Source organism: Mycobacterium sp. shizuoka-1 (genome assembly GCF_002723835.1).
GTDB lineage: Bacteria > Actinomycetota > Actinomycetes > Mycobacteriales > Mycobacteriaceae > Mycobacterium.
In genome coordinates this window covers 91,283-132,787 of record NZ_BEWG01000095.1, presented here as the reverse complement: position 1 = coordinate 132,787, position 41,505 = coordinate 91,283, and the positions used below count along the sequence as shown (strand labels likewise).

General features: G+C 68.1%; 44 protein-coding genes and 1 pseudogene. 24 read left to right on the top strand and 21 right to left on the bottom strand.

Annotation, left to right across the window (positions count from 1 at the left end; translation table 11 throughout):
• Positions 1–101: 101 nt before the first annotated feature.
• The 3 genes from purQ to MSZK_RS24900 are packed head-to-tail and all read right to left on the bottom strand — an operon-like array spanning position 102 to position 1,774.
• Positions 102–773, bottom strand: coding sequence for a phosphoribosylformylglycinamidine synthase subunit PurQ (gene purQ, locus MSZK_RS24910; protein WP_099251203.1), 672 nt, complete (start codon positions 771–773; stop codon positions 102–104).
• Positions 770–1,009: a phosphoribosylformylglycinamidine synthase subunit PurS gene (gene purS, locus MSZK_RS24905; RefSeq protein WP_099251202.1), complete on the bottom strand. Its 240-nt coding sequence runs from the start codon at positions 1,007–1,009 to the stop codon at positions 770–772. The genes purQ and purS overlap by 4 nt, the downstream gene beginning before the upstream one ends.
• Before the next feature lie 51 nt (positions 1,010–1,060).
• Complete coding sequence (locus MSZK_RS24900; RefSeq protein ID WP_199203473.1) at positions 1,061–1,774, bottom strand: ATPase; 714 nt, start codon at positions 1,772–1,774, stop codon at positions 1,061–1,063.
• On the opposite strand from MSZK_RS24900, the gene MSZK_RS24895 reads away from it, so the two are divergent.
• Positions 1,751–2,389: an MBL fold metallo-hydrolase gene (locus MSZK_RS24895; RefSeq protein ID WP_099251200.1), complete on the top strand. Its 639-nt coding sequence runs from the start codon at positions 1,751–1,753 to the stop codon at positions 2,387–2,389. The genes MSZK_RS24900 and MSZK_RS24895 overlap by 24 nt on opposite strands.
• Positions 2,390–2,413: 24 nt before the next feature.
• Positions 2,414–3,214, top strand: a complete 801-nt coding sequence (locus tag MSZK_RS24890; RefSeq protein WP_099251199.1) for an SDR family oxidoreductase — start codon at positions 2,414–2,416, stop codon at positions 3,212–3,214.
• Here MSZK_RS24890 and MSZK_RS24885 read toward each other — a convergent pair whose 3' ends face one another.
• From MSZK_RS24885 to MSZK_RS24870, 4 genes are all read right to left on the bottom strand, one after another.
• On the bottom strand, positions 3,215–3,925 hold the full coding sequence (locus MSZK_RS24885) for a DUF2334 domain-containing protein (RefSeq protein WP_099251198.1): 711 nt from the start codon (positions 3,923–3,925) through the stop codon (positions 3,215–3,217).
• A 69-nt stretch (positions 3,926–3,994) separates the two neighbouring features.
• A complete protein-coding gene (locus MSZK_RS24880; RefSeq protein WP_099251197.1) occupies positions 3,995–4,483 on the bottom strand; it encodes a glutathione peroxidase in 489 nt (162 codons plus the stop codon).
• A gap of 4 nt (positions 4,484–4,487) precedes the next feature.
• Positions 4,488–6,608, bottom strand: coding sequence for a S9 family peptidase (locus MSZK_RS24875; protein WP_199203472.1), 2,121 nt, complete (start codon positions 6,606–6,608; stop codon positions 4,488–4,490).
• Positions 6,605–7,498 (bottom strand): phosphoribosylaminoimidazolesuccinocarboxamide synthase, encoded by an 894-nt coding sequence (locus MSZK_RS24870; RefSeq protein ID WP_099251196.1) that lies wholly within the window; start codon positions 7,496–7,498, stop codon positions 6,605–6,607. Before MSZK_RS24870 ends, MSZK_RS24875 begins: the two co-directional genes overlap by 4 nt.
• A gap of 51 nt (positions 7,499–7,549) precedes the next feature.
• Between MSZK_RS24870 and MSZK_RS24865 the strand changes: the two genes are divergently transcribed.
• The 5 genes from MSZK_RS24865 to MSZK_RS24845 all read left to right on the top strand — a co-directional run bounded on the left by MSZK_RS24865 (position 7,550) and on the right by MSZK_RS24845 (position 12,207).
• Positions 7,550–8,188, top strand: coding sequence for a hypothetical protein (locus MSZK_RS24865; RefSeq protein WP_099251195.1), 639 nt, complete (start codon positions 7,550–7,552; stop codon positions 8,186–8,188).
• A gap of 113 nt (positions 8,189–8,301) precedes the next feature.
• Positions 8,302–9,657, top strand: a complete 1,356-nt coding sequence (locus MSZK_RS24860; RefSeq protein WP_099251194.1) for an SRPBCC family protein — start codon at positions 8,302–8,304, stop codon at positions 9,655–9,657.
• A complete protein-coding gene (locus MSZK_RS24855; protein WP_099251193.1) occupies positions 9,654–10,181 on the top strand; it encodes a hypothetical protein in 528 nt (175 codons plus the stop codon). Before MSZK_RS24860 ends, MSZK_RS24855 begins: the two co-directional genes overlap by 4 nt.
• Complete coding sequence (locus MSZK_RS24850) at positions 10,181–10,606, top strand: hypothetical protein (RefSeq protein WP_099251192.1); 426 nt, start codon at positions 10,181–10,183, stop codon at positions 10,604–10,606. The genes MSZK_RS24855 and MSZK_RS24850 overlap by 1 nt, the downstream gene beginning before the upstream one ends.
• 38 nt (positions 10,607–10,644) lie before the next feature.
• Complete coding sequence (locus tag MSZK_RS24845) at positions 10,645–12,207, top strand: GMC family oxidoreductase (RefSeq protein WP_099251191.1); 1,563 nt, start codon at positions 10,645–10,647, stop codon at positions 12,205–12,207.
• A 103-nt stretch (positions 12,208–12,310) separates the two neighbouring features.
• Here the strand turns inward: MSZK_RS24845 and MSZK_RS24840 are convergent, their stop codons facing one another.
• Positions 12,311–12,958 (bottom strand): TetR/AcrR family transcriptional regulator, encoded by a 648-nt coding sequence (locus tag MSZK_RS24840; RefSeq protein ID WP_099251190.1) that lies wholly within the window; start codon positions 12,956–12,958, stop codon positions 12,311–12,313.
• Between the two features lie 51 nt (positions 12,959–13,009).
• On the opposite strand from MSZK_RS24840, the gene MSZK_RS24835 reads away from it, so the two are divergent.
• Entirely contained in the window at positions 13,010–13,831 is an 822-nt protein-coding gene (locus MSZK_RS24835) for a mycofactocin-coupled SDR family oxidoreductase (RefSeq protein WP_099251189.1), read from the top strand.
• Here MSZK_RS24835 and MSZK_RS24830 read toward each other — a convergent pair.
• Together MSZK_RS24830 and purB are read right to left on the bottom strand one after the other, a co-directional pair.
• Entirely contained in the window at positions 13,799–14,743 is a 945-nt protein-coding gene (locus MSZK_RS24830) for a tellurite resistance/C4-dicarboxylate transporter family protein (RefSeq protein ID WP_099251188.1), read from the bottom strand. The genes MSZK_RS24835 and MSZK_RS24830 overlap by 33 nt on opposite strands.
• Before the next feature lie 63 nt (positions 14,744–14,806).
• The gene (purB, locus tag MSZK_RS24825; RefSeq protein WP_099251187.1) at positions 14,807–16,225 is read right to left on the bottom strand and encodes an adenylosuccinate lyase; all 1,419 of its coding nucleotides are present in this window, start codon (positions 16,223–16,225) and stop codon (positions 14,807–14,809) included.
• A 38-nt stretch (positions 16,226–16,263) separates the two neighbouring features.
• Between purB and MSZK_RS24820 the strand changes: the two genes are divergently transcribed.
• A complete protein-coding gene (locus tag MSZK_RS24820) occupies positions 16,264–16,998 on the top strand; it encodes a DUF429 domain-containing protein (protein ID WP_099251186.1) in 735 nt (244 codons plus the stop codon).
• A gap of 54 nt (positions 16,999–17,052) precedes the next feature.
• Here MSZK_RS24820 and MSZK_RS24815 read toward each other — a convergent pair whose 3' ends face one another.
• Both MSZK_RS24815 and MSZK_RS24810 read right to left on the bottom strand, forming a co-directional pair.
• Positions 17,053–18,051 carry an SDR family NAD(P)-dependent oxidoreductase gene (locus MSZK_RS24815; RefSeq protein ID WP_099251185.1) on the bottom strand — a complete coding sequence of 333 codons (999 nt, stop codon included), beginning with the start codon at positions 18,049–18,051 and terminating at the stop codon, positions 17,053–17,055.
• 18 nt (positions 18,052–18,069) lie between these two features.
• The gene (locus MSZK_RS24810) at positions 18,070–18,699 is read right to left on the bottom strand and encodes a TetR/AcrR family transcriptional regulator (protein WP_099251218.1); all 630 of its coding nucleotides are present in this window, start codon (positions 18,697–18,699) and stop codon (positions 18,070–18,072) included.
• Positions 18,700–18,792: 93 nt separating this feature from the next.
• On the opposite strand from MSZK_RS24810, the gene MSZK_RS24805 reads away from it, so the two are divergent.
• Together MSZK_RS24805 and MSZK_RS24800 are read left to right on the top strand one after the other, a co-directional pair.
• A complete protein-coding gene (locus MSZK_RS24805) occupies positions 18,793–19,704 on the top strand; it encodes an alpha/beta hydrolase family protein (protein WP_099251184.1) in 912 nt (303 codons plus the stop codon).
• Positions 19,705–19,817: 113 nt separating this feature from the next.
• Positions 19,818–21,089 (top strand): cytochrome P450, encoded by a 1,272-nt coding sequence (locus tag MSZK_RS24800; RefSeq protein WP_099251183.1) that lies wholly within the window; start codon positions 19,818–19,820, stop codon positions 21,087–21,089.
• Here the strand turns inward: MSZK_RS24800 and purD are convergent.
• Together purD and MSZK_RS24790 are read right to left on the bottom strand one after the other, a co-directional pair.
• Complete coding sequence (purD, locus tag MSZK_RS24795; RefSeq protein WP_099251182.1) at positions 21,076–22,347, bottom strand: phosphoribosylamine--glycine ligase; 1,272 nt, start codon at positions 22,345–22,347, stop codon at positions 21,076–21,078. The genes MSZK_RS24800 and purD overlap by 14 nt on opposite strands.
• Before the next feature lie 27 nt (positions 22,348–22,374).
• Positions 22,375–23,913: an acyl-CoA carboxylase subunit beta gene (locus tag MSZK_RS24790; protein WP_099251181.1), complete on the bottom strand. Its 1,539-nt coding sequence runs from the start codon at positions 23,911–23,913 to the stop codon at positions 22,375–22,377.
• Between the two features lie 87 nt (positions 23,914–24,000).
• Between MSZK_RS24790 and MSZK_RS24785 the strand changes: the two genes are divergently transcribed.
• From MSZK_RS24785 to MSZK_RS24775, 3 genes are read left to right on the top strand one after another with little or no spacing between them, the layout of a single operon-like run.
• Positions 24,001–25,227 (top strand): cytochrome P450, encoded by a 1,227-nt coding sequence (locus MSZK_RS24785; protein ID WP_099251180.1) that lies wholly within the window; start codon positions 24,001–24,003, stop codon positions 25,225–25,227.
• A gap of 29 nt (positions 25,228–25,256) precedes the next feature.
• Positions 25,257–25,637, top strand: coding sequence for a hypothetical protein (locus tag MSZK_RS24780; RefSeq protein ID WP_099251179.1), 381 nt, complete (start codon positions 25,257–25,259; stop codon positions 25,635–25,637).
• 3 nt (positions 25,638–25,640) lie between these two features.
• The gene (locus MSZK_RS24775) at positions 25,641–26,264 is read left to right on the top strand and encodes a TetR/AcrR family transcriptional regulator (RefSeq protein WP_099251178.1); all 624 of its coding nucleotides are present in this window, start codon (positions 25,641–25,643) and stop codon (positions 26,262–26,264) included.
• Here MSZK_RS24775 and MSZK_RS24770 read toward each other — a convergent pair.
• The 7 genes from MSZK_RS24770 to MSZK_RS24740 form a co-directional block, all read right to left on the bottom strand.
• Positions 26,261–26,542, bottom strand: coding sequence for a hypothetical protein (locus tag MSZK_RS24770; protein WP_142390003.1), 282 nt, complete (start codon positions 26,540–26,542; stop codon positions 26,261–26,263). The two genes, MSZK_RS24775 and MSZK_RS24770, sit on opposite strands and share 4 nt — an antisense overlap.
• A gap of 141 nt (positions 26,543–26,683) precedes the next feature.
• Positions 26,684–27,904 (bottom strand): RNA polymerase sigma factor, encoded by a 1,221-nt coding sequence (locus tag MSZK_RS24765; protein WP_099251176.1) that lies wholly within the window; start codon positions 27,902–27,904, stop codon positions 26,684–26,686.
• On the bottom strand, positions 27,905–28,603 hold the full coding sequence (locus MSZK_RS24760; RefSeq protein ID WP_099251175.1) for a YciI family protein: 699 nt from the start codon (positions 28,601–28,603) through the stop codon (positions 27,905–27,907).
• A gap of 162 nt (positions 28,604–28,765) precedes the next feature.
• Positions 28,766–29,203 (bottom strand): carboxymuconolactone decarboxylase family protein, encoded by a 438-nt coding sequence (locus tag MSZK_RS24755; protein WP_099251174.1) that lies wholly within the window; start codon positions 29,201–29,203, stop codon positions 28,766–28,768.
• A 2-nt stretch (positions 29,204–29,205) separates the two neighbouring features.
• A complete protein-coding gene (locus tag MSZK_RS24750) occupies positions 29,206–30,054 on the bottom strand; it encodes an NAD(P)-dependent oxidoreductase (protein ID WP_099251217.1) in 849 nt (282 codons plus the stop codon).
• Positions 30,055–30,085: 31 nt separating this feature from the next.
• Positions 30,086–30,835, bottom strand: a complete 750-nt coding sequence (locus MSZK_RS24745; RefSeq protein WP_099251173.1) for an SDR family oxidoreductase — start codon at positions 30,833–30,835, stop codon at positions 30,086–30,088.
• A gap of 28 nt (positions 30,836–30,863) precedes the next feature.
• On the bottom strand, positions 30,864–32,330 hold the full coding sequence (locus MSZK_RS24740; protein ID WP_099251216.1) for an aldehyde dehydrogenase: 1,467 nt from the start codon (positions 32,328–32,330) through the stop codon (positions 30,864–30,866).
• A gap of 175 nt (positions 32,331–32,505) precedes the next feature.
• Between MSZK_RS24740 and MSZK_RS24735 the strand changes: the two genes are divergently transcribed.
• The 10 genes and pseudogenes from MSZK_RS24735 to MSZK_RS33220 form a co-directional block, all read left to right on the top strand.
• Positions 32,506–33,099, top strand: a complete 594-nt coding sequence (locus MSZK_RS24735) for a TetR family transcriptional regulator (RefSeq protein ID WP_099251172.1) — start codon at positions 32,506–32,508, stop codon at positions 33,097–33,099.
• A complete protein-coding gene (locus MSZK_RS24730; protein WP_099251171.1) occupies positions 33,096–34,310 on the top strand; it encodes a cytochrome P450 in 1,215 nt (404 codons plus the stop codon). Before MSZK_RS24735 ends, MSZK_RS24730 begins: the two co-directional genes overlap by 4 nt.
• Positions 34,310–35,137, top strand: a complete 828-nt coding sequence (locus tag MSZK_RS24725) for an SDR family oxidoreductase (RefSeq protein WP_099251170.1) — start codon at positions 34,310–34,312, stop codon at positions 35,135–35,137. Before MSZK_RS24730 ends, MSZK_RS24725 begins: the two co-directional genes overlap by 1 nt.
• Positions 35,134–36,489, top strand: coding sequence for a cytochrome P450 (locus MSZK_RS24720; protein ID WP_099251169.1), 1,356 nt, complete (start codon positions 35,134–35,136; stop codon positions 36,487–36,489). The genes MSZK_RS24725 and MSZK_RS24720 overlap by 4 nt, the downstream gene beginning before the upstream one ends.
• Before the next feature lie 9 nt (positions 36,490–36,498).
• Positions 36,499–36,711 (top strand): ferredoxin, encoded by a 213-nt coding sequence (locus MSZK_RS24715; RefSeq protein WP_099251168.1) that lies wholly within the window; start codon positions 36,499–36,501, stop codon positions 36,709–36,711.
• 188 nt (positions 36,712–36,899) lie between these two features.
• Positions 36,900–37,439, top strand: coding sequence for a nuclear transport factor 2 family protein (locus tag MSZK_RS24710; protein ID WP_099251167.1), 540 nt, complete (start codon positions 36,900–36,902; stop codon positions 37,437–37,439).
• A 170-nt stretch (positions 37,440–37,609) separates the two neighbouring features.
• Positions 37,610–38,743 carry an NDMA-dependent alcohol dehydrogenase gene (locus MSZK_RS24705; protein WP_099251166.1) on the top strand — a complete coding sequence of 378 codons (1,134 nt, stop codon included), beginning with the start codon at positions 37,610–37,612 and terminating at the stop codon, positions 38,741–38,743.
• 87 nt (positions 38,744–38,830) lie between these two features.
• On the top strand, positions 38,831–40,885 hold the full coding sequence (locus MSZK_RS24700; RefSeq protein ID WP_099251165.1) for an FAD-dependent oxidoreductase: 2,055 nt from the start codon (positions 38,831–38,833) through the stop codon (positions 40,883–40,885).
• 33 nt (positions 40,886–40,918) lie between these two features.
• Positions 40,919–41,353 carry a nuclear transport factor 2 family protein gene (locus MSZK_RS24695; protein WP_099251164.1) on the top strand — a complete coding sequence of 145 codons (435 nt, stop codon included), beginning with the start codon at positions 40,919–40,921 and terminating at the stop codon, positions 41,351–41,353.
• Positions 41,346–41,505: pseudogene (locus tag MSZK_RS33220) on the top strand (short-chain dehydrogenase); the annotation flags it as partial. The gene MSZK_RS24695 and the pseudogene MSZK_RS33220, both read left to right, overlap by 8 nt.

Here is a 41,505-nt window from a genome sequence, read left to right as displayed (position 1 = left end):
TCCCAGCCCTACTCAGGTGTCAGCGATGTCCCGAGACATACCACTGTCAGCGATGTCCCCGAACAGAACAGTTCGCCCAGCGGCGGTTTTCGCGCCGAAATCTATGTCAGGACCAGGTCGAGGGCGGACAAGAACAGGCCCAGCCCGTCGTCGGACGGGCCGGTCAACGCTTCGGTGGCGTGCTCGGGGTGCGGCATCAGGCCGACGACCCGCCCGTTGGCGGAGCTGATTCCCGCGATGTCGCGCATCGACCCGTTGGGGTTGTCGGCGTAGCGGAACACCACCCGGCCCTCGCCCTCGAGTTCGTCGAGCACGGCGTCGCTGGCCACGTAGCGGCCCTCCCCCGACTTCAGCGGCACCAACAGTTCGGCGCCCCACTCGTAGCGCGACGACCAGGCGCTGGTGATCGAATCGACTTTCAGCCACACGTCGCGGCAGATGAAGTGCAGGCCGGCATTGCGGGTCAGCGCGCCGGGCAGCAGCCCCGCCTCGCAGAGCACCTGGAAGCCGTTGCAGATGCCGAGCACCGGCATCCCGCCCTCGGCTGCGGCGATGACCTGGCCCATCACCGGCGCGAACTTCGCGATCGCGCCGCAGCGTAGGTAGTCGCCGTAGGAGAACCCGCCGGGTACCACCACCGCGTCGACACCCTTGAGGTCGGCGTCACCGTGCCAGAGGCTGACGGCCTCGCCGCCGGCCAGGCGCACCGCCCGGGCGGCGTCCACATCGTCGAGGGTGCCGGGGAAGGTGATGACGCCGATCCGCGCGCTCACTCGTGCTCCCGGGTGATCGACCAGTCCTCGATCACGGTGTTGGCCAGCAGCGACTCGGCGATTTCGGCGAGCTCGGACTCGCTGACCGAATCGTCGACTTCGAGTTCGAATCGCTTGCCCTGACGGACATCTGAGATGCCGGCGTGTCCCAGCCGGCCCAGTGCGCCGACAATGGCCTGGCCCTGAGGGTCGAGAATCTCGGCTTTGGGCATCACGTTGACCACTACACGGGCCACGGGCTCTCCTGCTGACGTCGGGGAATGTTGCGGTCTAACTCTACCGGCGGCTCACGGGCAGGACCCGATGTAGGCGGTGCACAGCGGCGCGCCGAGCGCATCGAGCACGGTCGCGTCGTCGGTGGCCGGCCACGCGGTCAGCGGCGGCGCGGTGGACCACAGGGCGAGTTCGGTCACGGTGCTGTTGGCCGGGCTGGCCACCAGGTACTGGTGCAGGATCACCGGGCCGCTGACCACCGCGGCCATCCGGTCGGCCTCGACCGTGGTCAGCGAGGGCGACGCGGACGGGTTGCCGCGCTGGCAGGACCGCAGTGCGGCCACCGCCCGGTGGAAGACGTCGTCGGCGAGCTGGCCGCCCCGCCAGGTCTCACCGCGCCAGTGCAGCACGGTCGCTTGCAGCTGCCACTGGCCATCGGGATTGACCACCGAGGCCCGCTCGGCGACGGCGTAGGCGCGCGGGTCCTGTGCCACCGGCGGCGTGCCGCACAGCTCTTCGAATCGAAACCGCGGGGCGGTGGCGGTCACCGCCACGCCGGCCAGCCGCGGCCAGGTGTAGCGGGCGTTGAGCGGCATCGCCCACGGTGCGATCCAGGCCGCGTCGGGGATGCGGTCACAGGTGGGCGGGCAGGTCTGCGGCTCGGCGGCAGCGGGCGGCGCGACAGCGAGCCCGCAGGCCACCAGCATTACCGCGACCACCCACCGCACGATTCTGCGCCTCCCCATGCGCGCACAATCGTAAGCATGGAACTCACGCATTTCGGGCATTCATGTCTTCTCGCCGAGTTCGACGGCGCCACCCTGTTGTTCGACCCGGGAAACTTCTCGCACGGCTTCGAAGGCGTGGCGGGTCTGTCGGCGATCCTGATCACCCACCAGCACCCCGACCACGCCGACCGGGAGCGGCTGCCCGCGCTCGTCGAGGCCAACCCGAACGCGTTGTTGTACGCCGATCCGGCGACGGCCGCCGAACTCGGCGAACCCTGGCGCGCGGTGCATGTCGGCGACGAAGTGAACGTCGCGGGCCTGACCATCCGCGGGGTCGGCGGCCGGCACGCCGTCATCCACCCGGAGATCCCGGTGATCGACAACATCTCCTACCTCGTCGGCGACGCCGAGCATCCGGCCCGGCTGATGCATCCCGGGGACGCCTTGTTCGTGCCGGGCGAACCGGTGGACGTGCTGGCAGCTCCCGCGGCCGCGCCGTGGATGAAGATCTCCGAGGCGGTCGACTATCTGCGGGCGGTGGCACCGGCGCACGCCGTCCCGATCCATCAGGGCATAGTTGCCCCGGAGGCCCGCGGAATCTACTACGGTCGGCTCACCGAGATGACCGATACCGACTTCCGGGTCCTTCCCGAGGAGAGCTCGGTCCGGTTCTGAAACCTGTTGCTGCGAAGGATTTTGATGAGCGAAGCTGACCTGACCAGACTGTTCGGGCTGTCCGGCAAGACCGCCTTGGTCACCGGTGGCAGCAGCGGTATCGGGGTGATGATCGCCCGCGGTCTGCTGCAGGCGGGTGCCAGTGTCATCATCAGTTCCCGCAAGGCCGACAAGTGCGAACAGGCCGTCGAGCTGCTCTCGGAGTTCGGCACGGTCCGTGCCGTCCCGGCTGATCTGTCCCGCCAGGACGAGTGCAAACGGCTGGCCGCCGCGGTCCTTGCCGACACCGACGAACTCGACATCCTGGTCAACAACGCCGGCGCGACATGGGGCGAACCTCTGGAGACGTTTCCGGCCTCGGCGTGGGACAAGGTGCTGGACCTGAACGTGAAGTCACCGTTCTGGATGGTGCAGGAACTGGCGGGCGCGTTGCGCAAGGCCGGGACCCAGGACGACCCGGCGCGGGTGATCAACATCGGCAGCATCGACGGGATCCACGTCCCGGTGATGAACACCTACTCCTACTCGGCCAGTAAGGCAGCCTTGCACCAGCTGACCCGGGTGCTGGCCAAAGAACTTGGGCCGCAGCATGTCACGGTGAACGCCGTCGCACCGGGCCCGTTCCAGTCGAAGATGATGGCGGCCACCCTGGACGCCTTCGGCGAGGCCATCGCGGCCGCGTCGCCGATGCGGCGGATCGGTCGTGACGACGACATGGCCGGCATCGCGATCTTCTTGGCCAGCCGGGCGGGCGCCTACGTGAACGGGGCGATCATCCCGGTGGACGGCGGGATGGCCACGACGGCCAGCGGTTCGAGCCGTTAGCTAGGCCGCCGACGGCGCGGTGGCCGCCGGGTCGGACCCCCAGCGGTACACCGAAGGCACGCAGCCGTGCATGAGGGCCAGCTCGATGGCGTCGTACATGGCCTGCCGGGGTCCCACTTTGCCCAATTGCCGCGCGGTGACCGACAACCGGACGATTCCGCCGCGCCGCGCGGTGCGCTCCGCGGCCAGTACCAGGGTGCGGCACCACCACGGTTCGGTGACGAACCCCTCGCCGATACCGAGCACCCGTGCCCGCACGCTCGCACCGGACACCAGGTCGGTGACCCCGTGCAGATCGGCGAGTAGCCGGAAGCCGTTGCGCGGCAGCGCAAAAGCGGTACCCGCGGACACCGTCCAGCCTGGGGCGGCGAACAACCGGGTCCGCAGCCCGACATGTTCGAGCACCCGGTCGGCACCCATCAGCCGCAGGTTCGCCTCGTGGGCGGGCAGGCTCGCGAACTCACCTCGGCGTTTCTTGGTGACGGCCGCGTCGAATCCGTGCAACACCACCGCGTCTCCACCGCGGCGCCGGCCGGCCAGCCACTCGACCGTGCGCGGGTCGGCGTCCAGCCGGTAGCCGTCCTTTTGCCGGGGTGCGACGAGCAGCGACAGCGGAACCGCGCGCGCATCGAGGGTGTCGCAGAACTCGTCGACGGCGCCTAGAGTCCGGGCGTTGATCCCGGACACCGACACGATGAGTTGTCCAGTCACGCTCGCAGTCTGGCAATTCCAGGTGTCCGGGCGGTGTCTGCCAGCAAGATGTCAGGCGTCCATCCGGGTTCAGCCCGGCAGAACCGCCTCGATCGCGGCGAGCACTTCGGGGGCGTCGGGCTCGGTCTGCGGCCGGAACCGGTTGACCACCTCGCCACCCGGCGCGATCAGGAACTTCTCGAAGTTCCACTGGATGTCGCCGGCCTTGCCGTCGCCGTCGGCGAAGCCGGTCAGCTCGGCATACAGCGGATGGCGGTCCGGGCCGTTGACGTCGATCTTGGCCAGCAGCGGGAACGTCACGCCATAGGTGGTCGAGCAGAAGGTCGCGATCTCCTCCGGCGTTCCCGGTTCCTGGCCCATGAACTGGTTGCACGGCACGCCGATCACGGTCAGCCCACGGTCGGCGTACTCGCGGGCCACCTTCTCCATGGCCTCGTATTGCGGGGTGAGGCCGCACTTGGAGGCGACGTTGACCAGAAGTACCGCACGGTCGGCGTACTCGGCCAGCGAGGTGGGCGCGCCGGCGAGGGTGGTGAGCGGAATGTCGGTCAGACTCATGCGCTCAGACGTTAACAGGTCCGGCGTCGCGCCCGTAGTGCTCGGAGTCGGCGGTGGCCAGCAGCCAGGAATACTGGAACGCGGCCTCCTTCCACCGCTCGTACCGGCCGCTGATCCCGCCGTGGCCCGCGGCCATCTGGGTTTTCAGCAGCACCGGATGCTCGTCGGTCTTGGTGTGCCGCAGCGCGGCAACCCACTTCGCCGGCTCGACGTAGAGCACCCGGGTGTCGTTGAGCGATGTCATCGCCAGGATCGCCGGATAGTCCTTGGCCTCGACGTTCTCGTACGGCGAGTACGACTTCATGTAGAAGTAGACGTCCTTGTTTTCCAACGGGTTTCCCCACTCGTCCCACTCCGTCACCGTCAACGGCAGCGAAGGGTCCAGGATCGTGGTGAGCGGGTCCACGAACGGCACCTGTGCGAGGATCCCGGCGAACAGGTGCGGCGCCAGGTTGGCGACCGCCCCCATCAACAGACCGCCGGCGCTGCCGCCGAGTGCGACCAGGTTGCTCGGCCGGGTCAGTCCGGTGTCGACGAGATGCTGTGCCACCGAGATGAAGTCGGTGAACGTGTTGCGCTTCTCCAACAGCTTGCCGCGCTCGTACCAGACTCGTCCCATCTCTCCGCCGCCGCGGATGTGGGCGATCGCGAACACCATTCCCCGGTCGAGCAGCGACAGCCGCGCCACCGAAAAGCGGGGATCCTCGGACGACTCGTAGGCACCGTAGCCGTAGAGCACTGTCGGGGCGGGGAATTCGACATCCGCCCGGTGGATGACCGAGATCGGGACGCGGGTGCCGTCTTCGGCGACGGCCCAGTCCCGGCGCTCGACGTAATCCTCGCGACGGTATCCGCCCAGCACGGGCTGCTCGCGCAGCAGCGTGCGCTCGCCGGTGGCCAGGTCGAGGTCGTAGATGCGCAGCGGGGTGACGAACGAGGTGGTGCCCACCCGCAGCTTGGGGGTCGACCAGTTGGGGTTGCCTGCCATCCCGGCCGAGGTGAGCTCGGTGTCGAAGGTGATCTCTTCGGCGGTGCCGTAGCCGTCGGCGTCGATGGGCCACAGCTGGATTCGCGGCAGCGCCTCACGGCGGTAGCTGACCACCAGGTGGTCGGCGAAGGCGTCGACGCCGTCCAGGCGCACGTCGTCACGCGCGGCGATCAGGGTGCGCTGGTCTTCTGGGTTGGCCACCGGCGCTTCGACGAGGGTGAAGTTGACCGCGCCGTCGTTGTGCAGGATGAGGAACTTGTCCTGGCCGCCGATGACCGCGTGCTCCACCGAATACTCGACGCCGTCGCGACGGGGCAGCACGCTGGTGAATTCGGTGTCCGGGTCGGCGGCGTCGCCGTACCACACTTGCGAGGTGATGGCCGAACCCGCCGCGATGATCAGGTATTTGTTGCTGCGGGTGCGGCCCATCCCGATCCAGAACCGTTCGTCGGGCTCGTGGAAGACCTGCTCGTCGGGCTGGGCCGAGCCAAGCCGGTGCCGCCACACGGTGTCCGGGCGCCAGGCCTCGTCGACAGTCGTGTAGTACACCGTGGCGTTGTCGGCCGCCCAGGTCACGCCCGAGGCGATGCCGGCGATCTCGTCTGGGTAGAGCTCACCGGTGCGTAAGTCCTTGAACCGCAGGGTGTACCGCTCGTCGCCGACAGTGTCGACCGAGAAGGCGAGCAGATTCCCGTCGAGGCTCACGCTGCTGGCGCCGAGTGCGAAGAAGTCGTGGCCGTCGGCTTCGGTGTTCTCGTCCAGCAGCACCTGCTCGCCGGGGACCTCGGTGTTCTCGTCGAAGACCGGGGGCTCCCAGTCGTCGGGCCCGGCGATCGGGCAGCGGCAGTGCGCTCCGTACTGCTTGCCTTCGAAGCTGCGCCCGTAGTACCACCAGTCACCGCGCCGGGTCGGCACCGACATGTCGGTTTCCTTGGTGCGGGCCTTGATCTCGTCGAAGATCTTCTGCCGCAACGGCTCCAGGTAAGCGGTCGCCTGGTCGGCGTAGGCATTCTCGGCTTCGAGGTGGGCGATGACCTCGGGGTCGGATTTCTCCCGCAACCACTCGTAGGGGTCGACGAAGACATCGCCGTGGTACTCGCGCTGGGTCTCGACCCGCTTGGGCGCAGGGGCGATCACGCTGGTGCTCCGATCCAGTCGGCGAACGACAGTCCCGAGATGCGTTCGTAGGCTTCGATGTAGCGGGCGCGGGTGGCTTCGACGATGTCGTCGGGCAATGCCGGTGGCGGGCTGGAACCATTGCGATCCCAACCGGATTCGGGCCCGGTGAGCCAGTTGCGGACGAATTGTTTGTCGAAGCTGGGCTGCACCACGCCCTGCTGGTAGGTATCGGCCGGCCAGTACCGGGACGAGTCCGGGGTGAACACCTCGTCGGCCAGCACCACCCGGTCGTCGGCGTCCACACCGAACTCGAACTTGGTGTCGGCGATGATGATGCCCTTCGCCAAGGCGTGGTCAGCGGCCTGCAGATAGATCTGCAGGGTGCGTTCCCGCAACTGATTGGCACGCACCGCGCCGACCAGGTCGATGGTCTTCTCGAACGAGATGTTCTCGTCGTGGTCACCCAGTTCGGCCTTGGTGGCCGGGGTGAACAGCGGGGTGTCGAACTTGCTGGCCTCGACCAGGCCCGGCGGCAGCGTGATCCCGCAGACCTGACCGGTGCGCTGGTAGTCCAGCAGGCCCGAGCCGGTCAGGTAGCCGCGGGCCACGCACTCGACGGGGACCATCTCCAGCCGGCGCACCACCAGTGCGCGGCCGAGTACCTCGTCGGGGATGCGGGGGTCGTCGGGCGGTCCGGCCAGATGGTTGGGGGCGTCGATGAGGTCGAAGAAGAACACGCTCATCGCGGTGAGGATGCGACCCTTGTCCGGAATGAGGCTGTCCAGGATGTAGTCGTAGGCCGAGATCCGGTCGCTGGCGACGAACAACAGGTGCTCGTCGTCGACGGCATAGATCTCGCGAACCTTCCCGCTGGCCAGATGGGGATAGTCGCTCAGAGCAGGGCGCATCGCGTCAGCCTAACGGCCGCTGTTGGGACGCGACTGTGCTGGGATCGAGCCATGCGATCGCGGTTCCTGCCTTATGCCACCACTCCAGCCCGGTTGCTCGTGCAGTTGGTCAGCGACCTGCTGGTCGCGTCGTGGATCACCGTGTGGGTGCTCGTCGGGCTGGGCGTGCACGCCGCGGTTGCGTCGATCGCCGAGGTCGGTCGCCAGGTCAAGGACGGTGCCACCGGTATCTCCGACAACCTTAACTCCGCGGGCGACAGCGCGCACAAAATCCCGCTGGTCGGCGACACCGTCTCCAAGCCGCTACGGGCGGCCAGCGAGGCCGCGCTCGACCTGGCCGGTGCCGGGCACAACCTCGACACCACGGCCTCATGGCTGGCCGTCCTGCTGGCCATCGCGGTGGCGGCACCACCGATCCTGGCGATCGCCATGCCGTGGCTGTTTTTGCGGATCCGGTTCTTCCGCCGCAAGTGGACGGTGATCATGCTGGCCAAGACCCCGGCCGGGGAGCAACTGCTGGCGCTGCGGGCCCTGGCCAACCGGCCCCTGCGCCGGCTCACCGAGGTCAGCTTCGACCCGGTCGGCGCCTGGCGGCGCGAGGACCCGTATGCGATCCGCGGGCTGGCCGCGCTCGAACTGCGCTCGGCAGGCGTCGCCGTCCCGCGCTCGTGGCGGTCGCCGGCGCGCTGACGTGCGCTGAGCGTTCGACACCAAGCCACACCTTGACAGTGTGGGCGCGGCGGCGCACAGTAATCAATCAATTGATTAATTAATTCCGCCGCCGCGCCCCACCAGGAGGTTCGATGACGTCCACCGCACTCCCCGGGCAGTGGGTCGACCACGCGCCGGGCCTCGACGAGCTGGCGGGCGCCTTCGCCTCGGAGATCTCCGCCGACCGTTACCGGTCGCGGGAGTACGCCGACCGCGAACGAGACGCCATCTGGCTCAAGACGTGGCAGGTCGCCGGCCGCGTCGACGATCTACCCAAGGTCGGCGACTGGCTGCAGTACCAGATCTACGACCAGTCCTTCCTGATCGTGCGCGGCAAGGACGAGAAGCTGCGCGGCTTCGTCAACGCCTGCCGCCATCGCGGCAACGCCCTCTGCCAGGGCCGCACCGGCAACGCCAAGCGCGGTTTCCTGTGCCAGTACCACCTATGGTCCTACGACCTGGACGGCCGGCTGAAGGGACTGCTGCGCGAGGACAGCGCGGGCGGGTTCGACAAGAACGCCCACGCGCTGATCGCCGTGCCGGTGGAGAGTTTCGGCGGGTTCGTCTTCCTCAACCCCGATCCGGGTGCCGTGCCGCTGGCGCAATGGCTCGGCGACGAGGCGATGGCCACCCTGGAGCCCTATCACCTCGACCGGATGTCGACGGTGATGAATGTGCGAGAGGCCTTGGACTGCAACTGGAAAGTCGTGATGGACGCCTTCAACGAGGGCTACCACGTCAACGGAGTGCACCCCCAGCTTCTGGCCGTGCTCAACATTGCGCCGGAGACCACGCGCTACAAATTCTTCGAGAATCACACCATCGCCATGGCCCCGTTCGAGGTCTCGGGCGCCACGCCCGAGAAGCAGGTCGAGGGCACTCTGGCACTACCCGAGACCTTCCCAGGCACGGTCGCGGTGATCCCGCGGTTCTGCGAGCTGGTCAAGGAGTACACCGCCGACGACGGTTCGATCGCGTTCCCCGCGGGGGTCACCGCACGCACGCTGCTGCAGCAGGCGACCCGCGCGCACCTGACCGAGATCGGCCTGGACGTCCGCGGTCTGACCGACGCACAGATGAGCGACAATCACGGCTGGTTCCTGTTCCCGAATTTCATGATGACCATCCGGGCAGGCGAGTGCCACGTGATCCTGGCCAGGCCGCACCCGGACGGGGACCCCAACCGGTGCATCTGGCAGGTCGCGAGCTACATGTACCTGCCTCCCGACATGGCCGAGGCCTTCACCGTCGACCTGACCGAGGTCGACGAACCGGGCAGCTACAAGTATTTCGAAGCGCTGCAACAGGATTACGAACAGATGCAACGCCAGCAGGCAGGGTTGCGCAACCAGAGCCTCGATCACCTGATGCTGGTGAAAGAGGAAGTCGTCGTCGCCAAGTTCCACGACACCCTGGACCGCTGGATGGCCACCGGGGCAGCCCGGTGAACCTCGACGACCGCATCGCTTTGCACACCCGGATGGCCCACGCATACGGCGAGGCCTACCTGCGTCAGGGCGTCCAGGATGGGGAGAAGTTCGTCGAGGTATGGACGTTCCATCCCGACTGCATGTACGCCTCGCCGTACTTCACCGGCGACGAGGCCTTCAAGCTCAGCGAGTTCCCGGAGGAGTCCGCCCGTGCCTCGACGATGGAGGCCAAGGTCTATTCGCTGCGGTTCCCGGACTGGAAGCCGGTCGATTTCCGGCACTGGCCTGCCGACAACGGCTTCGTGATGAAGACCCGCTGGCAGGGTACCGACAAGGCCTCCGGCACCGTAATGGGCTTCTATTCCTACAGTTTCGTCGACACCAACGACGACGGCGAGGTGATCCGCTGGGAGACCCACGTCAACAGTGAGTACAGCGACTTCCTGGACGTCGCGATCGGGGTGCACGGACCGTTCCACGGCACCCATGAATACACCGACGCCTTGGAACGCCGCCTTGCCGAGGAAGGGCTGGCCGTCTGATGACGCCGGCCGAGACGGTTCTGGACTACAGCCGGCTGATGAAGCGCTTGGTCGACGAGGCCAAGCAACCCGGCTTCACCGCCGAACGTTGGGCGCCATTGGCCGAACTGATCGACACCGCGAACTTCGTGCGGGTCGGCAACTTCAAAGAGGTGATGAACTGGGACGAATACGTCGCCTTCCTGACCAACTGGGCGACGTCGTCGGAGTGGGAGTCGGAGTTCAAGCGGGTCACCGAAGCAGGTGATGTGGTGTTTCTCGAGCTCGAAGAGCGAAGCAGGATAGGAGATTTCAGCAACTCGGTGAACTCGGTGTCGGTCTACGAGTTCGACGCAGCCGGCAAGATCACCCGCATCGACGTGTACCTGCAGATGGCGCTGCCCGATCCCGACATGCTGGCGAGCTACCGCGGCGTCGAGATCTGACGGATCGGCGGACCGCTCGCGAAGTACAGTCCACAACCGTGGCTGACTACGACTACATCGTGATCGGCGCCGGTTCGGCGGGCTGTGCGCTGGCCGGACGGCTGGCCGCCGGACCGGGCAGCGTCCTTCTGCTCGAAGCCGGCGGTTCCGACCGGCGGCTGACGGTGCGGGCACCGCTGGCCTTCGCCGCACAGATGGGCGGGCCCACCGACTGGGACCTGCACTCCGAACCCGAACCCGCCTGTGACGGCCGGGTCATCCCGCAACCCCGCGGCCGGGTGCTCGGCGGCACCAGCTCGATGAACGCGATGGTCTGGGTGCGGGGCACCCAGCTCGACTATGACGGGTGGCACCTACCGGGGTGGGACTGGTCCGATGTCGAGCCGGTGTTCCGCCGGATCGAGTCGCACTACCTCGGCGGCCCGGCTCACGGCAGTGCCGGCCCGATGCGGGTGACCCGGCTGCCGGAGCCCGACGTGACGTCGACGCGGTGGGTGGCAGCCGCCCGCGCCGCAGGTGTCTCGACCAATGAGGACCTCGGCGGGCCGGATCTCGACGGCACCTCGATCGCCCCGGTGACGATCTGGAAGGGCCAGCGCTGGAATACCTCGCGGGCTTATCTGCCTGGGGCACGGCGACATTCGAACTTCACCGTGGTGACGGGTGCCCTGGTGCACCGGGTGGTGATCCGCGAGGGGCGCGCGGTCGGTGTGGAATACGAACGCAAGGGCCGCCTGCTGCGTGCCGGAGCGAACCGCGACGTCATCCTGTCCGCGGGCGCATACGGCACACCGCAGCTGTTGCAGCTGTCCGGCGTCGGCGCACCCGACCATCTCCGCTCGGTGGGCATCACGCCGGTGGTCGACAGCCCCCGGGTCGGAACCAATCTCACCGACCATCCCGCGACGGCCATGAGCTGGGATGTCCGTCCCGAGTTCGTCGGCCTCTCGGACGCCCAGAAGCCACAGTGGTTGGTGCGCTGGCTGTTTCGCCGGTCCGGGAAGATGACCAGCAATGCCATGGAGGCGCTGGCCCACATCCGATCGGATCCGGGCCTGCCGGCGCCGGACTTCCAGCTGATCCACTCCCCCAGCTACGTGAATCTGGTGGCGATGGAGCGCGAACTGCGGCGCGCCTCGTCGGTGCTGCAGTCCTACTGGACACCGAAGAGCCGCGGCACCGTGCTGGCGCGATCCGCGGATCCCCGTGAGGCACCGGAGATCCGGCTCAACACCCTGGCCGATCCCGACGACGTGCGGGCCTTCGTCCGGGTGGTCCGGCGCACCCGGGAGATCGTCGCCGCCGAACCGTTCGCGTCGGTCACCACCGCAGAACTGCACCCCGGCCCCGGGGTCTTCACCGACGACGAGATAGCTGCGTGGGTGCGCAGTTCGGTGGCGACCACCGGCCATCCCGCCTGCTCGGCAGCCATGGGCGCCGACGCCGACAGCGTCTTGGACGAGAAGCTGAACGTCCGCGGGGTCTGCGGTCTGCGGGTCGCCGACGCGTCGGTGTTCCCGTGCATTCCCCGGGCCAACACCAACGCTCCGGCCATCATGGTCGGCGAGCGGTGTGCCGATTTCATCCTCTCCGGCCGGTGAGCGCCTTCGGCGGGATCCCCGGCTTCCGTTGTTTGCTTCCGGGACAGCGGCATCGGCCGCATCACCGAGGTGCTGCCGCAGGCGAACGCCCGGCTGCTTTACCTCACGCGGTGAACAGCTGGCCGCGCAGCAGCGCTTTGAGCGCGGCCACGGTCGCGAGATACTCCTGCGATGGCGGTGCGCCGGCGGCATATTCGTTGAGGCCCCGGAATACCAGATAGACGGCATCGGCCGCGCTCGCCACGTCCACCCCGCGGCCGAGCTCGCCGGTATCGGCCCCCTGGGCGAGGATGTCGCGAATCAGGTTGCGCAACGCGACGAAGCGGGTGTCGCTGGTCTCGGCCAGCTGCAGATGCTGTGGGCTTTCGGCCCGGATGGCTCGGTCGAACGCGACCGCCAGCGGGTAGTCCCGCATCACCTGCACGCTCTCGTCGAGCACGGCCATCAGCCTGTCGACGGTGGTGAGGTTGCGGTCGGCCGCCTGCTCGAGCCTGGGCACGGCGATCGTGGCGACCTCGTCGAAGGTGGCCTTCACCAACTCGGCCTTGTTCGGAAAGTAGTGGTAGAGGCTGCCGCTGGTCATGTTCGCCTCGCGGGCGATCTCCCGGATCGTCGTCCTCGAATACCCGACCGCCGCGACGCAGCGCATGGTCGCCTCGAGAATCCGCTGCCTCGTCTGTTCGCTGTTGGCGCCGACCGGCCGGCCGAGAAACGAGGAGCTGACCGACGCTGCACCTTTGGGTTTCGCCATGGCTGCTGGAAGCTTCTCACAGTCGCGACCCGATCGGTTAGAGTCCGCGTCGTGGCAGAGCTCACCGATACCGTGGCAGTGATCACCGGCGCCGCCCGCGGGCAGGGCAGAAGCCACGCCGTGGCGCTGGCCGCCGAGGGCGCCGACATCATCGCCGTGGACCGCTGCGCCGATGTCGACTCGATCCCCTATCCGCTGGCCACCAAGGAGGATCTCGACGAGACCGTCCGGCTGGTCGAGGCCCACGGCAGGCGGGTGGTTCCGGTGATCGCCGACGTCCGCGACCTCGGCGCGCTGCAGGCCGGCGTGCAGCGCGGCGTGGACGAGCTCGGCGACATCGACATCGTCGTGGCCAATGCCGGAGTGGTGGCGATCGGCCTCAAGGATCCGCTCGACGAGCAGGTGTACCGCGACATCGTCGAGACCAACCTCAACGGCGTCTGGCACACCATCGTGGCGACCGTGCCCTCGATGATCCGGAAGGGACGCGGCGGCTCGGTCATCCTGACCAGCTCGGCGCAAGGCCTGGTCGGCAAGGGCGGCGACGGCAGCGCGGCGATGTTCGCCTACGCCGCCGCCAAACACGGCGTCGTCGGGTTGATGCGCTCGGCCGCCAATGCTTATGCCCAGCACAGCATCCGGGTCAACACGGTGCACCCCAGCGGCGTCGGCACGCCGATGATCCTCAACGACCACACGCTGCGGACGTTCCAGGAGAACCCCAACGGTGCCGCGCTGTCGGCCAATCTGTTGCCGGTTCCCTTCGTCGACGCCGAGGACGTCACCAATGTCGTGGTCTTCCTGGCGAGCCCGAAGGCCCGCTACATCACCGGCGTCGCGTTACCAGTCGATGCCGGTCACGCCGTGATGTGACCGCGCGCTTGCGGCTGCACCGACGGCGACGATGACCCATGCGGCAAACGCCACCCAGAAGAACACCAGCGACACGGTCACCAAGGCCGCTGCCCCCGTTTCGCGCGACATCGCGAACGTCGCCGCCGAGTACATCCCCAGCGGGAACACCATTGCCCACCAGACACCCCGGAATCGCAGTGCGCCCGGCCCGGCATTGACACGCCGGATGCCGACGTAGACCAGCACCGGGATCCACAGGGTGGCCAGCACCCAGGTGACCAGGGTGATCGCCTCGACGGCGCCGGCGGCCCACACCCGGTGGATGTGATCGCCGGCCAGGGTGGCGATCGCCAGGGCGCCCATCAGGATCCAGCCGTCCGGTTCGAAGCCGCCGGGGTCCAGCCGCTCGTGGACGGCGCGCCACAGAATCAGGGCGGTCATCACGGCGTAGATCAGAATTGCCAACGCCCAGAACAGCATCGCGCCGAACAGCCAACTCACGTCGGCGGCCAGAATCGCCAGCCCGGAAGTCGCCACGCTGGCCAATTCCCACCCGCCGTGGGCGCGGTCGCGTAGGCCGGTCCATCCGATCCGCCACATCCGCCGGACCACCAGCGGCGCCAGCGTCAGCCAGAACTGCAGCGCCAGCCCGGCCAGCACCCACACCACGATCCGGTGTTCGGCCAGCCGCGCGCCGACCACCGCGCAGGCCGCCACGTAGGTGAACATCCGCAGCAGCACATCTGGGTCGCGGACGTCCAGCGGCGATCGATGCCACCCGAACGCGCACACCACCACCAGCACCGGCAGCGCGCACGCGGCGATCACGGCCAGCCCCAGACTGATCCAGCGATAGCCGTGGTCGGCGGCCGCGATCGAGACGATGCCGGTCGCCATCACCGCCGCGAACACGTCCGGCGGCGGCCGCATGTCAGGCCGGTTCGGCGACGGCGCCGAGATCGGTGACGTCGATGTGGCGCAACGGCATCGGCGTCACAGGATCGCGCCGGGCGCGTATTTGGCCGCATCCGGGTAGGCGCTGACCAGCTCGTCCACCGCGGCGATCACCCGGTCGACCTGACTGGCCGCCGCGCCGGTAAAGGCCTGCTTGTCGGCCAGCGCGGCGTCGAGCGCCGCCCGGTCCAGCGGCAGTCGCTCGTCGGCGGCCAGCCGGTCCAGCAGATCGGGCTCGGCACCTCGCTCGCGCATCGCCAGCGCCACGGCCACCGCATGCTCCTTGATGACCTCGTGCGCCGCCTCGCGGCCCACCCCGGCGCGCACCGCGGCGATCAGCACCTTGGTGGTGGCCAGGAACGGCAGATAGCGGTCCAGTTCACGCTGGATCACCGCGGGGTAGGCCCCGAATTCGTCGAGGACGGTCAGGAAGGTCTCGATCTGCCCGTCGATGGCGAAGAACGCGTCCGGCAGTGCCACCCGGCGCACCACCGAGCAGAAAACATCGCCCTCGTTCCATTGCGCGCCGGCCAGTTCCGCGGCCATCGACGCGTAGCCGCGCAGCACGACCTGCAGCCCGTTGACGCGCTCGCAGCTGCGGGTGTTCATCTTGTGCGGCATTGCCGACGAGCCGACCTGTCCCGGCGCGAAACCTTCGGTGACCAGTTCGTGGCCGGCCATCAGCCGCACGGTGTGGGCGAACGACGAGGGACCGGCACCCAGCTGGACCAGGGCCGAGACCACGTCGTGGTCCAGCGAGCGCGGGTAGACCTGCCCGACGCTGGTGAAAACCGCGTTGAATCCCAGGAATTCGGCGACCCGCCGTTCCAGTTCGGCGAGCTTGTCGGCGTCACCGTCGAACAGGTCCAGCATGTCCTGGGCGGTGCCCATCGGGCCCTTGATCCCGCGCAGTGGGTAACGGTCGATCAACTCGGCGACCCGGGTCAAGGCGATCAGGGTTTCCTCGGCGGCCGACGCGAAGCGCTTACCCAGCGTGGTGGCCTGGGCGGCGACGTTGTGACTGCGGCCGGCCATCACCAGGTCCCGGTAGAGCAGCGCACTCTCGGCGAGCCGCGCGACGACCGCCACACCGTGGGCGTGGACGAGTTGCAGCGATCGCCGGATCTGCAACTGCTCGACGTTCTCGGTGAGGTCCCGGCTGGTCATGCCCTTGTGCACGTGTTCGTGACCGGCCAGCGCGTTGAATTCCTCGATGCGGGCCTTGACGTCGTGGCGGGTCACCCGCTCCCGCGCGGCGATCGAGGCGAGGTCCACCTGCTCGAGCACCCGCTCGTAGTCCTCGATGACGCCGTCGGGCACCGACACGCCCAATTCCTTCTGCGCGCGCAGCACGGCCAGCCACAACCGGCGTTCGGCCACGATCTTGGCCTCGGGCGACCAGATCGCCACCATGTCGGCGCTGGCGTAGCGGTTGGCCAGGACATTCGGGATCGTCACAACGCATTAGCTTACGGTCGTCGGGCAAGCTGGCCTGCGTGTACTTCGTCGGCCTCGATCTCGCGTGGGGACTGCGCAACCCCACCGGCGTCGCCGTCGTCGACGACACCGGCACGCTGCGGCACGTCGCGGCGGCCGGCGACGACGCCGACATCCTGGACCAGGTGGCGCCCTACGTGGCGGGACCCTGCGTGGTGGCAATCGACGCCCCGCTGGTCGTGGTCAACGCGACCGGTACCCGCCCGGGCGAGAACCTGTTGAACCGGGACTTCCGCCGGTTCGAAGCCGGCGCCTACCCCGCCAACACCGGTTTGTCCTGGTTCGCCGACGGCGGCCGCGGTGCCCGGCTGTGCCGGGCGCTGGATCTGGACCTCGACCCGCGGTCGTCGTCGCCCCGCAAAGCGCTGGAGGTGTTCCCGCACGCGGCCGCCGTGGTGCTGTTCGGGCTGGAGCGCACGCTGAAGTACAAGCACAAGCCGGGCCGCGATTTCGCCCATCTGCAGACCGAACTGCGGCGTCTGGTCGGCCTGATCGAGGATCTTCGGTCCGCGGCTCCGGCGCTGCACGTCGGCGCGCAGCCGAGCTGGCGAGCACTCGCCGAGTCGGTCCGCACCGCCACCCGCAAGGCCGAGTTGCGACGGGCCGAGGACCCGATCGACGCGGTGCTGTGCGCCTATGTCGCGCTGTTCGCCTCGGCGCGCCCGGGCGACGTCACCCTCTACGGCGACCCGGCGACCGGATGCATCGTCACACCCACCCCCAGATCGACGTAATGGTGTGCGGCACGAGCACTTTCGCGCCCAAGTGTTGGTTTGGGCGCACGACGCTCAGGCGCGCAGGCCCGGCCAGTCCTCCGGGGTTCCGGTCAGCCTGCTGACCTGTTCCAGGAGGCGCCGCACCTTCACCGGGTTCTCGTGGCGCTGCCAGCCGAACGTCGTCGGACGCTGGCTGCGGTCATGCCAGAAGTGTCCCGGCGTGGACTCCGGCCGGGTGGCCACCAGCCACACGGCGGTGTCGGCGCCGTCGGCCACGTCGCGCAGCAGCGGCCGGGTGACCGCGCGAAAACGCGGCAGGTACTCGGCCACGCCGGGGGTGTCCACCCAGCCGGGGTGCATGCTCTCCACCCGGATGTCGGTGCCGGCCAGCCGGCGCGCCCATGAGTCGGCCAGCACCACCTGCATCCGCTTGGTGCGGGCGTAGACCCGGACGCCGTTGTAGCCGCGCCGGGACTCCAGATCGTCGATCACCAGCGGCGAGCCGTACATGCCTCCGGAGGACACGAACACCACCGACGCTCCGCCGGCCGCCCGCAACAGCGGCAGCAGACGCTCGGTCATCAGGTGTGGGCCCAGGACATGGGTGGCCAGCTGCACCTCGTGACCCTCACGCGTGAGCAGGCGCTCCTTCGGCATCAGCCCGGCGTTGTGCACCAGCCCGTTGAGGGCGGGCACCCGGTTGGCGAAGTCGGCGGTCCACTCCCGCACCGCGTCGAGGTCGGAGACGTCACACACCTCCCCCACCACGTGGGCGTCGGCGACCGCATCCCGGATCATCGCCGCGACGTGCTCCACCTTGGCCTCGTTACGGCCCAGCAGGTGCACCCCCGCGCCCAAACCGGCGAAGGACTGCGCCATCGCCAGTCCGATGCCGGCGGTCGCACCGGTGATGAGCACGCGTTTGCCGACCAGCGACCGCGGCGCAGCGTCGGCAGGCCACCATCGCCGTCGCAGTCCCGACCCGATTTTGGTGTAACCGACGATCAACGCCCGGTCCATCACGCCATCGAGCAGTTCCGCCGCCGGCCGGGCGAGCCCGGAGAGATCCATGCCCTCGAACGTAATCGTTCAGACCCGGACGGTGCGCTCGTCGATCGGGGCCAACACGTCGATCACGTCGATCAGTGTGGCCCTGGCCAGCTCCCGCGGGCTGTCCCCGTCGCTGACGAGTGCCGAAACCACCGCGCCGTCGACGGCGTTGACCAGCGCGGTCACCAGGTCCACCCGCAGATTGCGCCCCGAGCGCGTGGTGGCCTCCAGCACGGCGTCGACCCGCTGCTGCTGCAGCCTGCGCTGGATCTCCCGCAGTTCGGGCTGGCGGGCACAGGCGATGTAGCGCTCGTAGCGGGAGATCAGTTCTTCGCTGGTCGCCTCGCCGTCGGAATCCTCGACGAGCAGGTCGACCAGCACATCGGCGATCGCTTCCGCCCCGCGGCGCCGGCGCGGCAAGGCGTCGACGCGAGCCCGCAGCTGGGCGGTCTCGACAGCGCAGCTGTAGTCGACGGCCTTGTGCACCAGATCGTCGAGGGAAGAGAAGTAGTAGGTGGTCGATGCCAGCGGCAATCCGGCCCGGCGTGCCACCGCGCGATGTCGCACCGCCTCGAATCCGCCTTCGCGCAGCAGCTCGGCGGCGGCGCTGATCAGCGCATACCGTCGTCGTTCCCCTTTGGGGGTCATCGCTGCCGTCACGTTCAGCAATGCTGCCAGCAGCACCGGCGGGACATCGCCCTTTCACCGAATCATTAACGTCGCTTTGACCTCAGGCGGTCGGCGGCGGGCCGCGATGGCAAAATGTGGCCAATGGCGAACCTGAGCCGTCGCACTGTTCTGCGACTCGGCGCCGGAGCCGTGGCCGGCGCCGCGGGCGCCTTCACCGCCGGTCCCGTGCCCGCCGCTCCGGCCCACCCGGCCGGCCCTGATGTCGCGATGACCGGCGCCGGTGCACCCTTGCTGCCGCCCGCCCCGCTCGAACCGCCGACCGCAGGCGTTCCGGCCCCCACCATGGTCACCGGCTCATTCGTCTCGGCCGCCCGCGGGGGCGTCAGCACCAACTGGGCGATCGCCCGCCCGCCGGGTCAGACCAGCCCGCTGCGGCCGGTGATCGCGCTGCACGGCAAGGGCAGTGACGCCGCGACCGTGATGGCAGGCGGCGTGGAGCAGGGGCTGGCCCAGGCCGTTGCGGCCGGGCTGCCGCCGTTCGCCGTGGTCGCGGTGGACGGGGGCGGCAGCTACTGGCACAAGCGGGCCTCCGGCGAGGATTCCGGCGCCATGGTGCTCGACGAGCTGATCCCGATGCTGGCCGGCCAGGGATTGGACACCTCCCGGGTGGCGTTCCTCGGCTGGTCGATGGGTGGCTACGGGGCACTGCTGCTGGGCGCGCGGCTGGGCCCGGCCCGCACCGCGGCGATCACCGCGGTCAGTCCCGCGCTCTGGCTGTCCTCCGGCGCCGCCGCACCAGGCGCCTTCGACGGTCCTGACGACTTCGCCGCCAACAGCGTGTTCGGCCTGCCCGCACTCGCGTCGATCCCGATCCGCATCGACTGCGGCACCAGCGATCCGTTCTACGCCGCCACCAAGCAATTCATCGCCCAGTTGCCCACGCCGCCGGCCGGCGGCTTCTCCCCGGGCGGGCACGACGGCGGCTACTGGAGCTCACAACTGCCCGGCGAGCTGACCTGGATGGCTCCGCTGCTCACGGCCTGACCCGGCTCTGAGTCGGTGCTGTTCCGACGATTGTCTGCCGTTCTGGAATTGTCTACAGTCGCTAATACCGTCAGTCATTCGATAAGCCGTGCGGCGGCGCCGCCGAGGAGACCATGACCGTCGACAGCCCACCGCTCTCACCGCGGCCCTACCACCCGCTCGACCTCTCGGCACCGCAGTTCTGGGCCGCCGATTTCGCCACCCGCGACCGCACGTTCGCCCAACTGCGCGCCGCCGACGGGCTGTCCTGGCATCCCCCGGTGTCCTCGGTGTTCCCCCACAGCGAGACGGGTTACTGGGCGATCACCCGCCACGCCGACATCAAGTTCGTCAGCGCGCACCCCGAGATCTTCAGCTCGGCGCGGGGCATGAGCGTCGACCCCCTTCCCGCCGAAGTCCAGCAGGCCACCAGTTTCTTCCTGGCCATGGATCCGCCGGAGCACACTCTGTACCGGCGGCTGATCAGCGCGACGTTCACGCCCAGGCAGGTGCGCCGAATCGAGGCCCAGATCCAGGCCAATGCGGCCGACATCGTGGACCGGCTGATCGAACGGCTGCGCGACGGCGGGGAGATCGACTTCGTCACCGAGTGCTCGGCCAAGCTGCCGATGCGCACCGTCTCGGACATGATCGGCATCGCCCCCGAAGACCAGGAAGCGGTGGCCTACGCCGCCGAGAGTCTGTTCAGCGCAACCGATGACGACTACGCCTCCTTCGAGGAGCGGGCCACCCACGCGCTGACCCAGATCGGGATCCTGACCAGCTCCGGGATCGAGCTGGCTCAGTTGCGCCGGCGCGAACCGCACGACGACCTGATGACCGACATCGTCAACGCCGAGGTCGACGGCCACCGGCTCACCGACGTCCAGATCGGGTCGTTCATGGTGCTGCTGGCCTCGGCGGGCAACGACACCACCAAGCAGACCACCTCGCACGCGTTCAAGGCGCTGGCCGATCACCCCGGCCAGAAGGCTTGGCTGCTCGAGGATTTCGACGCGCGGATTCCCGCAGCCACCGAGGAGTTCATCCGCTGGGCCACCCCGGTGCTGAACTTCGCCAGGCACGCCGTGACCGACACCGAACTGGCCGGCACCCCGATCAAGGCCGGCGAGAAGGTCGCGCTGTTCTACTGCTCGGCCAATCGCGACGACGCGGTGTTCGAGCGTCCCGGCGAGTTCGACATCACCCGATCACCCAACCCGCATTTCGGATTCGGCGGCGGCGGCCCGCACTTCTGCCTCGGGGCCAACCTCGCCAGGACCGAGCTACGGCAGCTGTTTCACCAACTGCTCACCCGGCTGCCAGAGGTCGCGGTCGGCGAGCCGGAATTCCTGCACAGCAACGTCATTCACGGAGTGAAGCGACTGCCGATCACGCTAGCGTGACGCGCCCCTCGGCGGCGGCCAGCGCGATGTCGGTGCGGAAGTGGCTGCCCGGCAGGCGAATCGAGGTCAGTATCCGGTAGGCGGACTCACGCGCGGCCACCAGGTCAGCGCCGGTGCCCACGATCGAGAGCACCCGGCCGCCGGAAGAGACGACGGTTCCGTCGTCGCGGCGCGTCGTGCCGGCGTGCAGGACACCGTCGGCCTCCGAGCCGGTGATCACGTCGCCCACCCGGGGGCGGCCCGGATAGTTCTCCGCGGCCACCACGACGGTGACCGCGTAGCCGTCATGCCACTGCAGCGGGCCGAAGTCGGCCAGCGTCCCGGTGGCCGTGGCGTACAGCAGCTGGCCCAGCGGTGACTCCAGCAGCGCCAGCACCGCTTGGGTCTCGGGATCACCGAACCGGCAGTTGAATTCGACCACGGCCGGCCCGTTGGAGGTCATCGCCAACCCGGCATACAGCAGTCCGGAGAACGGGCAGCCCCGGCGGACCAGTTCGGCGGCAACGGGTTGCACGACACCGCTGACGATCGCGGCGGTCACCTCGGCGGGCAACCACGGTAACGGCGAATACGCGCCCATCCCACCGGTGTTCGGCCCGGCATCGAAGTCACCGACCCGCTTGAAGTCCTGGGCAGGCAGCAGCGGGACCACAGTCGCACCGTCGACCAGGCAGAACAGCGAGACCTCGGGGCCGTCGAGGAACGACTCCAGCAGCACGGGGTGACCGGAGTCGAGCAGCGATGCCGCGTGCGCGCGGGCAGCGTCGCGGTCGGCGGTGACCACCACCCCCTTGCCCGCGGCCAGCCCGTCGTCCTTGACCACCCAGGCGGGCTGTCCGGCGGCGGGGCCGAACCGGTCCAGCGCGGCATCCAGGCGCGCGGGGTTGTCGACCGTCTCGCTGCCCGCGGTGCGGACACCGGCCGCCGCCATCACGTCTTTGGCGAATGCCTTGGAGCCCTCGATCCGGGCGGCGTCCTTGGACGGTCCGAAGCAGGCGATCCCGGCCGCGCGCACCGCGTCGGCCACCCCGAGCACCAGCGGCACCTCGGGGCCGATGATCACGAGGTCGGCGGCGACCTTGCCGGCCAGCGCGGTCACGGCCTCGGCGGAGGTGACGTCGACGTCGTGTTGCTCGGCGATCGCCGAGGTTCCGGCGTTGCCGGGCGCGATGGCCAGGAAGTCGACCTGGGGATCTCGACGCAGCCCCAGAAGCAGGGCATGTTCGCGGGCACCGGATCCGATCACGAGGACGCGCACAGGTTCACACCCTATCGCCCCCGGGAACTACCAGGTGTCGACGAACCGCCTCGGCGGCGGGAGTTCGCCACGCGCGGCCGCGGCCGCCAGCGTCGCGGCGATCAGGCTGCGGGTCTGAGCCGGGTCTATCACGTCGTCGATCTCGAACAGCATCGCGGAGTTGAGCGCCTTGGCGTTCTCCTCCATCGCCGCGGTCGCCTCCCGAACCCGCTGTTCGCGCTCGGCGTCGTCGACGATGGCGTCCAACTCCTTGCGCAGGCCGAGTCGCACGGCACCCTCGAGCCCCATCGGACCCAGGTGGGCGCCGGACCAGGCCACGGTCAGCAACGGCTCGTGCAGGCTGCCACCGGTCATCGCCTGGGCGCCCAGCCCGTAGCCGCGGCGCAGGATCACCGCCACCAGCGGCACCCGGATCGCGGCACCGGCCACCAGCATCCGCGAGGCCCGCCGGACCAGTGCCTGGGCCTCGGCGGCCGGCCCGACCATGTAGCCCGGGCAATCGATGAGCGAGACGACGGGCAGCCCGAACGTGTCGCACAACTGCAGGAAGCGCGCGGCCTTGTCGGCCGCGGCCGCGGTGATGGCGCCGGCCATCACCATCGTGTTGTTGGCGATGATGCCGACCGGGCGGCCCTCGATCCGGGCCAGCGCGGTGATCATCTCAGCGGCGAACTTCTCCCGCAGGAACGTCACCGAGTCGTCGTCGGCGATGGTCTCGATGACCGGCTTGATCGGATAGGCCCGTCGAGCCCGCTCGGGAATGGCTGTGCGCAAAGCGGTTTGGTCGGCGGCCGAGCCTGGCGCGGCGACGCCCTGGAAGTAGCCGATGAGCCGCTTGGTGACGGCGACGGCCTCGGCTTCGTCGGCGACGACGACGTCGACGACACCGTTGGGCGACTGTACCGAGATCGGGCCGACGTCGTCGGGTGCGACGTCGCCCAGCCCGCCGCCGGCGATCATCGCCGGCCCGCCCATGCCGATGGAGGTGTCGGCGGTGGCGACGATGAGGTCCGAGCAGCCGGCGATCACCGCGTTGCCGGCGAAGCAGCGTCCCTTGACGATCGCGATTCTCGGCACCACGCCCGACAAGGCCGCCCACAGCTTGAAGGCGCGGGTCTCCAGCGAGGACACCGTCGGGACGTCGGTGTCACCGGGCCGACCACCGCCCCCTTCGGCGAAGAACACCGTCGGCAGTCGCATCCGCTCGATGAGTTCGAACAGGCGGTCCTTCTTGCGGTGCCCGAGCGCGCCCTGGGTCCCGGCCAGCACGGTGTAGTCGTAGGACAGCACGGCACACGGGTGGCCGTTGATCGCGGCGGTGCCGGCGATCAGCCCGTCGGCCGGCGTCCGCGCGATCAGGTCGTCGAGGTCGCGGCGGCCGCGCTGGGCCGCGATCGCGAACCGGCCGTACTCAACGAAGGAATCCGCGTCGACCAGGTCGGCGATGTTCTCGCGCGCGGTTCGCCCGCCGGCGGCGTGCCGGCGCTCCACGGCGTCGGGACGGGACGCGTCTTCGGTCATCGCCCGCCGGCGCAGCAGCTCTTCGAGGTCGGGGCGATCGGTCATCAACCGAACCTAGCGGGCATACACTTGACGCCGACGTGTATGGTCGTTGCCAAGGTGCGCTACATCACATCGACAGCGAGGTAGACCATGACCACCGCGGACGTGTGCCCGTTCGGAGCGGGCTTCGACTTCACCGACCCTGACCTGCTGCTGGAAGGCATGCCCGTCGCCCAGCTGGCGCAGCTCCGCAAGACCGCGCCGGTGTGGTGGAACGAGGCCCCCTCGGTCTTCGACGACGGCGGCTACTGGGTGATCAGCAAGCACCGCGACATCCGCGACATCTCCCGCGACAGCCATCTGTGGTCGACCAACAAGCAGGGCGTGGTGATGCGGTTCGCCGATGACATGACCAAGGACCAGGTGGAGATCACCAAGGCGCTCCTGATCAACCACGATGCGCCTGAGCACACCCGGCTGCGCAAGCTGGTCTCCCGGCTGTTCACTCCGCGCGCAGTGGCCAAGCTGGAGGAAAAGCTGGCCGATGCCGCCCGCGACATCGTGGCTGCGGCGGCCAAAAAGGACACCGGGGAATTCGTCAACGACATCGCGATGCAGCTGCCGCTGCTGGCGATCGCCGACCTGCTGGGCGTGCCGGAAGCCGACCGCCAGAAGCTCTTTCACTGGACCAACAGCATCATGAACACCGACGACCCGGACTTCGACGATGATCCGACGGTGGCCAACGCCGAGCTGATGGGCTACGCGTATTCGATGGCCGAGCAGCGCAGGCAATGCCCGGCCGACGACATCATCACCAAGCTGGTGCAGGCCGACATGGACGGGGAGGCCTTGTCCGAGGTCGAGTTCGCGTTCTTCGTCATCCTGCTCGCGGTGGCCGGCAACGAGACCACCCGCAACGCCATGACCCACGGGATGAACGCCTTCTTCGAGAACCCCGACCAGTGGGAGCTGTTCAAGCGGGAGCGGCCGGAGACCACGGCCGACGAGATCGTCCGCTGGGCCACGCCGGTGCACTGCTTCCAGCGCACCGCGCTGCGCGATGTCGAGGTCGGCGGGGTCACGATCCGCGAGGGCCAGCGCGCCGGCCTGTTCTACAGCTCGGCCAACTACGACGAGGATGTCTTCGACAACCCGTTCCAGTTCAACATCCTGCGCGACCCCAACCCGCACCTCGGCTTCGGCGGAAACGGCGCGCACTTCTGCATCGGCGCCAACCTCGCGCGCATGGAGATCAAGCTGATCTTCAACGAGATCGCCAACCAGATCCCCGATATCAGCAAGCTCGGTGAGCCCCAGCGGCTGCGGTCCGGCTGGATCAACGGGGTCAAGGAACTGCCCGTCTCCTATCGCTAGCCGACAGGCCGGAGATAGCATCCCGGGTCATGGGTCACCCGGGCTGTCAGCCCTATCCCGGCCATCCGCCGCAGGCACCGCCGCCGCGGTCGGCGGCGGACCTGGCGATCTCGATCGTCCTGATGGTGCTGACCGTGGTGATCGGGGCCGGCGGCGCGGTCCTTGGCCTGTTCTCGCTGGCGTTCCTGGACTACTGCCCGCCCGCGACGTGCAGCGTCTCCGGCGCGGTGACCGCGGTGACGACCGCGGTCGGCATCGCGGCGGCGGTCGGCCTGGTGGGCATCATCGTGACCATCGTCGCGCTGGCCCGCCGTAAGCGGGCCTGGCCGTTCGCCGTCGGCACGATCGTGCTGTGCCTGGCGGCGTTGATCGGCGGCGGCGCGGCCTACTCCGCGGCAGTGGGCGGCTGAATCGTGCGCACCCACGGCTGGTCAGGCGCCGCGCCCGCCACCGACGAGGAAGCGGTCGCCCGGATCCTGGCGGCGGCCAACAAGGCTATCGACGCCCGCGGTGCCGACCTCAGCATCGCCGACGTCGCCCGCACGCTGGGAGTCACCCGCCAGACCGTCTATCGCTACTTTCCCAGCACCGACGCGCTGCTGCAGGCGGCAGCCATGGCAGCCGCGAGCGGCTTCCTCGACCGGATGGCCGCCCACCTGGCCGGCATCACCGACCCCGCCGAGGCGGTGACCGAAGGTATTGCCGCCGCGGTGGAAGCGCTGCCGCACGACAAACACATGGGCCTGCTGCTGGGGCCGGAGCGGGTCGGCGCGTTCAGTGCCGAGGTCACCTCCGACGTCGCACTGGCCTTCGCCGGCTCACTGTTGCGCCGCTTCGACGTCGATTGGGCCGCACACGGATTCAGCGACAGCGATCTCGACGAACTCGGTGAACACCTGCTGCGGATCGTCCAGTCGTTCGTGCTCGATCCGGGCCGGCCGCCGCGACACGGTGACGACTTGCGCCAGTACATGCGTCGCTGGGTCGGCGCCGCCCTGCTGCGCGTGGACGAAGAGTCCACGCGCACAGGCGGTTAGGGAGTCGGCGCGGCTACCTGCACCTGCGCAGGCACAGGCATCCCGGTGGCCGCGTGGCCGATCAGGTCGGTCGGCGCGTGAGCCGGCCACATCATCGCTGCGAAGATCGCACAGGCCGACACCACCGGCGGGCAGAGCACCGTCACCGTCGTGTCGACGGCGGTCACCCACTTGGCTGCCTGGCGAGCGACCCTGGCCGGCTTGGACACCGGCTCCGTCCACAGGCTGAGCATGGTCGGGGCGGTCCACGACTGGTCGTACATCGTCATAGAAGTCATAGCCACTCCCATCCGTACCGAGGCCCGCGGCGCTCGATTTCACTTCGGTAACACTGGTGTACTTATGTCACATTTGTGACACGGCCCGATAACTGTTTGCGATCTGGGCGTTTCCTTACCGTTGTCTTATCGACCTCTTTGTTATGAAGCGACCCCGCCGCATTCGGCGATCCGCCGCCGCAGAAACGCCTTGCCGGGTTCGGAGCCGTTGAGATCGATCGCGTCCCGGTACCAGCGCACCGCCTGCGCGTGCCTGCCCGCTCGGCGCAACAAGTCGGCACGCACCGTGGGCACGAGCGCGGATCGGGCCAATCGCGGATCGTGCGCAACCTGCTCCAGAGCCGCCAAGCCGGCATCCGGGCCGTCGCGCAGCCCGATCGCCAGGGCCCGGTTCACCCGCACCACCGGCGAGTCCGTCTGGCGCAGCAGCTGGTCATAGGCCCGGCAGATGGTCCGCCAGTCGGTCTGCTCCCAGCTCGGCGCGGTCGCGTGCGCGGCGGCGATCACCGCCTGCGGAAGATACGGCCCGCTCGCCCCCTCCGCGCGGCGTAGCGCGTCGAGCCCGCGGGCAATCCGGCCGCGATCCCACCGGGACCGGTCCTGCTCGTCGAGCGGCACCAACGCACCGTCGGCATCGACACGCGTGGATCGTCGCGAATCATGCAGCAGAACAAGGGCATACAACGCGCGCGCATTCGGTTCGGCAGGCATCAGCAGGCACATTTCACCGGCCAGCCGGACACCTTCGTCGCACAGCTCGTCCCGGACCGCAGACGGTCCGGCGGTAGACCAGTACCCCTCGGTGAACACCGAATAGATACACGACAGGACGTGCGGGGTGCGTTCAGCCAACAGCTCGGGAGGAGGCACTCGCAGCGGGATGTTGGCGTGCCGGATCTTGCTCTTGGCGCGGGTGATGCGTTGTCCGACAGCGGTTTCGCTGAGCAGGAGCGCGCGTGCGATCTCCGAGACCGTCAGGCCCGATATCAACCGCAAGGTCAGCGCGAGTTGGGACAACCGCTCGAGGGCGGGATGCGCGCAGGTGAACATCATCCGAAGCTCATCGTCGCGCACACCGTGCACCACGCGGTCATCTGCGCGCCCATCACCCTGCACGGCCAGCAATTCCTTTCCCGGGCGCACGGATTCGCGACGTAGGCGATCCCTGGCCCGATTGCGGCCGACGGTGACCAGCCACGCGCCGGGATTGTCGGGTATCCCGTCGCGCGGCCAGCGCCGCAGCGCCTCGGCGCAGGCTTCCTGGACGGCGTCCTCGGCGATGTCCAGATCGCCCGACCACCGCGCGAGCGCGGCCACCGCGGGACCCCACTCCCGCCGGAAGACACCGTCCAGCGAACCCATCTACAGCCCAGACACTCCCGCCAGCCGGCGCAGCTCGACGACCGACGCCGGGATCATCGACGCCACCTTCGTCGCCTCGTCCCGGTCGGCGGCCGACAGGACGTAAAACCCGTTGGCGACCTCGGCGGCCTCGGCGTAGGGACCGTCGGTCAGCACCATCTCGCCGTCGCGCACGCGCACCGTGGTGGCCGTCGTCGGCGGGTGCAGCGGTGCCCCGCCGAGGATGTGGGATCCGGCTGCCCTGCCGAACTCGGCGTGTTCGGCCAGGCCGCGGTCCCACTCCGGACTTCCCGGGACGCTCACCTCGTCGGCGGGTTCGAGCAATAGCGCCAGCCAGTCGGAATCGGTGGTCGGCCGCCCGACCGCGTTCCAGTGCACCGCGGGCCACACCTCGATCGCCCCATACCGGGCCGCCGGAATCTGACGGGCCAACTGCAACGCCTCGTCGAGGTTGTCAGCCTCGAACAGGTAGTAACCGCCGGCCACCTCGGCGCCTTCGGGGTACGGACTGTCGGTGATCACCGGTGCATCCGGTCCGCCGGTGATCCGGACCGCCTCGGCGGCCGGACCCAACGCATCGCCCTCTCGGATCGACGCCGACTCGCGGGCGTGGAACTCGGCGTACGCGGCCATCTCGCTGGCCGCCTCGTCGGCGCTGAGGTTGCGTTCGCGGGTTTGGAGCAGTGCGAAGTAATACATGACGATGCCTCTCGAGGTAGGGCGCGAAACCCTGCTGGTTTCACTTTCTACCTCTACGACGAACGGCGCTCGCAGAATCCGACACTGGGTCGTCGATATCGAGTCAGACGTCAGAGCGAGCTTTTCACAAGAATCGTCACACTCAGTTCTGACTCGACGCACTCAGTCGTCGAGTGTGGTGCCGCTGTGCATCTTGAGCGCGTCGTTGACGTTCGCCTTCTTGTCCTCGCCCTGGCCGGCCTCGGCGGCCTTCTTGCGCTTGGCGACGACTTTGGTGACGACCCCGTCCAGCTTCGAGCCCAGCGGGAAGCCCAGGTAGTGCGTCAAGAAGATCGCCATCTCCTTGAGCTCCTCGCCGGTGAGCTCTTCGTTGTGCAGCGCGGCATTGGCCTGGATCTCGGCCAGATCGGAAATGCCGAGCGCGGTGACGACGGTCAGCGTCATGATCCGCTTGTCACGCATGGACAATCCCGGCCGCGACCAGATGGTGCCGAAAAGGTGGTCGGCGGTGAGTGCGAAGTAGTCGCCCGGCGAGTCCGGCATCTCCCAGCCGTAGACCTCGTTCATCTTGTCCAGGCCCCTGCGGCGCAGTTCGTCCATCGTCACTCCTTCGTGTTGGGCACACCGAGACCGGCGGCCAGATCCCGTAGCGCGATCTCGGCCAACGGCAGCTCAACGCCGTTGGCCTCACCGAGGCCCAGCGCCAACTTGAGATCCTTCTCGGCCAGCCCGCGGGTGTGGATGAACATGTTGTAGACGAAGTGGTCGGGCTGCAGCGGCTTGGTGTCGTCGCGAACCATGATCGCACCGGGTCCGCCGCTCTGAGCGTCGCTGTGCCGTACCACCCGGCCCAGCTTCTGCAAGTCGATTCCCGCTGCCTCGGCCAGCCGCGACGCCTCGCAGGCGGCGGCAAACCCGATGAAGGTCAACATGTTACGTGCCAGCTTCATCCGGGTCCCGGCTCCGGGCTCACCGGCGCGAACCACCATCGATGCCCACTTCTTGAACACCGGCTTGACCAGTTCGTACGCCTCGTCGTCCGCGCCGACCATCACGGCCAGTTCACCTTTGTCGGCGGCACCAGATCCCCCGCTGACCGGGGCATCGACGACGTGAATTCCCTTGGGGCGCAGCTGCTCGGCCAGCTCGGCGGCGGTGTCCGGCTCGATCGTGGAATGGATCGCGATCACGGTACCCGGCTTGGCGTGTGCGGCGAGTTCCCCGACGACGTCGCGGACCTGCTCGTCGTTGAGCACAGTCACCTCGATGACGTCGGCTGTGGCGACATCGGCGACGCTGTCCGCCAGCGTGGCACCCAGTTCGGCCAGCGGCGTCATGGCCTCGGTCCGTACATCGAAGACGATGAGCCCGCCGGGCCACTCGATCAGACGCTTGGCCATCGGCGCACCCTGGTTGCCCAGCCCGATATAGCCGACCTTGATGTCACTCACGAGCGCCGCCCGATTCTCTTCGCGCAAGCGCTCATCGGAAGATCTGTCCGCCGTCGACATTGAAGATCTGGCCGGTGATCCACTTGGCCTGGTCGGAAAGCAGAAACATCAGCATGCCGACCAGATCCTCGGGTTCGCCCATCCGCGACAAGGGAATTCCCTTGACGATGTCGGCAACCATCTCCTGCGGCGTGGTGGTGCGGTTGGCCTCGGTGTCGATCGGGCCGGGCGCGATGGCGTTGACCCGGATGTTCTGGCCGCCGAGTTCGGTGGCCAGCTGCTGGGTGAGGCTGTTGACCCCGGCCTTGGCCAGACCGTAGAAGTTCGAGTACAACCACGCCGCCGTGGACGACTGGTTGACGATCGCACCGCCACCGCGCTTGGCCATCTTCCGGTAGACCGCGCGGGTACACACCAGCGCACCGTCGAGGTTCACGCTCATGAACTTCTTGTAGTAGTCCCAGTCGACAGTGATCAGGAAGTCCAGCTTCATCCCGCCGAAGATCGCGGCATTGTTCACCAGATAGTCGATGCCGCCGAACTCGGCCAGCGTGGCATCGGCCATCGCCTTGGCCGAGACCGGGTCGCTGACGTCGACCGGGAGCGCAAGCGCCGTGCCGCCCTCGCCGGTGATCCCGTCGACGACCTTCTGCGCGCCTTCGGTGTTGATGTCGGCCACCACCACGGCCGCACCCTCGCGGGCCAGGGCTTCGGCGTAGACCTGGCCGATGCCGCCGCCTGCTCCGGTGACGATGGCTACCTTGTCGTCGAACTGTCCCATGTACGTTCCTCTCTCAGGCCAGGGGTGATCACACCGCTGTGGCAATGACTTTGAGCTCCAGGTATTCCTCGAAACCGGCCAGGCCCATCTCGCGGCCGACGCCGGATTGCTTGTACCCGCCGAACGGCGCGTCTGCGGAGTACCAGACCCCGCCGTTGACGTTGACGGTGCCGACCCGCAGCCGGTCCGCGACCGCCTGGGCTCGCTGCGGATCACCGCTGAACACGCTGCCCGACAAGCCGTACGGCGAGTCGTTGGCGATGCGGATGGCGTCGTCGTCGCCGTCATGGGCGATGACGGTCAGCACCGGGCCGAAGATCTCCTCGCGCGCCACCCGGGCGCTGTTGTCCAGGCCGGCGATCACCGTCGGTGAGATGAAGAAGCCCTTGTCGCGATCGGCCGGACGCCCGCCGCCACACGCGAACCGGCCGCCCTCGGTGATCGCGAGATCGAGGTAGGACTGCACGCGATCGCGCTGGCGCTCGGAAATGACCGGCCCGCAGATGGTTCCGGGGTTCGTCGGGTCACCCGGCTTGAGGCCGGCCATGGTGGCTGCGGCCGCCTCGACGGCTTCGTCATAGCGGGCCCGCGGCACCACCAGGCGGGTGGTGATCGCGCAGCCCTGACCGGCGTGCATCGAGGCGGTGAATGCCGACATCGAGCACGCGCCGGCCAAGTCGGCATCGTCAAGCACCAGGAACGCCGACTTGCCGCCGAGCTCCAGGAAGACCTTCTTGATGGTGGCCGCGCCGGCCGCCATCACCGCCCGGCCGGTGTTGGTCGAGCCGGTGAACGACACCATGTCGACCCGGGGGTCGCTGGACAGCAGCGCGCCGACCGAGTGGTCGTTGGAAGTCACGATGTTGACGACCCCGGGCGGAATGTCGGTGTGCTCGGCGATGAGTTCGCCGAGAACCGCTGCGCACCAGGGGGTGTCGGGCGCGGGCTTGAGCACGATGGTGTTGCCCGCCGCCAGCGCCGGACCGAGCTTGGCGAGGTTGATCTGGTGCGGGAAGTTCCACGGCGTGATCGCGCCGACCACACCGACCGCCTCCCTGACGATGGTGCGCTGGGTCTTGATCCCCATCGGCGAGGCGACGCCGAGATCCTGGCGCCACGAATACGTTTCGGCGGTTTCGGCGCTGAACGAGAGATCCTCGATCGGCCCCTCCAGCTGGGCGGCCGCGGTCAGCATCCGCGGGGCGCCCACCTCGGACATGGTGATCTCACGCAGTTCCTCGACGTGCTCTTTCATCGCATCGCGGAGCTGGCGGATGCAGCGCACCCGCAGTTCGGTGTTGGTGGACCAATCGGTGGTGTCGAAGGCACGGCGCGCGGCGTCGATGGCCCGGCTCATGTCCGCGGCATCGCCGTCGGCCGCCGTACCCAGGATTTCCTCGGTCGCGGGGTTGATGGTCGGGTATCTGCCGTTGCCTCCCGGCACCAGCTTCCCGTCGATGAAGAGATCGCTGTTCGCATCGGCCGCAATCGCCATCCCGACTCCCGTCTGCTTCATTGGACACGTGTCCGAGATTCCGTCTTTCGCACCATAGCCGCCGCCGCGTCCATGGTGCAAGGACCATGTCCAACACCCCGCGTTTCACGCCAATGAACTGGCATTTCCGCACGATCTCTTGCCTACGTCGCCACCGTTCCGATAACTTGGACATGTGTCCAGCGATGCGGTACTTGCCGTCACCCCAGATGGTGACGACGCACCGCGTAACCGTCGCCAGGAAGAAACCTTCCGCAAGGTGCTGCGGGCCGGCATGGAGATGTTGCGCGAAACGTCGTACGCCGACCTGACCGTGCGTGCCGTCGCGGCTCGCGCGAAGGTGGCACCGGCGACCGCCTACACCTACTTCTCCTCGAAGAACCACCTGATCGCCGAGGTCTATCTGGATCTGGTCCGTGCGGTCCCCTACTTCACCGACGTCAACGACACCCGGTTGCAGCGGGTGCAGCAGTCGCTGCGCAGCCTGGCTCTGGTGATCGCCGACGAACCCGAGTTCGCCGCGGCGTGCACCACCGCGGTGCTGAGCAACGACGCCGGCGTGCACCCGGTGCGGGACCGTATCGGCACCGAGATTCACAAGCGGATCAAATCGGCGCTGGGGCCGGACGCCGATCCGCGGATCGTGTCCGCATTGGAAATGACGTACTACGGCGCGCTCGTGCACGCCGGCAGCGGCACCTTGAGCTACCGCGAGGTCGCCGACCGGATGGGATACGTCGCGGGACTTATCTTGGGAGAGAACCAATGAATGTGCAGACTCCAGACCGACATGTCGACCTGGTGCTCGATCCCTACAGCTACGACTTCCACGAGGATCCCTACCCGTACTACAAGCGGCTGCGCGACGAAGCTCCGCTGTACCGCAACGAGGAACGCAACTTCTGGGCGCTGACCCGTCATGCCGACGTGCACAAGGGATTCCGCAACACCACCGCGCTGTCCAACAAGCTGGGCGTTTCACTGGACCCGATCTCGCGCACCCCCGAGGCGCACCGCACGATGTCGTTTCTGGCCATGGACGATCCCGGCCACCTGCGGCTGCGCACCCTGGTCTCCAAGGGCTTTACACCCCGGCGTATCCGCGAACTCGAAGCGCGGGTACTGGAGCTGACCAGGGAGCATCTGGATTCCGCACTGGAGAACGAAAGCTTCGACTACATCACCGAATTCGCCGGCAAGCTGCCGATGGACGTGATCTCGGAGCTGGTGGGTGTGCCCCGCGAGGACCGCCAGCATCTGCGTGCCCTGGCCGACGGGGTGATGCACCGCGAGGACGGGGTACCCGACGTGCCCCAGTCGGCGATCGAGGCATCGATGGATCTGCTGGTCTACTACGCCGACATGGTGACCCAGCGTCGCAAGAAGCCCTCCGAGGACCTCACCTCGGCGCTCGTCGAGGCCGAGATCGACGGCGACCGACTCGGCGACGACGAGATCATGGCGTTCCTGTTCCTGATGGTGGTGGCCGGCAACGAGACAACCACCAAACTGCTCGGCAATGCCGCGTTCTGGGGCGGCCGCAACCCCGATCAGCTCGCGCCGGTCTACGCCGACCGCTCACGAGTGGTCGACTGGGTGGAGGAGACCTTGCGCTACGACACCTCGAGCCAGATCCTGGCCCGCACGGTCGTCGACGACATCGAGTTCTACGGCACCACCTTGCACGACGGTGACGTGCTGCTGTTGGTGCCCGGCGCGGCACATCGCGACGAGCGGGTGTTCGACGACCCCGACGAATACCGGATCGGCCGCGAGATCGGTTCCAAGCTGCTCAGTTTCGGCAGCGGTGCACACTTCTGCCTCGGCGCCCACCTGGCCCGGATGGAGGCTCGGGTGGCGCTGACCGAATTGTTCGAACGTATCCGCGGCTACGAGGTCGACGAGGCCAACGCGGTACGTGTCCATTCCAGCAACGTGCGCGGATTCGCCCACCTGCCGATCACCGTGAAGAAGGTCTGATGCCCCGTTTCGATCCACTGCCCGACCGCAGGCCCGCCATCGTCGCGGGTGCCTCGTCCGGTATCGGCGAGGCCACCGCCATCGAGCTCGCCGCGCACGGATTTCCGGTCGCGCTCGGCGCCCGCCGTGTGGAGAAGCTCGACGACATCGTCGGCAAGATCAATGCCGACGGCGGCGAGGCGGTTGGCTTCCACCTCGATGTGACCGATCCTGACTCGGTGAAATCGTTTGTCGCACAGTCGACCGACGCCCTCGGCGAGATCGAGGTGCTGGTCGCGGGCGCGGGTGACACCTACTTCGGCAAGCTCGAGGAGATCAGCCCCGACGACTTCGACTCACAACTGCAGATCCACCTGGTCGGCGCCTTCCGGCTGGCCAACGCCGTGCTGCCCGGCATGCTGGATCGCCGGCGCGGCGATCTGATCTTCGTCGGATCCGACGTGTCGCTGCGCCAGCGCCCGCACATGGGCGCCTACGGCGCGGCCAAGGCAGCACTGGTCGCCATGGTCAGCAACTTCCAGATGGAGCTCGAGGGCACCGGCGTACGAGCGTCGATCGTGCACCCCGGTCCGACGAAGACCTCGATGGGCTGGAGCCTGCCCGCAGAGAAGATCGGTCCGGCACTGGAGGACTGGGCCAAGTGGGGGCAGGCCCGCCACGACTACTTCCTGCGCGCGGCCGACCTCGCGCGGGCCATCACGTTCGTCGCGGAAACCCCGCGCGGCGGGTTCATCGCCAACATGGAACTGCAGCCCGAAGCACCGCTGGCCGACAACACGGAGCGCCAGAAGCTTGCCCTCGGCGAGAAAGGAATGCCAGGACAATGACGATCACCAAAGAGGTGCAACGCGTCTCCGGTGGCGAGGAGGAACACGGCCACCTCGAGGAGTTCCGCACCGATCCGATCGGTCTAATGAAGCGCATCCGGCAGGAGTGCGGTGACCTCGGCTGGTTCCAACTCGCCGACAAACAGGTGATCCTGCTGACCGGGTCGGAGGCCAACGAGTTCTTCTTCCGCTCCCCCGATGCCGACCTCAACCAGGCCGAGGCCTACCCGTTCATGACACCGATCTTCGGCGAGGGTGTGGTGTTCGACGCCGACCCCGAGCGCCGGGCGGAGATGCTGCACAACACGGCACTGCGCGGTGAGCAGATGAAGGGTCACGCCGCGACCATCGAGAACGAAGTCCGCCGGATGATCGAGAACTGGGGCGAGGAAGGCGAGATCGATCTGCTGGAGTTCTTCGCCGAACTGACGATCTACACCTCGACGGCCTGCCTGATCGGGCTGAAGTTCCGCAACCAGCTCGACTCGCGGTTCGCGAACTACTATCACCTGCTCGAGCGCGGCACCGACCCGCTCTGCTACGTCGACCCGTACCTGCCGATCGAGAGTTTCCGGATTCGCGACGAGGCCAGGGCCAGCTTGGTGGAGCTCGTGCAGGAGGTCATGAACGGCCGAATCGCCAACCCGCCCACCGACAAGAGCGATCGCGACCTGCTCGACGTACTCGTGTCCATCAAGGACGAGGAGGGCAATCCCCGGTTCTCGGCCAACGAGGTCACCGGCATGTTCATCTCGCTGATGTTCGCCGGGCACCACACCAGCTCGGGCACCTCGTCGTGGACGCTGATCGAGCTGCTGCGCCACCCCGACTTCTACGCCAAGGTGCAACAGGAGCTCGACGACCTGTACGCCGACGGCCAGGAGGTGAGTTTCCATGCGCTGCGCCAGATCCCGAACTTCGACAACGCGCTCAAGGAGACCCTTCGCCTGCACCCGCCGCTGATCATCCTGATGCGGGTCGCACAGGACGAGTTCGAGGTCGAGGGCTATCCGATCCACAAGGGCCAGATGGTCGCCGCCTCGCCGGCGATTTCCAACCGGATCCCCGAGGACTTCCCCGACCCGGACGCCTTCGACCCGGACCGCTACGAGAAGCCCCGGCAAGAAGACATCGTCAACCGCTGGACCTGGATCCCGTTCGGGGCCGGCCGACACCGCTGCGTGGGTGCGGCGTTCGCCCAGATGCAGATCAAGGCGATCTTCTCGGTTCTGTTGCGGGAGTATGAGTTCGAGATGGCTCAGCCCCCAGAGAGCTACCGCAACGACCACTCCAAGATGGTCGTCCAGCTGGCCAGGCCCGCGAAGGTCCGCTACCGCAAGCGCACGTCGTAGGAGTCGATCATGGGTTGCTACCGCATCGAACTCGACGAGGATCTGTGCCAGGGACACGCCATGTGTGAACTGGAGGCACCCGACGTCTTCAAGGTGCCCAAACGCGGACCGGTCGAGATCCTCGACAGCGAACCACCCGACGAGATGCGCGACGACGTCGAGCGCGCCGTAGAGATGTGTCCCACCCGAGCACTGTCCATCACCGAAGTCGACGAAGCCTGAGCGAGGTACGAGCTCAGGTGAGGAGACGAGCAACCATCCCCCGAAGTCGACGAAGCCTGAGCGAGGTACGAGCTCAGGTGAGGAGACGAGCAACCATCACCGAAGTCGACGAAGCCTGAGCGAGGTACGAGCTCAGGTGAGGAGACGAGTAACCATCACCGAGAAATAGAAATAGAGAAGGCGGAACAATGGCGTCACGCGAACAACTGGACGACTGGGTGCAGCGCTGGCTGCAGGCCAACAAGGACTCCGAAGCGGCAGGCGACTGGACCAACCTGGCGGAGTTCTACACCGAAGACGCCACCTACGGCTGGAACATCGGCCCCAAGGAAGACGTCATGTGCGTGGGCAAGGACCAGATCCGCGAGGTGGCGCTGGGCCTGGAGATGGAAGGCCTGGAGAACTGGGTCTACGAGTACCAGAAGGTGCTGATCGACGAGAAGCAGAACGAGATCGTCGGCTTCTGGAAGCAGATCGCGCACAAGAGCGACGGCAGCACCGACGAGATCTACGGCATCGGTGGCAGCTGGTTCCGGCTCAACGACGATCTGATGATCGAGTGGCAGCGCGACTTCTTCGACTTCGGCCACGTGCAGAAGGCGTTCGTGAAGCTGATCTCGTCCGGTGACCTGACGCCGACCATGCAGAAGCGCATCGAGCGCAGCGTCGCGGGCGAGAAGCTGCCCGGTTACTACCCCCTCGGTGAGGCACCCGTTCCGATCTGGTGAATACTCGACAGGCGTCAAGTTGCTGGCCCCGGCGGTGACGTCGAAGGTGACGGAGGTCATAATGGTCAGCAGGACAGGAACACGTTCTAATTTCGACCTAGATTGACCATCCGGCACGGCCGGCCGCCCTGGAGGAGACCGGGGTCGGGTTTTGCGAGTGGAGGTTCGCGGTGAAGACAAAAGGTGCTCTCATCTGGGAGTTCAACCAGCCATGGTCGATCGAGGAAATCGAGATCGGCGATCCGGTCAAAGACGAAGTCAAGATTCAGATGGAAGCTTCGGGCATGTGCCACAGCGACCATCACCTGGTGACCGGCGACATCCCGATGGCGGGATTCCCGGTGCTCGGCGGTCATGAGGGCGCCGGCATCGTCACCGAGGTCGGCCCGGGTGTCGAGCACCTGGCGCCCGGCGATCACGTGGTGCTGTCGTTCATCCCGTCGTGTGGTGAATGTCCGGCCTGCCAGGAAGGGCTGCGCAACCTGTGCGACCTGGGCGCGGGCCTGCTGGCCGGCACCGCCGTATCCGACGGCACGCACCGCATCCATGCGGTGAAGAACGGCCAGCCGGTCATCCCGATGACGCTGCTGGGCACCTTCAGCCCGTACATGGTGGTGCACAAGAGCTCGGTGGTGAAGATCGACCCCTCGATCCCGTTCGAGGTGGCCTGCCTGGTGGGTTGCGGCGTCACCACCGGTTACGGATCGGCCGTCCGCAGCGGCGACATCCGCCCCGGTGACGACGTGGTGATCGTCGGCCTGGGCGGCGTCGGCACCGGCGCCCTGCAGGGTGCGCTGAACGCCGGCGCGCGCAACATCTTCGCCGTCGACCCGGTCGAGTTCAAGCGTGACAACGCGCTGAAGTTCGGCGCGACGCACGCCTATCCGGACATCTTCAGCGCGATGGCCGGAGTCGCCGACGTCACCCAGGGCCGGATGGCGCACAAGACCATCGTCACCGTGGGCGAGCTCAAGGGCGAGGACATCGACCACTACATGAACATCACCGCCAAGGGCGGCACCGTGGTGGCCACCGCTGTCGCCAACATGGCCAGCAATGACGTCAAGCTCAACCTGGCGATGCTGACCCTGATGCAGAAGCGCCTGCAGGGCACCATCTTCGGCGGCGGCAACCCGCACTACGACATCCCGCAGCTGCTGTCGATGTACAAGGTGGGCCGGCTCAACCTGGACGACATGGTGACCCGCCAGTACCGCCTGGAGCAGATCAACGAGGGCTACCAGGACATGCTCGAGGGCCGCAACATCCGCGGCGTGATCCGTTACACCGACGAGGACCGCTGACCTGCGCGTGTCGTGTTCGGACCTTCCGGGCCGTGCCCGCCTTGCCGATAGGCGCGGGCACGGCCCGGAGCTCATGGTGCCGCGGACATGAGCACCTTCGCGAACCTGTTGCGCCCCGGCCAGATCGGGTCGATGGCACTACGCAACCGGCTCGTGATGTCTCCGATGGAGACGATGTACGGCACCCCTGACGGACTCCCGTCGCAGCGCACCCGCGATTACTTCGCCGCCCGCGCCAAGGGCGGGGTCGGGCTGATCACCGTGGGCGCCACCGGCATCGACCATCTGCACCCCGAAACTCCCGGCGGCCTGCACCTGGGCACCGACGACGCGGTGAGCGCGCACCGCGCCCTCGTCGACGCGGTGCACGAACACGGCGCGAAGATCCAGCCCCAGATCGTGCACGCCGGACCCGATGGACTGGGCCCCGAAATGCACGGTGTCACCTCGCTGGGCCCGTCGGTGATCCCCTCATATCTGACCGGGCGCCCGTCGGCCGAAGTGACCCGGGCACAGCTGACCGAGATCATCGATCTGTTCAAAGCCGCGGTGCGTCGTGCCGCCGAGGCGGGCTACGACGGAATCGAACTGCACGCCGCCCACGGCTACATGTTCCTGGGTTCGTTCCTCGCCCCGCAGCGCAACCGGCGCACCGATGACTACCGCGGTGATTCGGTCAACGGCCGCATCGCGGTGGTATTGCAGGCACTGGCGGCCATCCGGTCCGAAATCGGCGACGCACTGCCCGTGACGCTGCGAATCTCCGGCTACGAACGGGTGGCCGGCGGTCGCCCGAGCTACGAAACCGCGCAGGTGGCACCGCAACTGGTCGCCGCCGGGGTGGACGCCTTCCACGTCAGCGGTGGCGTGATCGATCGGCTGGTGACCGGGATGGTCAACGCCGCCGACGACGGGGACGCACTCAACGTCGGCGCCGCGGCCGCGGTGAAGCAGGTGGTGGACGTACCGGTGATCGCCGTGGGCCGCATCCACGATCCGGCGCGTGCCGAGCAGATCCTGGCCGACGGCCGGGCCGACTTCATCGCGATGGGACGGCCGATGCTGGCCGACCCCGAGCTGGCCGCCAAGATCCAGGCCGGGCAGGCCGACCGGGTACGGCGCTGCATCTCGTGCGAGAACTGCATCGATGCCATGGAGCAGCGGTTCTCGGTCGACTGCGCGGTCAATCCGCGCACCGGCAAGGAACGCCAGCTGGCCGTGCACCCCGTCACGCACGGCAAGCGGGTCGTGGTCGTCGGCGGCGGGCCCGGCGGCCTGGAAGCGGCCCGGGTGGCCGCCGAACGCGGCCACCGGGTGAGCTTGTTCGAACGCACCGCCCAACTCGGCGGCGCACTGGTGTGGGCGTCGATCCTGCACCCCGAGAACGAACCGTTCCTACGGTATCTGCGCACCGAGATCGCGCGCAGCACAGTACGTGTCGAGCTGTCCCACGGGGTCGACGCCGACGAGATCGCCGCCTTGGACCCCGACGCCGTGATCGTGGCGACCGGAGCCGGTATCGCGGTCCCGCGCATCGACGGCGACGAGCGTCCGCATGTGCACAGCGGCCCCGCACTGCGCGAGCTGCTGGCCGGACGCGCCGGACCGGAGCAGCCCGGCTGGCAGCGGTTGGGGGCTGCGGCGCTGTCCGGTTGGCGGCAACGGCTGGTCCAGCCGGCGGCCGTTCGGCTGGCAAGCCGGGCCTGGCTGCCCCTCGGACGCCGGGTGGTGATCGTCGGCGGCGACCTGGTCGCCATCGAGCTGGCCGAATTCCTCAGCAGCCGAGGTCGATTCGTCACCGTGCTGGAGTCCGGGCGTGCCATCGCCCCCGAGGTCGGCCTCAAGCGCCGCACCGAACACATGGACCGGCTCGACCGGCTGGCGGTGCCGGTACATGTCCGCGCCGAGGTGCACCGGATCACCGACGACGCGGTGGCGTTCACCCCCTACGGCGGAAGCCCGCGGGAGCTGGCCGCAGACAGCGTGATCGTCGCCGGGCATCCGGAGGCGGACACCGCGCTGCACGACGCCGTCGTCGACCTGCTGCCCGACGCCACGGTGCATGCGGTCGGCGACTGCACCGGTCTGGGACTCATCCGCAAAGCCACCGAAGACGGCGCACGCGCCGCCTGCGCAGTCTGACAACCCGGCAGTATCCGACACCCAGGAGGAACGATGACCACAACCGAACAGACGCCGGCGCTGGCCGCCTCGCAGGCATCCTGGAAGTGCGTGATGTCGCACGACCGCGAGGGCTGGCTGGGGCTGATGGCCCCGGACGTCGTCATCGAGGATCCCATCGGCCAGGCCATCACCAACCCCGACGGCGAAGGTGTCCGCGGCAAGGAAGCCGTGGCGGCCTTCTACGACGCCAACATCTCGGTCAACAACTTGCGGGTCACCTGCGAGGAGACCTTCCCGTCCAGCTCACCCAACGAGGTAGCCCATATCCTGGTGCTGCGCAGCCAGTTCGAGGGCGGGCTGACCAGCACCGTGCGCGGCGTGTTCACCTACCGCGTCGACGACGCCGGCCTGATCACCAACATGCGCGGCTACTGGAACATGGACGGCATGCAGTTCGGCCAGGCGGCCGCCGCCGACGGTGAGTGACCGGCCACTCGACGGATTCGGCACGGTCGTCGTCGGCGGCTCGCGGGGCATCGGCGCCGCCGTCTCGGCGCTGCTGGCCGACTGCGGAGCGGGCGTGGTCGTCAACGGCCGCGACGCGGCAGCAGTCGAAGCGACCGTCCGTGCGATCGGCG

Excerpts from the sequence above, each read along its gene's own strand:
- MSZK_RS24895 (WP_099251200.1), top strand. The coding sequence starts at position 1,751 with ATGGAACTCACGCATTTCGGGCATTCATGTCTTCTCGCCGAGTTCGAC.
- MSZK_RS24900 (WP_199203473.1), bottom strand. The coding sequence starts at position 1,774 with ATGCCCGAAATGCGTGAGTTCCATGCTTACGATTGTGCGCGCATGGGG.
- MSZK_RS24890 (WP_099251199.1), top strand. The coding sequence starts at position 2,414 with ATGAGCGAAGCTGACCTGACCAGACTGTTCGGGCTGTCCGGCAAGACC.
- MSZK_RS24880 (WP_099251197.1), bottom strand. The coding sequence starts at position 4,483 with ATGAGTCTGACCGACATTCCGCTCACCACCCTCGCCGGCGCGCCCACC.
- MSZK_RS24870 (WP_099251196.1), bottom strand. The coding sequence starts at position 7,498 with ATGCGCCCTGCTCTGAGCGACTATCCCCATCTGGCCAGCGGGAAGGTT.
- MSZK_RS24865 (WP_099251195.1), top strand. The coding sequence starts at position 7,550 with ATGCGATCGCGGTTCCTGCCTTATGCCACCACTCCAGCCCGGTTGCTC.
- MSZK_RS24860 (WP_099251194.1), top strand. The coding sequence starts at position 8,302 with ATGACGTCCACCGCACTCCCCGGGCAGTGGGTCGACCACGCGCCGGGC.
- MSZK_RS24850 (WP_099251192.1), top strand. The coding sequence starts at position 10,181 with ATGACGCCGGCCGAGACGGTTCTGGACTACAGCCGGCTGATGAAGCGC.
- MSZK_RS24840 (WP_099251190.1), bottom strand. The coding sequence starts at position 12,958 with ATGGCGAAACCCAAAGGTGCAGCGTCGGTCAGCTCCTCGTTTCTCGGC.
- MSZK_RS24830 (WP_099251188.1), bottom strand. The coding sequence starts at position 14,743 with ATGCGGCCGCCGCCGGACGTGTTCGCGGCGGTGATGGCGACCGGCATC.
- MSZK_RS24815 (WP_099251185.1), bottom strand. The coding sequence starts at position 18,051 with ATGGATCTCTCCGGGCTCGCCCGGCCGGCGGCGGAACTGCTCGATGGC.
- MSZK_RS24805 (WP_099251184.1), top strand. The coding sequence starts at position 18,793 with ATGTGGCCAATGGCGAACCTGAGCCGTCGCACTGTTCTGCGACTCGGC.
- MSZK_RS24800 (WP_099251183.1), top strand. The coding sequence starts at position 19,818 with ATGACCGTCGACAGCCCACCGCTCTCACCGCGGCCCTACCACCCGCTC.
- MSZK_RS24790 (WP_099251181.1), bottom strand. The coding sequence starts at position 23,913 with ATGACCGATCGCCCCGACCTCGAAGAGCTGCTGCGCCGGCGGGCGATG.
- MSZK_RS24785 (WP_099251180.1), top strand. The coding sequence starts at position 24,001 with ATGACCACCGCGGACGTGTGCCCGTTCGGAGCGGGCTTCGACTTCACC.
- MSZK_RS24780 (WP_099251179.1), top strand. The coding sequence starts at position 25,257 with ATGGGTCACCCGGGCTGTCAGCCCTATCCCGGCCATCCGCCGCAGGCA.
- MSZK_RS24770 (WP_142390003.1), bottom strand. The coding sequence starts at position 26,542 with ATGACTTCTATGACGATGTACGACCAGTCGTGGACCGCCCCGACCATG.
- MSZK_RS24765 (WP_099251176.1), bottom strand. The coding sequence starts at position 27,904 with ATGGGTTCGCTGGACGGTGTCTTCCGGCGGGAGTGGGGTCCCGCGGTG.
- MSZK_RS24760 (WP_099251175.1), bottom strand. The coding sequence starts at position 28,603 with ATGTATTACTTCGCACTGCTCCAAACCCGCGAACGCAACCTCAGCGCC.
- MSZK_RS24755 (WP_099251174.1), bottom strand. The coding sequence starts at position 29,203 with ATGGACGAACTGCGCCGCAGGGGCCTGGACAAGATGAACGAGGTCTAC.
- MSZK_RS24745 (WP_099251173.1), bottom strand. The coding sequence starts at position 30,835 with ATGGGACAGTTCGACGACAAGGTAGCCATCGTCACCGGAGCAGGCGGC.
- MSZK_RS24740 (WP_099251216.1), bottom strand. The coding sequence starts at position 32,330 with ATGGCGATTGCGGCCGATGCGAACAGCGATCTCTTCATCGACGGGAAG.
- MSZK_RS24730 (WP_099251171.1), top strand. The coding sequence starts at position 33,096 with ATGAATGTGCAGACTCCAGACCGACATGTCGACCTGGTGCTCGATCCC.
- MSZK_RS24725 (WP_099251170.1), top strand. The coding sequence starts at position 34,310 with ATGCCCCGTTTCGATCCACTGCCCGACCGCAGGCCCGCCATCGTCGCG.
- MSZK_RS24720 (WP_099251169.1), top strand. The coding sequence starts at position 35,134 with ATGACGATCACCAAAGAGGTGCAACGCGTCTCCGGTGGCGAGGAGGAA.
- MSZK_RS24715 (WP_099251168.1), top strand. The coding sequence starts at position 36,499 with ATGGGTTGCTACCGCATCGAACTCGACGAGGATCTGTGCCAGGGACAC.
- MSZK_RS24710 (WP_099251167.1), top strand. The coding sequence starts at position 36,900 with ATGGCGTCACGCGAACAACTGGACGACTGGGTGCAGCGCTGGCTGCAG.
- MSZK_RS24700 (WP_099251165.1), top strand. The coding sequence starts at position 38,831 with ATGAGCACCTTCGCGAACCTGTTGCGCCCCGGCCAGATCGGGTCGATG.
- MSZK_RS24695 (WP_099251164.1), top strand. The coding sequence starts at position 40,919 with ATGACCACAACCGAACAGACGCCGGCGCTGGCCGCCTCGCAGGCATCC.